Raw genomic sequence first — 55,319 nt, forward strand, 5'->3', positions numbered from 1 at the left:
GTTTTTTTTGTTTTGCGCCGGGGGGGGGGGGGCCGTGCGCACCCCGCCCCCGCCCGGGGGGGGGGGGGGCCCCCGCCCGCGCCCCCCCGGGCCGCCGGTCCCGCTACTCGCGCGCCGCCGAGGTGGAGCTCATGTCCGCGTAGCGGTTCCCCGCCACCCGGCCGGCCACCGGCTCCAGCAGCGCCAGCTCCTCGGCGGTCAGCCGCAGCGTCGCCGCCGCGGTGTTCTCGGCGAGCCGGCCGCGCCTGCGGGTGCCCGGGATCGGCACGACGGCCAGCCCGTGCACCTCGGCCTGCTGGTGCACCCAGGCCAGTGCGACCTGGGCGAGCGTCACGCCGCGGGCCGCCGCAATCTTCCGCAGCGGGTCGAGCAGTTCGGCGTTGGCGGCCGCGTTGTCGCCGGTGTAGCGCGGGTGGGAACGGCGGTAGTCGTCCGCCGAGAGCTCCTTGGCGTCCTGGAAGGCGCCGGTCAGGAAGCCCCGCCCGAGCGGCGAGTACGGCACGAAGGCGACGCCCAGCTCCGCCGCGGCCGGGACCGCCGTGCGCTCGACGTCGCGGGCGAACACCGACCACTCGGACTGGAGCGCGGCGATCGGATGGATCGCGTGCGCCTCGCGCAGCTCCGCCCCGGTCACCTCGGACAGGCCGAGGTGGCGCACCTTGCCGGCCCGCACCAGCTCGGCCATGGCACCGACCGAGTCGGCCAGCGGCACGGCCGGGTCGCGGCGGTGCATGTAGTACAGGTCGATCACGTCCGTGCCGAGGCGGCGCAGCGAGGCGTCCACCGCGGTCCGGATGTACGCCGGGTCGTTGCTGATGCCGCGGACCGCGCCGTCCTCCTCGGAGCGCAGGATGGAGAACTTGGTGGCGAGCACCACCTGGTCCCGGTTGGCCCGGACGAAGGGGCCGATCAGCTCCTCGTTGCGGCCGGAGCCGTACATGTCGGCGGTGTCGAAGAGGGTGACACCGGTCGCCAGCGCGGCGTCCAGGGTGGCGAGCGCCTCGCCGGTGTCGGTGGGGCCGTAGAACTCGCTCATGCCCATGCAGCCGAGGCCCTGGACGCCCACCAGCGGGCCGCCGGTGCCGAGTTCGACGGTGGGAAGGACGGTCTGAGTCATGCGCTCTGCTCTTCCTCTACATGGATGTTCTGGCACGTGGCCGGGATCCCGGCGCCACCGGCGACCTTCCCGGCATAGAGATCGATCTTGTAGTCGAGGACGGCGAGGGTGGCCTGGAGGTCCACGATCCGCTGTCGGACCTCCTCGCGCTGGGCCTCCAGGAGCAGCCGCCGCTCCCCGTAGGTCTGCTCGCCCTGGCGGGCCATGTCCACGTACTTGAGCATGTCCGCCACCGACATGCCGGTCAGCCGCAGCCGGCCCAGGAAGGCCAGCCGGTGCAGATCGGCGTCGGAGTAGCGGCGCTGGCCGCCCGCCGCCCGGTCGACCGGGTCCAGCAGGCCGATCCGCTCGTACCAGCGCAGGGTGTGGGTGGTCAGCCCGCTCGCCGCGGCGACCTCGCTGATGGTGTGCCTCGGCCTCGGGTCCGGATCCCCGACGGGGCGGCTGAACACCTCGGAGCAGCTGCGCAGGTCGATCTCGATGCGTGCGGGTGCGGCCATCGCTCGTTTCCCCCTGTCCTGTACGACGTGAACGACGCTACCGAGTTGGAGTGCACTCCAAGCAAGCCCGACACCCGGGTGGCTCCACCACCACCTTCTCCGCGGAATTTCCCGGCGACTACAGTCGGATCCCATGGAGAGCTTGCGGATGATCGAGAACTGGCCGGTGCCCCATGCCGCGGCGGTGGTGGTCCGGGGGGCGGACGGCGCGGTCCTGGGCGCGCACGGGCCGCAGCAGCACCTGTTCCCGCTCGCCTCGGTGACCAAGCTGCTCACCTCGTACGCGGCGCTGGTCGCCGTCGAGGAGGGCGTGTTCGAGCTGGACGACCCGGCCGGTCCGGCCGGCTCGACCGTCCGCCACCTGCTCGCGCACACCTCCGGCCTGGGCTTCGACGAGCACCGGTTGTTCGCCGAGCCCGGCAACCGCCGGCTCTACTCCAACGCGGGCTTCGACGTGCTGGCCCGGACGCTGTCCGAGGCCGCCGGGATCGAGTTCTCCCGCTACGCCGCCGAGGCGGTGTTCGAGCCGCTGGGCATGACGGACACCCTGATCAACACCGCGCACAAGTCCCCGGCCGGCGCCGGCGGCCTGTCCACCGTCGCCGACCTCGCCCGGTTCGCCGCCGAGCTGCAGGCACCCAAGCTGCTGGACCCGTCCACGCTCCGGCAGGCCACCCGCGAGGTCGCCTTCCCCGGCACCAGCGGCGTGCTGCCCGGCTACGGCCACCAGCGCCCGAACGACTGGGGCCTCGGCTTCGAGATCCGCGACGGCAAGAGCCCGCACTGGACCGGCGCCGCCAACTCCCCCGGAACCTTCGGGCACTTCGGCCAGTCCGGCACCTTCCTGTGGGTCGACCCGCAGGCCGGCGCCGCCTGCGTCGCGCTCACCGACCGGGACTTCGGGCCGTGGGCGGTCGAGGCCTGGCCGGCCTTCTCCGACGCGGTGCTCGAAGAACTCCCGAAGCGCTGAGCCGCTGGGGCGTGTCCGACCATTCGCCGCGCACCCGGCGGGAACTGTCGGACACGCCCTACCCGTAGGAGACCGGCGAGTGCATCTCCCAGAGCAGGAGCTCGGCTCCGGTCTCCCCCGCCGCCGGGTCGGCGAAGGCCTCGCCGGTGATCCGCACGCTGTCGCCCGGAACCATCGAACGCCCGCCGCCCTTGGGTCCGGGGACGGTCCGGTAGCCCAGCGAGCCGGCGGTCAGGTGGGCGTACCGCCAGGGCGCCTCGGGCAGTGACGGCAGCGGCTGCCACGGCCCGGCGGTGGCCAGCCAGAGCGCGGCGTCGCCGCGGCGCAGCCGCAGGGCGTCCGTCCCGGCGTCCCGCTCCAGCCCGGAGGCGAGCAGCGTCAACCCGCCGTCCGCCGGTTCCACCTTGCGCAGGCCGTAGGCGGGGGGCGCGTCGAACTCGTCCGGCTGGAGCCACATCTGGACGAAGCGGACCGGCCCGGTGGCGCCGCCGACGTTGCGCTCGGTGTGGGTGACCCCGGAACCGGCGCTGAGGTGCTGGACCATCCCGGGTCGGACCACCCCGCTGTGGCCGTGCGAGTCCCGGTGGGCGAGCGCGCCCTCCAGCACCCAGGTGAGGATCTCGGTGTCGCGGTGCTTGTGCTCCTCGAATCCGGCGCCGGGGGCGAGGAGTTCCTCGTTGCACGCGAGCAGCGCCCCGAAGTGGGTGTTCTTCGGGTCGTAGTGGCCGGAGAAGGAGAACGCGTGCCTGGTCTCGACGCCCTCGGCCGGGACGGAGCGGTAGCGCTCGGCGGTGCGGCGCAGGTCGGCACGGGGGCGGTCGGGGGCTTCGGTCACGCACCCACCGTAGTGGCTGGGCCCACGGGTGTGACTCCTGCCACCGCGCCACCGTGCCGGGGGGGTGTGCACGAGCAGTCACTCGCGTGAGGCAGTCTTGTCCTTGTGCCAGCCGCCTCCGCGAACTCCAAGAGCGAACCCAGTCCCAGCCCCGCACCCGACCCCGCCGGAAAGGGCCCGGCCGCCCGGTCGGCCCGTGACCGCCCCGGCCGTGCGGCGCCCCGCCTGACCGCCCAGGAGCGCAGAAACGCCGCCGAGCGCGCCGAGCGCCGGGCGGCGACGCTCAAGCGGCTGGAGAAGTCCTCCGGCAAGCTGGCCACCGCCGCGATCTCGCGGATGGACGACCAGCTCGGCTGGTACCGGCGGATGCCGCCGGAGCACCGCTCCTGGATCGGCCTGGTCGCCCAGGCCGGCATCGCCGCCTTCACCGAGTGGTACCGCCACCCCGACACCGCCCAGGCGATCTCCACCGACGTCTTCGGCACCGCTCCGCGCGAGCTGACCCGGGCGATCACCCTGCGCCAGACCGTCGAGCTGATCCGCACCACGATCGAGGTGATGGAGGAGGCCATCGAGGAGGTGGCCGCCCCCGGCGATGAGGCGGACATGCGCGAGTCGGTGCTGGTCTACGCCCGGGAGATCGCCTTCGCGACCGCCCAGGTGTACGCCCAGGCCGCCGAGGCGCGCGGCGCCTGGGACGCCCGGCTGGAGGCGCTGGTGGTCAACTCTCTGCTGTCCGGCGACGCCGACGAGGGTGTGCTCTCCCGCGCCGCCGCGCTCGGCTGGGGCCAGCCCAGCCAGGTCCGGGTGGTGATGGGCAGCGCGCCGGACGGCGACAGCGAGCTGGTGGTCGAGGCGATCCGCCGGGCCGCCCGGTACGCCAAGCTGAACGTGCTGACCGGGGTTCTGGGCAAGCGCCTGGTGGTCGTGGTCGGCGGCGAGAAGGAGCCGGTGCACGCGGCCCGGGCGCTGATCGGCCAGTTCGCGCCGGGCCCGGTGGTGGTCGGCCCGACCGTGCCCGACCTGCTCTCCGCGACCCGCTCGGCCCACGCCGCCGCGGCCGGCCTGCGGGCCTGCGCCGCCTGGCCGGACGCCCCCCGCCCGGTGCTGGCCGACGATCTGCTGCCCGAGCGGGCACTGGCCGGCGACCAGGCCGCGCGCCGTCAGCTGGTGGAGGAGATCTACACACCGCTGGACGAGGCCGGGTCCGCCCTGCTGGAGACCCTGAGCGTCTACCTGGAGCAGGCCTCCTCTCTGGAGGGCGCGGCCCGGATGCTCTTTGTCCACCCCAACACGGTGCGCTACCGGCTGCGACGTGTGACTGACGTCACGGGGTACGCCCCCTCCGACGTACGTTCGGCGTTCACCCTGCGGATCGCACTGGCCCTCGGCCGGTTGGGCGCCGTCGGGGAGCCCGGCTGAGCCGGAGTGTAGGAACCGCACAATCACGGATGGTTTTCTTCGTTACCGTCGCCTACCCGCCCCTGGGCGCCTGGCGAGAGAGGGTTGAACCGTGCTCGTAATCGTCGCCCCTGGACAGGGTGCTCAGTCCCCCGGTTTCCTCAGCCCCTGGCTGGAGCTCGACGGCGTCGCCGACCGCCTCCGCGGCTGGTCGGAGGTCGCCGGGCTCGACCTGGTGCACGCCGGTACCGAGGCGTCCGCCGAGGAGATCAAGGACACCGCCGTCGCCCAGCCGCTGCTGGTCGCGGCGGGTCTGGTGACCGCCCGGGAGCTGTTCCCGGACGAGGACGCCGCCCGCAAGCTGGTCGGTGCCGTGGCCGGTCACAGCGTCGGTGAGATCACCGCCGCCGCCGGCGCCGGGGTGCTCGGCGCCCACGACGCGCTGACCTTCGTGCGTGAGCGCGGCCGGGCCATGGCCGAGGCCGCCGCCGTCACCGAGACCGGCATGCTCGCCGTGCTCGGCGGCGATCCGGAGGAGGTCGCGGCGAAGCTGGCCGAGCACGGTCTGACCCCGGCCAACAACAACGGCGGCGGCCAGATCGTCGCCGCCGGCACGCTGGACCAGCTGGAGGCGCTGAAGGCGGACCCGCCGGCCCGCGCCAAGCTGATCGCCCTCAAGGTGGCCGGCGCCTTCCACACCGAGCACATGGCCCCGGGCGTCGAGCGGCTGGCCCAGCTGGCCCCGACGCTGACCGCGGCCGACCCGCTGGTCCGCTACGTCTCCAACAAGGACGGCGCGGTCGTGGACACCGGTGCCGAGGTGCTCGCGCGCCTGGTGTCGCAGGTCTCCAACCCCGTCCGCTGGGACCTCTGCATGGAGACCCTCGGGCAGCTGGGTGCGACGGCCGTGATCGAGCTGTCCCCCGCCGGCACCCTCACCGGACTGCTCAAGCGCAACCTCAAGGGTGTGGCCACGCTCGCCCTCAAGACCCCCGCCGATCTGGACAAGGCCCGCGAGCTCGTTGCGGAGCACGGCGGTCAGGAGCAGGAGACCCAGGCATGACCAAGCCCCAGATCCGTCCGGTGAGCGGCGCGCAGTACTCGCGCATCCTCGGCGTCGGCGGCTACCGCCCGGTCCGGGTGATCCCCAACTCCGAGGTCCTGGAGTGGATCGATTCCTCGGACGAGTGGATCCGCACCCGCAGCGGGATCGCCGAGCGCCGCTGGGCCGGCCCGGAGGAGTCCGTCGCCGAGATGTCGGTCCAGGCGGCCGGCAAGGCCATCGCCCAGGCCGGGATCTCCGCCGAGCAGATCGGCGGCGTGATCGTCTCGACCGTCTCGCACCTCAAGCAGACCCCCGCGATCGCCACCGAGATCTCCGAGCGGCTCGGCTGCGGCAACGCCCCGGCCTTCGACATCTCGGCCGCCTGTGCCGGCTTCGGCTACGGCCTGGGCCTGGCCGACGGCATGATCCGCGGCGGCAACGCCGAGTACGTGCTGGTCATCGGCGTCGAGCGGCTCAGCGACCTGACCGACCAGTCGGACCGCTCCACCGCCTTCATCTTCGGTGACGGCGCCGGCGCCGCGATCGTCGGCCCGTCGGACACCCCCGGCATCGGCAAGCTGATCTGGGGCTCGGACGGCTCGCAGGCCGACCTCATCACCCAGACCCAGGCCTGGGACACCGCCTTCGCCAAGTCCGACGCGATCAACGGCGCGGGCGAGGAGACCAAGTGGCCGGCCCTGAGGATGGACGGCCAGCCGGTCTTCCGCTGGGCGGTCTGGGAGATGGCCAAGGTGGCCCAGCAGGCGCTGGACGCCGCCGGGATCACCGCCGACCAGCTCGGCGCGTTCATCCCCCACCAGGCCAACATGCGGATCACGGATGCCATGATCAAGGCGCTCAAGCTGCCGGAGTCGGTACCCGTCGCCCGCGACATCGCCGAGACCGGCAATACTTCCGCGGCCTCCATCCCGCTGGCGATGGAACGCATGCTGGAGAGCGGTGAGGCCCACAGCGGGGACCTGGCCCTGATCATCGGGTTCGGGGCGGGTCTCGTGTACGCCGCAGCAGTCGTTACTCTCCCCTAGGCGCATTCGCCCAATTCACAAGCCTGTGCCCGGCCGCCGGCCGGACACGCTCAACACCGTAGAGGAGCAGCCAGTATGGCTACCCAGGAAGAGGTCCTGGAAGGTCTCGCCGAGATCGTCAACGAGATCGCCGGCATCCCGACCGAGGACGTCCAGCTCGACAAGTCCTTCACCGACGACCTGGACGTCGACTCGCTGTCCATGGTCGAGGTCGTCGTGGCCGCCGAGGAGCGCTTCGACGTCAAGATCCCGGACGACGAGGTCAAGAACCTGAAGACCGTCGGCGACGCGGTGAACTACATCCTCAACGCCTGATCGGTCGACCAGTTCGACTCGGCCAGCCCGTCCGGCGTCCCGTACGCCGGCGAAGGCTGACCGGTCGGCCGGGCTCGTCGAGCCTGGCCGACCCCGCCGGCCGGGACGCCCCCACTCGGGGCGCCCGGCCGGGCCCTTCCTCGGCACGCCGCCGACCCCCCGCACACGTGAGAGAAGAAGAAACCAGTGACCGCTGAAAACCGCACCGTGGTCGTCACGGGTATCGGCGCCTTCACGCCGCTGGGCGCCGACGCCGCCAGCACCTGGGAGAACCTGGTCGCCGGCAGGTCCGGCGTGGCGGCCCTGACCGAGGAGTGGGCCGAGGACCTGCCGGTGAAGATCGCGGCGAGGACCGCCGTCGAGCCGGGCGAGATCCTGCCCCGCCCGCTGGCCCGCAAGCTGGACCGCTCGGCCCAGTTCGCTCTGATCGCCGCCCGCGAGGCCTGGGCCGACGCCGGCTACGAGACCCCCGCCACCGACGAGTCCTCCAAGCTCGCCCCCGAGCGCCTGGGCGCCGTGATCGCCTCCGGCATCGGCGGCGTGACCACGCTCCTCGACCAGTACGACGTGCTGAAGGAGAAGGGCGCCCGCAAGGTCTCCCCGCACACCGTCCCGATGCTGATGCCCAACTCCCCGGCGGCCAACGTCGGTCTGGAGGTCGGCGCCCGCGCGGGCGTGCACACCCCCGTCTCCGCCTGTGCCTCCGGCGCCGAGGCGATCGGCTACGCGATCGAGATGATCCGTACCGGCCGCGCCGACGTCGTGGTGGCCGGCGGCACCGAGGCGGCGATCCACCCGCTGCCGATCGCCGCGTTCGCCAACATGATGGCGATGTCCAAGAAGAACGACGACCCGCAGCGCGCGTCCCGCCCCTACGACAAGGCCCGCGACGGCTTCGTCCTGGGCGAGGGTGCCGGCGTGGTCGTGCTGGAGTCGGTCGAGCACGCCGAGGCGCGCGGCGCCCGGATCTACTGCGAGGCCGTGGGCCAGGGCCTGTCCTCGGACGCCCACCACATCGCCCAGCCCGAGCCGACCGGCGCCGGCGTGGCCCGCGCGCTGGCCGACCTGTTCGAGCGCAACGAGCTGGACAAGGCCGAGATCGTGCACGTCAACGCGCACGCCACCTCGACCCCCCAGGGCGACACCGCCGAGCTGAAGGCGCTGCGCAAGGAGCTGGGCGACGACCTCGACCACATCGCGGTCTCGGCCACCAAGTCGATGACCGGCCACCTGCTGGGCGGCGCCGGCGGCATCGAGACCGTCGCCACCGTGCTGGCGCTGTACCACCGGATCGCCCCGCCGACCATCAACGTGGACGAGCTGGACGACGACGTGGACGCCGACATCGTCCGCGACGAGGCCCGCAAGCTGCCCGAGGGCCGGATCGCCGCGCTGAACAACTCGTTCGGCTTCGGCGGCCACAACGTGGTGCTGGCCTTCCGCACCCGCTGACGCCCGTGACGAAGGGGCCGGCGCTCTCCTCGAGCGCCGGCCCCTTCGTCGTGTCCGTCCGGTCCGTGCGGGCCGGTCCGTGCCGGGCCCCGGTCCGTGCGGGGCGGCCTCAGACCACCTGGTGCAGCCAGCGCACCGGCGCGCCCTCGCCCGCGTACCGGAACGGCTCCAGCTCGTCGTCCCAGGGCTTGCCGAGCAGCCGGGCGATCTCGGCCTCCAGGTCGGCCCCCTCGCTGCGGGCGCGCAGCAGGACGGCGCGCAACCGGTCCTCGGGGATCAGGATGTCGCCGTGGATGCCCGTGACGGCGTGGAAGATGCCGAGCGAGGGCGTGCTGCTGTACCGCTCCCCCTCCGCCGTGGCGCAGGGCTCGCTGGTCACCTCGTACCGCATCAGCTGCCAGCCGCGCAGCGCGGAGGCGAGCTTCGAAGCCGTACCGGGCTCCCCCTGCCAGGAGAGCTCGGCACGCCAGTGCCCGGGTGCGGCCGGCTGGCGGATCCAGTCCAGGCTCACCCGCACACCGAGCACCCCCGCGACGGCCCACTCGACGTGCGGGCACAGCGCGCGGGGCGCGGTGTGGATGTACAGAACTCCACGTGTCGTCACCGGGACCTCCAGGCTGTGGACGAGGGTCGCCTTCCCCAGCTGCCTCGTGCCTGCAGTTGATCCGCAGTTACTCACGTTAGCCGACATTAAGCTACTAAATTGAGCAAAACGGACAGGCTTTCGCTCAATGCTAGTCGAATCCTCAACGAGGTCTACCCCTCGGCCGGATCTCTCCCCCGAACGGCCCCATCGCCGGCGGGACCACCGTACCGCGCGGCGCCGCAGGATGGATGACGCACTTTCGGATCCGGCCGGAATGCGGTAGTGCGGCCGCGCCGCCCGCGCCCGAGCGCGCACCGCCGATGCCCGACCGCCCCGCCGCCCGGTGCGGGCGACGGGGCGGTCCGGGGACCTGACGGAGCGTCAGCCGTCCAGGCGGACGACCATCTTGCCGGTGTTGACGCCGCGCAGCAGATCGAGGAAGGCCTCGGCGGCGTTCTCGAAACCGTCCACCACTGTCTCCTCGGTGCGCAGTTCACCGGACTTCAGCCAGCCGGCCACCTCCGCGACGAACTGCGGCTGGAGCCCGGCGTGGTCGCCCACCAGCATGCCCTCCAGGCGCAGCCGCTTGCCGATGGCGAGCGCGAGGTTGCGCGGGGCGGCGGGTGCGGCGGTGTCGTTGTACTGGGCGATGGCACCGCAGAGCACCGCGCGGCCGTGCACGTTCAGCGCGCCGATCGCGGCCTCCAGGTGGTCGCCGCCGACGTTGTCGAAGTAGAGGTCGATGCCGTCCGGGGCGGCCTCGGCGAGCTGCTCGGCGACCGGGGCGTCCTTGTAGTTGAAGGCCGCGTCGAAGCCGTACTCGTCCACCAGCCTGGCCACCTTCTGCGCCGAGCCGGCCGAACCGACCACCAGCGAGGCGCCCTTGAGCCTGGCGATCTGCCCGACCAGCGAGCCGACCGCACCGGCCGCGCCGGAGACGAAGACCTTGTCGCCCTCCTTCAGGGCGCCGACGGCGAGCAGGCCGGCGTAGGCGGTCAGGCCGGGCATGCCGAGCACGCCGAGGTAGGCGGAGAGCGGGGCGGCGGCCGGGTCGACCTTGACCGCGCGCCCGGCGTCCAGGGTCGCGTACTCGCGCCAGCCGAGCCCGTGCAGCACCGCGTCGCCCGGGGCGAAGCCCTCGGCCCCGGAGGCGACGACGTAGCCGACCGCACCGCCGTCCATGGCCCGGCCCAGCTGGAACGGCGGGACGTACGACTTCACGTCGTTCATCCGGCCCCTCATGTACGGGTCCACCGAGAGGTAGGCGTTGCGGACCAGGATCTCGCCCGGGCCGGGGGCTCGGACCGGGGCCTCGACCAGGGCGAAGTCGGTCGGCACCGGCCAGCCCTGCGGGCGGGCGGCGAGGTGCCATTCACGGGCGGTCGCGGGGGCTGCGGCCTGCTCTGCCATCGGGGGCGCTCCTTGCGGTTCGGCTGCGGGTTCAGGTGTGGTTCAGGTGCAGTTTCGGCACCTGAAAGGTTGAGCAACTGAAGTAACGATGGGCATGAAAGGTTCACGTTGTCAACTTTTCAGGTAGACTGTCGACCATGGACACCCAGTCGATCCAGGACGCCGCGCCGCAGCCCGACGAGATCACCCGCGAGGTCGTCGACCTGATGGCCAACCTGGTCGCACTGTTCCACCGCGAGTACGAGGAGGCCGCCGCCGCCCGCTCGCTCACCGGCGCCCAGGCCAAGGTGCTCGCGCTGCTGCGGCGCGGCCCGATGCCGATGCGCCAGATCGCCCAGACGCTCAGCTGCGAGCCCTCCAACATCACCGGCATCGTCGACCGGCTCGAATCCCGCGGCTTCGTGACCCGCGAGGCCGACCGGCACGACCGCCGGGTCAAGCTGGTCGCCGCCACCGGCACCGGCTCGGCCGCCTCCGAGGAACTGCGCGAGTCGCTGAACTTCGCCCGCGAGCCACTGGCCGCGCTCGGCCCGGACGAGCGGACGGCGCTGCGCGACCTGCTCCGGCGGATGCTCGCGGGCGCCTCCGGCCCCGGCGCGTGACCAGCATCACAGGACCCGGGGGCCTTCCGCGGGCCCCAGGGGGGTAACCGAACAGCCTCCCGGAACGTCTAACGTTCGAACATCGAACGCGAGAGACCTGAAGACGGGGGGCACGGAGGATGAGCAGCAGTACGCGTCGGCGCCGCTACCTGCGGACCGCCATCGGCCTGGCCGCCGTACTGGTGCTGTCGGTCGTGGGCGCCGGAGCCTGGTTCTACCACCGGCTGGACAACAACATCACCACCTTCGACTCCGGCGGCGTCGCCACCGAGCGCCCGCCGGCCCCCGTCCCGGCCAGCCCGGGCGCCTCCGTCCCGGTCAACGTGCTGCTGCTCGGCTCGGACACCCGCGACGAGGGCAACGACTCGCTGGGCGGCGGCGACGAGGGCGTCGGCCACTCGGACACCGCGATCCTGGTGCACGTCTACGCCGACCACAAGCACGCCGTCGGCGTCTCGATCCCCCGCGACACCCTGGTCACCATCCCGTCCTGCAAGCTGCCGAACGGTACCTGGACGACGCCGAAGACCGACCAGATGTTCAACTCCGCCTTCACCGTGGGCCTCGCCGAGAAGGGCAACCCGGCCTGCACCCAGAACACCGTGGAGAAGCTCACCGGGCTGCGGATCGACCACACCGTCGTGGTCGACTTCAAGGGCGCGGCCGCGATGTCCGACGCCGTGGGCGGCGTGGAGGCCTGCGTGCCCAACGACGTCAACCAGTACGGCATACACCTCAAGAAGGGCCTCCAGAAGCTCTCCGGACAGTCCGCGGTGGACTACCTGCGGACGCGCCACGGGATCGGCGACAACTCCGACATCGGTCGGATGAAGCGTCAGCAGGCCTTCCTCTCCTCGATGATCAAGAAGGTCCAGGGCCAGGGCTTCTCACTGCCCACCCTGCTGCCGCTGGCCGACGCGGCCACCAAGTCGCTCACCGTGGACGAGGGGCTGGGCACCGCGATGAAGCTGGTGGACTTCGCCCGTTCGATCCAGGACATCAAGCTCTCCGACGTCTCCTTCGTCACCGCGCCCTGGCGCTTCGCCGGCGACCGAATACGGCTGGTGCAGCCGGACGCCGACGCCCTCTGGAAGCTGCTGCGCGAGGACCGCACCCTGGACGGGCAGAGCACCTCCGGGACGGGCCAGGTGACCGCCTCCCCCGGCGCCGACCCGGGCACCGCCCCCGGCACCCCGCTCACCCCGCTCACCCCGGAGCAGAGCGCGGCGCCGATCACCGTGGTCAACGGGGTCGGCACGCCCGGCCTGGCCGGCTCCGGCGCCGAGACGCTCAAGGCACGCGGCTTCCGCAACGTCGCGCTCGGCCAGAACACCCCCGGCCACCAGGCCACCCAGGTCTCCTACGACCCCGCGCTGAAGGCCACCGCCGACCAGGTCGTGGCGCTCTTCCCCGGCGCCAGGGCGGTCGAGGAGCCCGGCTCGGAGGCGATCACCGTCACCCTCGGCGCCGACTTCCGCGCGGCCGGCACCCGGATCGACACGGTGGCCGCCCCGAGCCCGGAGCCCGGTGCCCCGGCCGGTGCCCCGGCGGGAGCCACCCCGGGCACCACCCCCGGCAGCACCCCGGGCGGTGTCCCGAGCGGTGTGCCGGGCGGCGTCCCCACCGGCATAGCGGAGAACACCCGCAACGCCGACACCGACCCGTGCGCCAACCTGACCTTCGGCTGACCGGACGACTGCCGACCGTGGGCCGCGGACCGTGGGCCACGAGCCGACCGGTCGCTACTGCGGGTCCGGCAGCCCGGTGACGACGGCGGTGAGGCGGGCGCCGCGGGGGAAGGCGCCCGCCCCCGCCAGGTCCGCCAGCGCGGCGAGCAGCTTGGCGACGTAACGGCGCTCCAGCGCGATCCCGTGGCGGCGCTCGAACCGCTCGGCGAAATCGGCCAGCTCGGCCGGGACCCTGCCGTAGCCGCCGCCGTGGTGCCCGTGGTCGATCCGCCAGTTGCCGAACCCGCGCCCGTAGGCGGCCCGGTGCAGCCGGGCGACCTCCGCCTCCAGGTAGCCCTCGCCGCCGCGCAGCACGGCCACCCCGAGCGCCCGCGCGCCCGCCGGCAGACCGGCCGCGATACCGGCCAGGGTGCCGCCGGTGCCGACCGGGCAGCAGACCACGTCCCGCTCGCCGAGACCGGGCAGTTCGGCCGGGATCGCGGCCGCGCCGACGGCGGCCAGGGCGTTGGAGCCGCCCTCCGGGAGCACCAGGCAGCGGCCCCAGCGACGGAGCGGCGCGTCCGTGCCGTGCTCCCCCTCGGCCCGGCCGGTGGCCTCCCGGTACTCGGCCCGGGTCAGGAACTCCAGCCGCATCCCGGCCGCCTCGGCGGCCCGCAGGGACCAGTTGCGCGGCCGGTCGGCCAGTTCCTCGCCGCGCACCAGCCCGACGCTCTCCAGCCCGAGCGCCCCGGCGGCGGCCGCGACGGCCCGCAGGTGGGTCGAGTAGGCGCCGCCGAAGGTCAGCAGCCGGGTGTGGCCCTGCTCCACGGCGGCGGCCAGGTTGGGCGCCAGCTTGCGCCACTTGTTGCCGGGAACGGTCGGGTGCAGCAGGTCGTCCCGCTTCAGCCGCAGCTCCACCCCGGCCCGGGCGAAGGCCTCGTCGGCGCAGTCCACCAGCGGGGTCGGCAGCAGGGCGGGTTCGAGCATCCGGCCAGCTTACGGGCCCGGACGGCCGGGAGCCCGGCCGCCGGACGGGCGACCGGGCTCCGCGGCCCCGCGGACGGACCGTCACCCCCGTGGACGGTCCGTCAGCCCAGGGCCGCGCTCTCCGCGGCGTGGCCCGCCGCCCGCCAGGCCAGGGCGGTACCGAGCGCGCGCGGGACCGGGCCGGCCGCCGGGGCCAGCTTCGCGATCCGGCCGCGGTGCTCCCGGCGCTCCCTGGAGCCGAGCACCGTACGGAGCTTCCCCGCCGCCACCAGGGCGGTCAGCGCCGCGTCGGCCGGGTCGACCCGGCTGAACGGGCCCGTCAGCGCCCCGGCGACGCGGGCCTCCAGCGCCTTGCGGACCCCGGGGTCGTGCACGGTGACCAGGGTCACCGGGAACAGGCCGGCCACCCGGTGCGGCCGGAGGGTGATCAGGCCGGATTCCGCCAGGCCGTCCCGGACCCGGCGGATCGGCTGGTCGCGCCCGGTGCTCCTGGCGCGGCCGACCCACGAGCTCCAGCTGTGCGGCCGGGTGGCCCTGATCCGGCCCAACAGGTCGGCACTGTAGGGGTCGAGGCCGTCCTCGGCGGCGCCGCCGCGGACCCGGGCGACGGCCTTGCGGCCCTCCTCGTACAGCAGGCCCCGGCGCAACAGCTCGGTCAGCGCCGCCGCCTGCAGCAGCAGGTTGAGCGAGGAGTGCTGGGTGGTCCGCCCGCGCCGCGGGTCGTGGGCGAGCAGGTACAGCTTCTCGGGCAGGTTGGCAGGCAGGTCCATCTCGTTCTCCCAGGATCTGGAGGATCTGCGGGTGGCCCGGGCCGCCGCGGTCAGTCCCCGCCGGGACCGCCGCTCTCCGGGTCCTCCTTGGGCGGGCGTCCGCGCCGGGGAAGCCGGGCCGCGCCGCCGGGCATCCGCCCCGCGTCGGTGAGGGCCCGGCGGAGCAGGAACTCGATCTGCGCGTTGGTGCTGCGCAGGTCGTCCGCGGCCCATCGGGCGAGCGCGTCGTGAACTGAAGGGTCCAGTCGCAACAGGAGCTTCTTCCGTTCCGTCGCCAAGGCCTCGCCTTACTGGTAGAGGGAGCCCGTGTTCACGACGGGCTGGGTGCCGCGGTCGCCGCAGAGCACCACCAGGAGGTTGCTCACCATGGCGGCCTTGCGCTCCTCGTCCAGCTCCACGACATCGCGTTCGGCGAGCCGTTCCAGCGCCTCCTCGACCATACCGACGGCGCCCTCGACGATCAGCCTGCGCGCCGCCACCACGGCCCCGGCCTGCTGGCGCTGGAGCATCACCTGGGCGACCTCCGGAGCGTACGCGAGCCTGGTGATCCGGGACTCGACGACCCGCACCCCGGCCGCGGCGACCCGGGCGGAGATCTCGGCGGAGAGCTTGCGGGCGATCTCGTCCGCACCGTCGCGCAGCGACAACTGGCCCTCGTGGTGGGCGTCGTACGGGTAGCTGGTGGCGATGTGCCGCACGGCCGTCTCGGTCTGGATGGCGACGAAGTCGGCGTAGTCGTCCACCTCGAAGAGCGCCATCGCGGTGTCCTCGACCTGCCAGACCACCACGGCGGCGATCTCGATCGGGTTGCCGTCCGCGTCGTTGACCTTGGTGGTCTCGGTCTCGTGGTTGCGGATCCGCAGCGATATGTGCCGGCGGTTGGTGAACGGGTTCAGCCAGGTCAGGCCCTCGGCGCGGATGGTGCCCCGGTAGCGCCCGAGCAGCTGGACCACCCGGGCCTGACCGGGCGAGACCACCGTCAGCCCGAACGTCGTCAGCAGTGAGCCGAGCAGCAGCAGCGGCCCGGCGATCACCAGGGCGATGCCCAACCCGCTGGTCTTCGAGGACAGTTGGGCCGCGCCGGCGATGACCGAGCCGACCCCGGCGAGCAGGCCGAACAGTGCGCCGCAGAGCACCGGCAGGCCGGCCGCCCCGGTGATGACCCGTTCGGTGATCCTGGGGACCGGGAGGTCCAGCGCGGGGCCGTCCTCGACGGCGAAAGGCGGTGTGGTCATGGGAGCGACTCCTTCTGCGAGCATCCGCATCCGATGGCAAAGTGATATCACTTTTTTGCCGCACCGCGCCAGAGACCGGCGACGGGAACAGGGGAACGGACGGCCGCCCGGCGGCGACGGGAAGGGGGAAGGAACGGCCGCCGAGCGGCGGCGCACGACCGTCGGGGACGGCCCGGGCCGATGCCCACGAGCGGGTGAATTCCGGCGCGCCACACGGGGAAGGGGGTGGCCGCGGCCTAGACTCTGCGACGTCGCAGGCGGTGGGAAGGCGGCGGGCGCCGGCTCGGCGGCCCGCCCGCGAAGGGTCGTACGACACTCGTCGCACATCGAGAAGGTGGGGCGGGTGGGACTCGAACCCACGACCAAGGGATTATGAGTCCCCTGCTCTAACCGGCTGAGCTACCGCCCCGGTTCGCCGCACGCGCCGGTCGTCGGCACGGCAGCAGCAGACGGCCCCAGCGAGGCCGTCCCGGGCAGCATAGCCGGTCGATCACCCGTGGTGCGCGCCGGGGGCGCAGCTGGGTGCGCGACGGTACGCGCCTCCCGGGCGGCGCAGCCCGGGTGGCGGCGGGGCACCCGTTCGGGGCAGCCTGGGCGGATGACGATTCGTGGGACGGGGGCGGCGGCCGCGACGCTCGCACTGGTGCTGGCCGCGGCCGGCTGCACCACCGCGGCGGGCCCGGGCGGGGGCACCCCCACCGTCACCTCGGCACCTCCCACCGCCTCCTCCGTCGACAGCCACGGCTGGAACCGGCAGCGGCTCAGGGGAGCGGCCGGCCGGCACACCGGGGTCACCCGCACCGCCAGGCCCACCGTGCTCAACGGCCTGGTCGGCGCGGTGTTCACCCGCAACGCCGACGGCGACCACTTCTGCACCGCCAGTGTGGTCGACAGCGCCGGGCTCAACCTCGTCGTCACCGCCGCCCACTGCGTCTGGGACCCGCGGCTCGGGCAGCGCGGCGATCTGGTCTTCGTCCCCGGCTACCGCGACGGCGACACCCCCAGCGGCGTCTGGCCGCTGCTGGCCGTCACCGTGGACGACGACTGGAACGACCACGCCGACCCGGACATGGACGTCGCCTTCGCGATCGTCCAGGCACAGGACGGCCGCCAGGTCCAGCAGGTGCTCGGCGCCAACCGACTGGGCGTCAACCGCGGCTACCGGCTCCCGGTGAAGATCACCGGCTACCCGAGCAGCAGCGGCGTCCCGATCACCTGCTCCAACACCACCGACCGGCAGAGCCCCACCCAGCTGCGGATCGACTGCCCCGACTACACCGGCGGCACCAGCGGCAGCCCGTGGGTCACCGACTTCGACCCGGCCACCAGGACCGGCACCGTGGTCGGCGTGATCGGCGGCTACCAGGAGGGCGGCAGCAGCCCGGACACCTCGTACAGCAGTTACTTCGGCGACCGCGTCCAGGCCCTGTACGACCGCGCCACCGGCTGATCCGCGGCGGACCCGACACGCGGCGCTGGCGCCGCCGGGCACGGCCTGGTAGATCTTCCTCACGAACGGCGGAACGCACGGCCCCGGTGCCCGCCCCGAGGAACGAGACGGAGCCCCGATGGCCTCCCGCCCGCCGCGGCCCCCGCGCACGGCACGAACGGCCGCGCTGGCCGCCCTGCTGCTGGCCGCCGGCACCGCGTGCGGCGGGCAGGACGGGGTGCCGACCGCCGAGGTCGCGCAGCAGAGCCCCGCCCGGGACCGGATCGGCACCCTCTCCATCCGCACCGCCCAGGGCCCGCGCGCCTGCACCGCGAGCGTGGTGCACAGCCCCCGGCGCAATCTGCTGGTCACCGCGGCGCACTGCGTGCAGTCCCGCCGGATCGGCCTGCTGGACGGTCTGGTGTTCACCCCCGGCTACCGCAACGGGTCCACGCCGTACGGGACTTGGCCGGTACAGGCGATCACCGTCGACCCGCACTGGGCGGCCGGCGACGACCCCGAGTACGACGTGGCCTTCGTCACGGTGGGCACGGTCGACGGCCGGCAGGTCGAGGACGCGGTCGGCGGCAATCCGATCGGCACCGGCCAGGGCTTCGGCCTGTCCGTCGCCGTCACCGGCTACCCGAACGAGAGCGACGAGCCGATCACCTGCGCCGCCCGGACCAGCTCGCAGAGCGCCACCCAGGAACGCTTCGACTGCGGCGGCTACACCGACGGCACCAGCGGCAGCCCGTGGGTCGCCGCGAACGGCACGGTGATCGGCGTGATCGGCGGCTACCAGGAGGGCGGGGAAACCCCCGGCACCTCGTACAGCGTCACCTTCGACCAGCGGGTCGCCGACCTCTACCGGAAGGCGACCGCCTGACCCGAGAGCCGGCCGCGGGACCGGAACCGGCCGCACGGTCGGATACCGGTCGGATCCGGTCGGGCCCGGGGGAAGCCGGGCGGTGTCGCGTACGTCACGCCGCGGGACCGGACGGCGACAACACGAAGGCCCCCCGGTCGACCGAGGGGCCTTCGCTCTGAGCAGTCACCGGGCGGACCCGGTGCAGCTCCCGCAATTGGACTCGAACCAATAACCTGCCGATTAACAGTCGGCTGCTCTGCCAATTGAGCTATGCGGGATCGCGGTACTCGACTTCCGTACCACGGACGGGAAGCAGGACCCGAAGGACCTTCTCCCGAGCTCCCCCAATTGGACTCGAACCAATAACCTGCCGATTAACAGTCGGCTGCTCTGCCAATTGAGCTATGGGGGATCGGCTCCCGCCTCGGCCCCCGGTCTCCCGGGCTCCTCGGCGCTCGCTGCGGGACATACATTAGCGCACTCGGGGGGGTGGTCCGCCAATCGCTTTCCCGGCTTGCCCCCGGCTCGCCCCCGGGTTGCCGCCCGGCGTGCCCCGCGCGCGCCCGGCGACGGGGCCGGGGATGCTGGGGCGCGGACGGTTCGCCGTCCCGACGGACGGGTAGGGCAATGCGGCAGAAGCCGCCAGGAGAGGGTGGATCCGACCATGTGGAAGCTGTCGTTGGCCGCGGGTTTCGCGGCCGGCTACGTCCTCGGCTCACGAGCCGGGCGCCGGCGCTACGAACAGATCGCCAGGATCACCCGGCAGGTCGCCCGGAACCCCACGGTCCAGGGCGCGACCGACCGGGCCCGGCAGCAGGCCGGGGCGGTGGCCGGGAGGGCGGCCGGCGCGGTCGCGGACCGGGTCGGCGACCGGCTGCCGAACGCCGTCACCGACCGGGTGCCGTACTTCAACCGCTCCCGGGCGGAGGACGACGGCTGGGGCACCTTCCGCCCCTGACGGGCGGCGGCCGGCCCGCCGGTGGCCCCCGTGCGCCACTGCGCCGGGCCGTGTGTCACGCGACACACGGCCCGGCGGCTACCCCCCGTCGGTGACGGGACGGTGACGCCGGACCCAAGCGAACCCCAACGCACGGTCGCGAACCGGCAACGTCCCACCCGGCCCGGACGCGTCCCGGACCGGGCTGAGGCATGATCTCGGCATGGCCATCGTCGCGGGGATAGACAGCTCGACCAACCGCACCCGGATCGTCGCGTGCGACGCCGACACCGGCGCCGTCCTGCGCTCCGGCAAGGCGCCCCACCCTGTCCCCGAGGACCAGGACCTGCGCCCGGGCGAGGCCGACCCCCAGGTCTGGCTGCACTCGCTCGGCGACGCCGCGACCGGCGGCCTGCTGGAGGGCGTCCGGGCGATCGGCGTCAGCGCCCAGCAGCACGGGATGATCGGCCTGGACGCGGGCGGGGTACAGGTCCGCCCGGCGCTCCTGTGGAACGACCCGCGCTCCAGCGGGGCCGCCGCCAAGCTGCTGGACGCCTTCGGCGGCCCGGCCGCCTGGACCGCCGCGATCGGCGCCGTGCCCGCCCCCACGTACACCATCGCCAAGCTGCGCTGGCTGGCCGAGTTCGAGCCGGCCAACGCCCGTCGGATCGCCGAGGTGCTGCTGCCGCACGACTGGCTGGTCTGGCAGCTGCTCGGCCACCCCAGGCGCCGCACCACCGACCGCGGCGACGCCTCCGGCACCGGCTACTGGTCGCCGATCACCGGCGAGTACCGGCAGGACCTGGTCGAGCTGGCGCTCGGCCACGAGCTCAGGCTGCCCGACGTCCTGCCCCCGGCCGAGCCCGCCGGGCACACCCCCGAGGGCCTGCTGATCTCGGCCGGAACCGGGGACAACATGGCCGCCGCGCTGGGCCTGGGCCTCGGCCCGGGCGACGCGGTGGTCTCCCTCGGCAGCGCCGGAACGATCTTCGCGGTGCACGAGGAGGCCGTGGTGGACGCCTCCGGCCTGGTCTCCTCCTTCGCCGACGCCAGCGGCCGCCACCTGCCGATGGTCGCCACCCTCAACGCCGCCGAGGTGCTGCGCTCCACCGCCGCCCTGCTCGGCCGGGACCTGGAGGGCCTGAGCGACCTCGCCCTGCACTCCTCCCCCGGCGCCTACGGCCTGGTGCTGCTGCCCTACCTGGACGGCGAACGCACCCCCGCGCTGCCGCACGCGGCCGGCACCCTGACCGGGCTGCGGACCGAGGCGATGACCCCTCAGCACCTGGCCCGGGCCGCCGTCGAGGGCATGCTGTGCAACATCGCCGACGCCCTCGACGTGCTGCGCGCCCGGGGCGTCGCGGTGAAGCGGGTGTTCCTGCTCGGCACGGCCGGGCGGCTGCCCGCCGTCCGGCACATCGCCCCGATGCTGTTCGGCGTCCCGGTCGTGGTGCCGCCACCGGGCGCCCACGCCGCCCGCGGGGCCGCCCGGCAGGCCGCCTGGGCGCTGGCGGGCACCCCGGAGCCGCCGGAGTGGGAGCTGCCGGACGCCGAGACCGTCGAGCCCGACGGGGAGCAGGACCTGGCGATCGGCTCGGCGGTGCGTCAGCAGTACCGGGCCGCCCGCGACCAGGTCCACCCGGAGGCGGCGGCCTGACCCCGGCCCGCGGGCGGTGACGGCCGTGCGGATGCGGCACCCGGCGCCCGGTGGCAGCGTGGAACGGGACACGGCCACCGACGCGAAGGGCGGCAGGACGCCATGGCGCTGCACAAGGGAGCCGGCGGCGACCGCCGGCTGAGCATCGGCCCGTACCCGACCGTCGCCGACCCGTTGGGCGCGATGAAACTGGCCCCGCCGCTGCACCGGCTCGGCGAGGGCCCGGTCGCGGCCGAGACCACGTACCAGCTGATCCACGACGAGCTGATGCTCGACGGCAACGCGAAGCTCAACCTGGCGACCTTCGTCACCACCTCGATGGACGCCCAGGCCACCCGGCTGATGACCGAGTGCCTCGACAAGAACATGATCGACAAGGACGAGTACCCGCAGACCGCCGAACTGGAGCGGCGCTGCGTGGCGATCCTCGCCGACCTCTGGCACGCCCCCGACCCGGACACCGCCGTCGGCTGCTCCACCACCGGCTCCAGCGAGGCCTGCATGCTGGCCGGCATGGCGCTCAAGCGCCGCTGGATGCGGCGCAACCCCGACCGCTACGCCGCCGGGGCCCGGCCGAACCTGGTGATGGGCATCAACGTGCAGGTCTGCTGGGAGAAGTTCTGCAACTTCTGGGAGGTCGAGGCCCGCATCGCGCCGATGGACGGCGACCGCTTCCACCTGGACGCCGAGCGGGCGGTCGCGCTGTGCGACGAGAACACCATCGGTGTGGTCGCCGTGCTCGGCTCCACCTTCGACGGCTCGTACGAGCCGGTCGCGGAGATCTGCGCGGCCCTGGACGCCTTCCAGGAGCGCACCGGCACCGACGTCCCGGTGCACGTGGACGGCGCCTCCGGCGGCATGGTGGCGCCCTTCCTCGACCCGGACCTGTCCTGGGACTTCCGGCTGCCCCGAGTCGCCTCGATCAACACCTCCGGCCACAAGTACGGCCTGGTGTACCCCGGGGTGGGCTGGGCGCTCTGGCGCGACAAGGAGGCGCTGCCGGAGGAACTGGTCTTCCGGGTCAACTACCTGGGCGGCGAGATGCCGACCTTCGCCCTCAACTTCTCCCGGCCCGGCGCCGAGGTGGTCGCCCAGTACTACATCTTCCTGCGGCTCGGCCGGGAGGGCTTCCGGGCCGTCCAGGGCGCCTGCCGGGAGGTCGCCACCTACCTCGCCGGGCGGATCGGGAAGCTGGACGGCTTCCGGCTGCTGACCCGGGGCGACCAGCTGCCGGTGTTCGCCTTCACCACCGACGGGGACGTCCCGTTCGACGTGTTCGACGTCTCGCGGCGGCTGCGCGAACGCGGCTGGCAGGTGCCCGCGTACACCTTCCCCGCGAACCGGGAGGACCTGTCGGTGCTCCGGGTGGTCTGCCGCAACGGCTTCTCGCGGGACCTGGCCGACCTGCTGCTGGCCGACCTCGACCGGCTGCTGCCGGAACTGCGGCGCCAGCCCGTCCCGCTGCAGCAGCTCGGGGTGCCGCCCCGCTCGGGCTTCCACCACTGACACTTCGCACAACCGGGAGAAGGTCACGGCGGGGAGGGCGCAGCGAAGCGCCCTCCCCGCCGGATCATCCCGGCGGACCGGGGCAGCCTCCCCCCGCGAGGCTGCCCCGGTCCGGTGGGGGCCGGGAACGGGTGCGGACCGACGGGTGATCGATCGGCGTCCGAACGGTTCCACCGACGGGCGAACCGCACCGGCCAGAGAACTCTGCACGATGACCACGTGATTGTTCGAGCGCCTCCGGGGGTTGTGAGACACTTCCGTCCGTCTCAGCGCCATGACCTGGGGTTTGGGACGCCAGGCCGATCAGGTTGGAGAAGCGGAGACGCCGAACGGCCCGGGCCGGGACCTGCCGCTCGCCCGTTCCCCGTCCCCGTTTCTCGAGTTTGGAGCGCCCGCGTTGGGTTCCGCCTGGAAGCAGCTGCCCGAGGAGCTGTCCGAGCCCGCCAGACGCCTGGCGGAGGAGCTCCGGGCCGTCAAGGACTCCGCCGGACTGTCGCTGTCCGAACTGGCCGCCCGGACCCACTACAGCCGGGCCTCCTGGGAGCGCTGGCTCAACGGCAAACGGGTCGTCACCGAGCAGGCGCTGGACGCGCTGGCCGGGACGGTCGACTGCGACGCGGCCGCGCTGCGGGCGCTGTGGCGGCAGGCGGTGGCGGGGCCGCAGGCTGCGGCCCCGGTCACGGGCCCGGGCGCGGGCTCCGGCGCAGGCGCAGGCGCGGGCGCGAGCTCCGGCGCGGGCGAGGACGCGGGCCCGGGCCCCGAGGAGCCCGCGGCCAAGAGCCCCGCCCCCGAGGCGACCACCGCCCCTGAACCGGCCGCCGACGAGGCGCCGGCGACCGGGCAGGAGTCCGGGCCCGCCCCCCTCGCCTGGTGGCGGCGTCCGGCGGCGCTGCTCTCCGGCGCGGCCGTGCTGGCGCTGCTGCTGGTGCTGGTGGGCCTGCGGATCAGCCGGCACGACGGACAGGCCTCTGCGGCCGACCGGCCCGCCGCGACGGCCGACGCCGGCACCTCCCCCAGCGCCAAGCCCGCCCCGGGCGCCCCGGCCTGTCAGGCCGTCGGCTGCGCGCACAAGGACCCGAAGACCACCGGCTGCGGCAAGGACGCCCGGACGCTGCAGACCCAGGTGATCGGCAAGGTGGTCGTCTACCTCCGGTACAGCCAGACCTGCCGGGCGGCCTGGGCGGCCATCACCGAGGGCGAGCCGAAGGACTACGCGACGATCAGCGACAGCGCCGGCGACACCGAGACGGCGCTCATCCACTGGGGCTACGACAACTACTCGGCGATGCTGAACGCGGCGGACCCGACCGTCACCTTCCAGGTCTGCGGTTACCAGCCGGCCGGCCACGACTGCACCGGGGTGGTCTCCGACCTGGCCATGGTGGTGGCCTCCACCCCGATCCCGATCGGTCCCGCCTCTCCGCCTCCGGGCACCGGCGCGGGAGCGCCCACGACCCCGGCCCCGGCCACACCGGCCGACCCGGCACCGGCCGACCCGGCGGCACCCGTCGACCCGCCGGCACCGACGGCACCGACCGGGCCGGCGGCACCGGCCGCCGCTCCGACCGAGTCGGCCGGTCCGTCCTGACCGCGACCGGCCGCTAGTCGAGGTAGCCGCGCAGCTGCTCGGCGCCGGCGTGGTCGCGGAGCTTGACCAGGGTCTTCGACTCGATCTGGCGGATCCGCTCCCGCGTGACACCGAACACCGCGCCGATCTCCTCCAGCGTGCGCGGGCGGCCGTCGTCCAGCCCGTAGCGGAGCTGGACCACCTGGCGCTCCCGCTCCCCCAGGGTGGCCAGGACCGCCTCCAGGTGCTGGCGCAGCAGCAGGAAGGTCGCGGACTCGGCGGGCGAGGCGGCGTCGGCGTCCTCGATCAGGTCCCCGAGCGCGACGTCCTCCTCCTCGCCGACCGGCGTGTGCAGCGAGATCGGCTCCTGGGCCAGCCGCAGCAGCTCGCGCACCCGCTCCTCGGTCAGCTCCAGGGCGGCGGCGATCTCGGCCGCCGTCGGTTCCAGGCCGCGCTCCTGGAGCAGGCCGCGCTTGGCCCGGACCACCCGGTTGATCAGCTCGACCACGTGCACCGGCACCCGGATCGTCCGGGCCTGGTCGGCCAGCGCCCGGCTCATCGCCTGCCGGATCCACCAGGTCGCGTACGTGGAGAACTTGAAGCCGCGGGTGTAGTCGAACTTCTCCACCGCCCGGATCAGCCCCAGGTTGCCCTCCTGGACCAGGTCCAGCAGGGTCAGTCCGCGGCCGACGTAGCGCTTGGCGACGGAGACCACCAGCCGCAGGTTCGCCTCGATCAGCCGCCGCTTGGCGATCCGGCCCCGCACCACCAGGGAGTCCAGCTCGCCGGCCAGCGGGTCGGGCGGCGGCGGATCGCCGTTCAGCCGTTCCTCGGCGAAGATGCCGGCCTCCACCCGGCGGGCCAGCTCGACCTCCTCCGCGGCGGTGAGCAGGCGGATCCGGCCGATCTCGCGCAGGTACTGGCGCAGCAGGTCGGCGGCCGGACCGGTGTCCTCGGCGGGCACCCGGCGCTCCCGCCGGTCCCCGGCCCCGGCCCGCGCTCCGGGCGAGGGCTCGAACCCGGACACGGCCCCGAGCTCGGCCTCGGGGACGGCCCCGGTCTCGGGGACCGGGCTGTCCGGGTGGCCCTCCGGCAGGCCCTGGGCGGGGATCCGGGCACCGTCCGGGGGCGCGGCCCGGGCCCGGCCGTGATGGGTCTCCTGCTCCCCGGTCTCCTGCGGACCGGCCGGTCCGGCGGGCTTCGTTCCCGTACTGGTGGTGGTCGCTGCGACGAGGCCTTGCTCCACGGGCATCCCCTCGGGGCGGGCGCGACTCTGGCGGACCCGCGCTGTACGGAGGTGGGACGTCCTCCAGTGTGCGGTACGCCACGCTCCGTGGCCGAGACTCGTGCGCCGACTTTCTGTGAAGCGAACGCTAGAGAGCGGCCGCACCCCGGCTGCGCAGCTCCTGCCCGTACTGCTGGAGCTGCCACAGCTCGGTCTGCACCGCGTGCAGCTGTTCGGCCTCGGCCCGGGGGCCGAGCCGCTGGAGGTAGCCGCGGACCTCGGTGATCCGCCGGTCCACCGCCAGCATGCGCAGCTTGACCAGGAACTCCCCCGCGTAGATCGCGTCCACCTTGCGGCGCGAGCGCACCGGCTCGACGGTCAGCTCGGTGACCAGCGAGCGCACCTGGTCGTCCGGGGACGCCTCGCGCACCGCGCTGGTGAAGTCGGGCAGGCCCGCCCCGTGCGCGGCACCGCCGGCCTTGGCGATGGCCTGCCGGACGGCGGTGTACGGCGGGGTCGGGAACTCGTCCTCGCCGTAGTGGTCGAAGGCCGGACTGACCAGGTCCGGGTGCTGGAGCGCCAGCTTGAGCAGCTCGCGCTCGACGAACTGGGCCGGGTCGCGCGGGTTGAGCCGGAAGGCGGGCTGCGCCGGGCGCTGCGGCTGGGCCGGCTCCGGGCGGCGCTGGGCGGCCGCGCCGCGCGGGTTCTGCTGGCGCTCGCGGTCCCAGCGGGCCAGCTGGGAGATCCGGCGGACGACGAACTGCTCGTCCAGGATGCCGAGCATGCCGGCCAGGCGGACGGCGTACTCGTGCTGGATCGAGCGGTCCTTGATCTTGGCGACGATCGGGGCCGACTCCTCCAGGGCCGCCGAACGCCCCTCCGGGGTGTCCACCCGGTGCCGGGCCACCACCGAGTTCAGCGCGAACTCGAAGAGCGGGACCGGGTTGTCGATCAGGTGCTTGACCGCCTCGTCGCCCTGGGCCAGGCGCAGCTCGCACGGGTCCATGCCGCCCGGGCTGACCGCGATGGAGGTCTTGGCGGCGAACTTCTGGTCGTCCTCGAAGGCGCGCAGGGCGGCCTTCTGGCCGGCCGCGTCGCCGTCGAAGGTGAAGACGGTCTCGCCCCGGTACTGCGAGGTGTCCATCAGCAGCCGGCGGATGATCTTGATGTGGTCCTCGGCGAAGGCGGTGCCGCAGGTGGCCACCGCCGAGGTGACCCCGGCCAGGTGGCAGGCCATCACGTCGGTGTAGCCCTCGACCACCACCGCGCGGCCCGACTTGGCGATCTCCTTCTTCGCCAGGTCGATGCCGTACAGCACGTGGGACTTCTTGTAGATCGGGGTCTCAGGCGTGTTGAGGTACTTCGGGCCGTTGTCGTCCTCGCGCAGGCGGCGGGCGCCGAAGCCGACCACCTCGCCGGCGATGTCCCGGATCGGCCAGACCAGCCGGCCCCGGAAGCGGTCGATCAGGCCTCCGCGCTGGCCCTGCGAGGCGAGGCCGCCCAGCAGGATCTCCTTGTCCGTGAAGCCCTTGCCGCGCAGGTAGCGGACCAGGTGCTCCCACCCCACGGGGGCGTAGCCGACGCCGAAGACCGTGGCGGCCTCCTCGTCGAAGCCGCGCTCGGCCAGGAAGCGGCGGCCGATCTCCGCCTCCGGCGAGGCCAGCTGCTCCCGGTAGTAGGCGGCGGCCACCTTGTGCGCCTCGACCAGCCGGGTGCGCTCGCCCTGCTGGTGGCGGGGGCTGTAGCCGCCCTCCTCGTAGCGCAGGGTGATGCCGGCCTGGGCGGCCATCCGCTCGACGGCCTCGGCGAAGGTGAAGTGCTCGATCTTCATCAGGAAGGCGATGGTGTCGCCGTTCTCCTGGCAGCCGAAGCAGTGGAAGACGCCCTTGGCGGGGTTCACGTAGAAGGAGGCGGACTTCTCGTCGTGGAAGGGGCAGACGCCCTTGTACTCGCCACCGCCACCGTTGGTCAGCTGTACGTAGTCGCCGACCACCGCGTCGATCGGCAGTGCGCTGCGCACCGCCTGTACGTCTTCGTCCCTGATCCGCCCGGCCACTCCGGAAGTCTACTGGGACGGCCGGGCATTCGATCCGCGGCGGCCGCCTCCGGGCGGCTACGCCCAGGCGGCGCCGACCAGCTTGGCGTGCAGGGCCAGGGCCGAGGCGTCCGTGAGGGTGGCGATCTGGTCGATGACCGTGCGCAGGGCGGCGCGGTCGTCCTCGGCCTCGCGGTACATGGCGGCGAACACCGGGTCCAGCCCCTCGGGGGCGCGCTGGGTGAGGACGTACGCCAGCTCGGCGATCACGATCCGCTGGCGGGCCCGCAGCTGGGTCTGCTCGTCGCGCTGCATGACGTAGCGGACGGCGACCGCCTTGAGCACCGCGCACTCCAGCCGGACGTCCCTCGGCACCACCAGCTCGGCGGTGTAGCGGGTGAGCCGGCCGGGGCCGTAGCGGGCGCGGGTGGCCTGCTCGGCGGCCAGGCAGAAGCGGCCGATCAGCTGGCTGGTGAGGTCCTTGAGCCCGCCCCGGGCGCGGGCGGTGCCGTCGTAGGAGCGGGGCCACCACTCCTGGGCGAGCAGCCGGTCCAGGGCGTCGGACAGCTCCTGGGGCTCGGCGTCCCCGGCGTAGCGCTCGGCGACCTTGAAGAGCTCGGCGCGCTCACCGGGCGCGCGCAGGGCGGCCGGGTCGATGTGGCCGGCCTGGAGGCCGTCCTCGACGTCGTGGGTGGAGTAGGCCACGTCGTCGGACCAGTCCATCACGGTGGCCTCGAAGCACTTGCGCCCGGTCGGGGAGCCGGCCCGCAGCCAGCGGAAGACCGGCAGGTCGTCGGCGTAGACGCCGTACTTGGGCGAGGCCGGGTCGGTGGGGTGGGCGCCCTTGGTCCACGGGTACTTGGTGGCGGCGTCGAGGGCGGCCCGGCTCAGGTTGAGGCCGACGCTGCGGCCCGGCCAGGGGGCGAGCCGGGTGGCGGGCTGCTCCTCCTGGGGCGCGAAGCGCTTGGGTTCGAGCCGGGTCAGGATGCGCAGCGACTGGGCGTTGCCCTCGAAGCCGCCGCAGGCCTCGGCGGCCTGGTCGAGGGCCTCCTCGCCGGTGTGGCCGAACGGCGGGTGGCCGATGTCGTGGGCCAGGCAACCGGTCTCCACGAGGTCCGGGTCGCAGCCCAGGGCGGCCCCCAACTCCCGCCCGACCTGGGCGCATTCGAGGGAGTGGGTGAGCCTGGTGCGCGGGAAGTCGCTGCGCATCGGGGCGACCACCTGGGTGGTGCCGGCCAGCCGGCGCAGCGCGGCCGAGTGCAGCACCCGGGCGCGGTCGCGCTGGAAGGCCGTACGGCCCGGGCGCTTGTCGGGTTCGGGGACCCAGCGGGCCTCGGCAGCGTGGTCGTACGGGATCGGGGCGGCGAGGCGGTGCGTGGTGTCGTCCATATGCCCTTCACCGTACGCCCGGCCCCCGACACGCGGGGTGTGCCGCGCACGAAGGAGCGCGGGCCGGGGCGTGAACGGTGCGCGGCGCGCGGGTGCCCGCCCCGGCGAGTCGACCCCACCCGGACGGCGCAGCCCCGCGCGCCCCCTGCGTCCCTGCGTCCCCGCGCCTACGCTCCTGCGTCCCGAACGTCCCCCGGCCCGGGCGGCCTCAGCCCCTGATCGCCTTCAGAACCACGCCGGACACCGCCTCCTGCCCCTTGGCGTTGGGGTGGATCGGCACCAGCCCCTGGGCCGGCAGGGGCGGCTCCACCCAGCGCTTGTCCTCCCCCGCGCACATGTCGTGCCCGGCCGAGGGCCCGGCGAGGTCCACGAACACCGCTCCGGCGGCCTCCGCGCGCTTCTTGAGCATGCCGTTCAGCTGCTGCTGCTTCTCCACCAGGAAGCCCAGGTCGGAGGCGGCCACGGCGTTGCCGAGCACCGGAAGGCAGCTCGCCGGGTCGGCCGGGAGCAGCCCCGGGTACCCGATCACGAACACCCTGGCCTTCGGGGAGCGCTTCTTGACGTCCTGGAGCACCTGGCCGATCCGGTCGCCGGCCGCCTCCACCTTGCGCTGGACGTCGTCGGTGCCGTTGCCGGCCGCGTAGTGGTCCCGGCAGGGCGAATCGCTGATCCGGTCGGCACTGTCGGTGATCACGCCCTTGACGATGTCCACCAGGTTGGCCTTGGCGCACTCGGTCACGACCTCCATGAAGCCGGCGTCGTTGCCGCCGATCCCCAGGGTGACCAGCCGGGTGTCCGCGGTCAGCGCGTCCAGCTGGGCCGGGTTGGTGCCGTCCGCGACCTTCTGCGGACCGGTCAGATCCCCGGTGCGGGCGCCGCTGCAGCTGACGTCCTTGAACTGCCCGGCGGCGAGCGAGAGCCCCTTCGCCACCAGGGACGGGTAGTTGGCCCCGGATCGGTAGCAGGCGCCCGGCTCGCCGACCTGCGGCGGGAGCTTCATCCCGGCCGTGTACGAGTCGCCGAGCGCGACGTACGGACCGGTGGGCGGCGGGGCGGCGGTCGGCGACGGGTCCGCGCCGGCCTGCGCGCGGGCGGGCGTCGCGCCCGCGGTGGCGCTCCCCTGCTGGTCGGTACCGGTGTTGTCGGTGCAGCCGGCCAGCAGCACTGCGGCCAGTCCGACGGTCAGGGCGATGGTCGGGCGTGCGGTCCTCGGCATGGTCTCCCCCCGGGGATACGGGTCACGGTCGGCTCCTTACGGCGGCCCGTCCCCCGGGCACACCAGGGGCCAACGAACGATCGCGGCCGATCACTCCCACCCGCGCCCGATCGCCGCACCACGAGCCGGATCCGGCCGGAATCCGCCCCTCGGACCCCGTCCGGCCGCCCGGTTCCGCCCGCCCGCTCCGGCTGCCCCGGCTACTCCGCGCCGCGCTCGTGCTCGGCCAGGAACTGCTCGAAGCGCCGCCCCAGTTCGTCCGCCGAGGGCAGGTCCGCCGGCTCGGCCAGCAGACTCTCCCGGCCCTCCGCGCCCGCCACGGCGTCGTACTGGCCCTCCATGCCGCGGATCGCCGAGCGCAATTCGCCGTCCCCCTGGGCCAGCTGCTCCTCGATGTCGGCGTAGACCTCGGGGACCCGCTCGCGCAGCCCGGTGCCGGGCAGCACCAGCCCGGTGGCGGACTGCACCGCCTCCAGGACCTGCACGGCCGCCGCCGGGTAGGCGGAGCGGGCCACGTAGTGCGGGACGTGCACGGCGAAGCCCAGGACGTCGTGCCCGGCCTCGCCCAGGCGGTACTCCACCAGCGCCTGGGCACTGCCCGGGACCTGCGCCTGCTCGAACCACTGCGGGTAGCCCGGGGCGAGGTCCAGCCGGTTGCCGTGCGGCGTCAGGCCGACCGGGCGGGTGTGCGGCACGCCCATCGGGATGCCGTGGAAGTCGATGGAGAGCCGCACCTCGAAGCGGTCCACCAGCTCGCGGACGGCACGCGCGAAGCGCTCCCACTCGACGTCCGGCTCGGGGCCGGTGAGCAGCAGGAACGGCGCGCCGGCGGCGTCGTGGACGAGCTGGAGCAGGATCTCCGGCGGGTCGTAGGACGTCCAGTGGTCGTGGTCGAAGACCATCGCCGGGCGACGGGCCCGGTAGTCCACCAGACGGTCGTGGTCGAAGCGGGCCACCACCTGCGGCGCGCCCGTCTCCAGCAGGTGGGCCACCACCTGGCCGCCGGCCTCCCCGGCGTCCATGAAGCCCTCGAAGTGCTGGAGCAGCACGAGGCCGGCACCGGTGTCGCGCAACTGCTCGTTGGCCGCGGCAACGGCGGCCACGCCCTGCTGATCCAGCTCGTACAACGCCTGGAAGTCACGCACCGCGCACCCAACCCCGTTCCCTGCTCGTCCCGGTCGACCGGCTTCTCGTCCTGTCCAGCGCGCCGGGCGCCGCCGGAATTCCCGCGCCCGGCCCCCGTCCTGCGGACCTCCCGTCCGCGGGCCCCGCGGGGCCCGTGCGACGGCTCCCCGGGGGGCTCGCCCGACGGCCTCGGACGAGCGCTCCGGACCATGATCGCACCCGGCCGAAGACTCCCTGGTCAGGGCCCTGCGAGGGGCCGGTCCGCAGGGCACGCGAACGGCCCGCGCGGCCATTCGCGTGCCGCGAAGTGACGCACCGCCTTCTGGCGGGTATCGTCCTCTCGCTGCCTCGCATCGTCGCGTCGTCGCCACGTCGTCCGTAACGCCGTCGGCCACGTCCCGGTCCGGTGCTCGGCCAGCCACCCACGACGCATCTTGCCTTCACCTGGCCGCCTGCTTCCCTTCGCGCTCTCGTACCCTCCTCGGCCATCTCGCGGACGCACACTGTCCCGTCGCTCTTCCCGCCGGACCGGTCCGAGGATCCGTGTCCGTTCCGGCACCCCGCGCCGCCCGTTCCGGGCCGCCGCCCCCACCCCGTCCGACCGGACCTCCGGCGTGCGCGGGTACCCGGCCGGCGGACCCGGGCCCAGGCGTACCCAGCCCAGAGCACCCCGAGCCGTACCCCGGCGCGGGAGGCACCCTCCGACCGATGAAGGACCAAGGTTCCGTGCCCGTACCTGTCATCCTCACCGGCCGCACCGTGCGGCTGGAGCCACTCGCCGCGCACCATGCCGAGGCCATCGCCGAGGCCGGCGCCGAGGACCGTACGACCTACGCCTTCACCCCCGTCCCGCACGGCCGGGAAGCCGCCCGCGACTACGTCGCGCGGGCGCTCGCCGACCAGGCCGCGGGCCGGTCACTGCCGTTCGCGACGGTGAACCTCGCCGACGGCCGGGTGGTCGGCTCCACCCGGTTCCTGGAACTCGACTACTGGCAGGGCCCGATGGTGTGGCCGCCCGCGCCCGGGGTCCCGTTCGGCGATCCGGCCACGGCCGTCCCGGACGCGGCCGAGATCGGCAACACCTGGCTCTCGCCGCGCGCCCAGGGCACCGGCATCAACACCGAGGCCAAGCTGCTGATGCTGCGCCACGCCTTCGAGACCTGGGGCGTGCAGCGGATCTCGCTGCGCGCGGACGCCCGCAACCTGCGCTCGCGCGCCGCCATCGAACGGCTCGGCGCGACCTCCGAGGGCGTCCGCCGGGCGCACTCGCGCGGGCTGGACGGCGTGGTGCGCTCCACCGCGTTCTACTCGATCCTCGACGACGAGTGGCCGGCCGTCCGGGACATCATCGAGCTGCGGATCGCCGCCGCCACCTCGCCGAGCGCCCCGGATCCGGCGATCAACCAGGAGTGCCTTAGACAGGGCGGCAGCGGCGCCGGGCAGCTGATGATCACCGCCTGAGGCCGTCCCGGAACGGCTCGTGGCCGAGGCTCGCGTAGCCCAGGAGGGCCGGCAGGGTGGTGCGGTCGTCCCAGGCCCGGTGGCGTCCCGGGTGCGCCTCGACCAGGGCCTCCACCGGCCGCCAGCCGCCCCGCACCCGGGCCACCCGGACCCGGTAGACCTCCGCGCCACCCACGCTGCGGTGCAGGTGCAGCACGCCCTCGGAGACCACGGAGGCCCAGCGCTCGTCCGTGTCCCGGGCCCGCAGGCCGCGCCTGATCCGCTCCCAGTCGGCGTCCGACCAGAGCAGGTCGGGCACGGGGTGCGGGCGGGGCAGGCCGATCGGCGTCAGGTGGGGTTCGCCGGCCGCGCGGACGCCGCCCGGCTCCGGGAACGCCCAGTCGGGCAGCGGCTCGCAGGCGGCCAGCCAGGTCCGCGGGATGCCGCCGGTGCCGGTGTGCGCGGCCACCACCCCGCCGGTGATCGCCGCGACGGTGTCCATGTCGCCGCCGGCCGCGATCGCGTCCCACACGGCGGCGCGGTAGTCGGCCAGGTTCCGGGCGGCGCACCACAGCGCGTACGGGACGGTGTCCGCCGCGGACGTCCGGCTGCCGTTGCCGAGCACCTGCGCGGCGAGCCGGAAGTCCGGCCGGGCGAGCAGCGCGCGGGCCTCCACCAGGCCGTCCTTGACCGCACCGTTCGGGGTGAGGCCGGCCACCGACTCCAGGAAGCGCTCCGGTGTCATCGGCCGGGTGCGGGCCCGCACCGCGTACGCGGCCGCCACCGCGACCGCGATCGCGCCGTCCACGGCCTGCGGGTGGGTGTGGGTGATGACGGCGGTGTCGGCGGCGGGCCGGACGACGGCGGCCGGGTCCTCGGCGTACGCCGCCCCGAGCGGGGCGACCCGCATCGCGGCGCCGTTGCCGTAGGAGCCCTGGCCGTCGAAGAGTTCGGCGGCCAGCCGCCGGGCGTCGCCGCCCTCGCGGATCAGCCGGAGCAGCCGGTTGGCGGCCGGGCCGTAGCCGCGGTCGAAGTCGTGGCGCAGGGCGAAGGCGTAGGTGAGGTCGAAGGTGTCGATCGCGCCGCGCTCGGTGTGTGCGGCGTGGACCGAGCAGGCCATCTCGGTGTCGTCGGTCCAGGGCCAGGAGCCAGGCGGTTCGGTGCGGGCGGCGAGGTGGGTCCGGGCGGTCTCCGGGACGAAGAACTGGGCTCCGAGGGCGTCGCCCGTGCGGAGGCCGAGGAGCGCGTCCAGCGCGGGGCCGGCGTGCGTGAATGGAATGGTCATATGGCATCCAGCTCAGCGGCTCGGCCACCGTCACGTCAACACCCGTGACCGCCGACCCCACCGACGGGGGATGTTTCGCATACCTCCGATTCCGGCGGGCAGGCACCGGGGCATGACCCGCGCGAATCCCCTCGATCCGGTCGCCCTGCTCGGCGCCGACCAGCAGCACATCGCCACCCGCGCGCAGCTGCGCCGGCTCGGGGTGCCCTCCGGCACCATCGCCCACCGGCTGCGGCCGGGCGGGCCCTGGCAGCAGGTGCTGCCCCGGGTGATCTGCCTGCAGAGCGGAAGACTGACGTTCCATCAGAGGATGCGGGCCGCCCTGGCGTACGCGACGCCGAAGGGACGCGAACCACGGACCGGGGAGGTGCTGCTGACCGGCCTGGCGGTCCTGGCCGAGGCCGGGCTGCCGAGCGCCGGCCACCCGTCCGACCTGAACGCGGTCGACATCCTGATCCCCGGCCAACGACGGGTCGGGGACCGGGAGTTCGTCCGGATCCACCGGGCATCCGGGGCGATGCCGGGCGGCTTCGAGCGCGCCGACGGACTGTGGAGCACCACGGTCGCCCGGGCCCTGGCGGACCTCGCGCCGAGGGAGACCGGGCAGCGCCGGTTCCGGGCGCTGTGCGCGGAGGCCGTCCAGCGGCGGCACTGCGAACTCGGCGAACTGCTCGACCAGTTGCTGTCCCGCCCGGGTGCGCTCGGGCTGCCCCAGGTGGCCGGGGTGGTGGAGGACCTGACGGTCGGGGTGCGGTCGGTGGTGGAGGGCGAGGCCCGCGAACTGCTGGCGCACGCCGGACTGCCGGACCCGCTGTGGAACCCGGTGCTCTTCCTGGACGGCCGCTTCCTCGCCGTCCCGGACGCCTACTGGCCGCACGCCTGCGTGGCCCTGGAGATCGACTCCCGCGCCTGGCACCTGCGCCCGGCCGAGCACGAACGGGGCCTGGCCCGCGCCAACCGCCTCACCGCCGCCGGCCTCCCGGTGGTGCGCACCACCCCGGCCCAGCTCCGCCGCGACCCGGCCCCGGTGCTCCACGAGCTGACCGCCCTGGTCACCACCGGCCCGCACGCACCGCACCCCCGGATCACCTGGCGGCGGGCGCGGTGAGGCGAGCCGACTGCGCGGTGAGGCGGGCCGCCGACGCGGTGCGGGCGGCCCGGCCGGCCCCGCTCAGCAGCGGGAGTCGATCTCCTGGAAGGTGGCGTAGTGGTCGGCGGACCAGTACTGCTCGCCGGAGTCGCCGGTCACCACCCGGCGGGTGCCGCGGTCGTTGGAGCCCGGGGTGACCACGGTGTACTCGTGGTAGTAGCTACCGGTCTTCTTGGGGAGGCGGCTCTCCCGGTTCTCGAAGACGATGCCGTCGCGGTTGTACGGGTAGGGCCCGCCCTTGGCGATCAGACCGAGGGTGTCCTGGGCCTGACTGGGGAGCTTGGTGCGGCAGACGTCGGCCATGGCCGGGTCGGTCGGGACCCAGGTGCCGGCCGGGGCGGGGGTGCTGCCGGCGCCCCCGGCGGGCGGGGTCGGCTTGGGGGCCGAGGGCTTGGGCGCCGCGGACCCGGACGTCGTGGCGCCGGCGGCGGCGCTCGCGGCGGCCTTGGGGTGGCTGCTCCCCTGGTTGGCGAGGAGGTACCCGGCCCCGGCCAGGAGCGCCAGGATCAGCACGGCCACGGCGACGAGCGGGTTTCTGCGGTTGGTCATGCGGTCCAGCTTGGCAGGCGGCCTGGCCGGGCCGGGCCAGCTACACACGTGGCCGCCGCCACACCGCGGGCGCGTCGGCCGGTGCGCCGGCCCGGGCACAGACGTACGGCCGGGCGGGAACGGACGCCGTTGTCCGTTCCCGCCCGGCCGTGTCACGTACGCCGGTTCTCCTGCGCCGAGCTCCGGTGTACGCCCTCCCGACGGGAGGGAGAGCGGTCAGTCGTACCCGCGCGTGCGGAGGGGATGCCTACCCTCCTCAGCGCGAGTCGCTGCCCGCCGTCTCGATGGCGGCGCGGCCGGCCTCCAGGCGCGCCACCGGGATCCGGAAGGGGGAGCAGGAGACGTAGTCCAGCCCCACCTCGTGGAAGAAGTGGACCGAGTCCGGGTCGCCGCCGTGCTCGCCGCAGACGCCGAGCTTGAGGTCGGGGCGGGTGGCCCGGCCGGCCTCGACGGCGTGCTTGACCAGCGAGCCGACGCCGTCGCGGTCGATGGTCTCGAACGGGGAGACCCCGAAGATGCCCTTCTCCAGGTAGGCGGTGAAGAACGAGGCCTCCACGTCGTCCCGGGAGAAGCCCCAGACCGTCTGGGTCAGGTCGTTGGTGCCGAAGGAGAAGAACTCGGCGGCCTCGGCGATCTGCCCGGCGGTCACCGCGGCGCGCGGCAGCTCGATCATGGTGCCGAGCTTGATGTCCAGCTGGACTCCGGTGGACCGGGCGACCTCGGCGAGCACCCGCTCGCACTCGTCGCGGACCAGCTCCAGCTCCTGGACGGTGCCGACCAGCGGGATCATCACCTCGGGGCGCGGGTCCGCCCCGGCCAGCTTGCGCTCGGCGGCGGCCTCGGCGATGGCGCGGACCTGCATGCCGAACAGGCCGGGGATGACCAGGCCGAGGCGCACACCGCGCAGGCCGAGCATCGGGTTCTGCTCGTGCAGCTTGTGCACCGCCTGGAGCAGGCGCAGGTCGTTCTCGTTCGGGTCCTTGCGGGCCTCGGCGAGGGCGACGCGCACCGACAGCTCGGTGATGTCGGGCAGGAACTCGTGCAGCGGCGGGTCGAGCAGGCGGACGGTGACGGGCAGGCCGTCCATCGCCTGGAAGAGCTCCAGGAAGTCGCCCTTCTGCAGCGGCAGCAGGGTGGAGAGCGCGGCCTCGCGGTCCTTGTCGTTGTCCGCCAGGATCAGGTGCTCGACCTCCTTGCGGCGCTCCTCGCCGAGGAACATGTGCTCGGTGCGGCACAGGCCGATGCCCTGGGCGCCGTAGCGGCGGGCGCGCGAGCCGTCCTCGGCGTTGTCGGCGTTGGCGCGCACCGCGAGGCGGCGGCGGCCGTCGGCGTGGGACATCAGCCGGTGCACGGCCTGGACCAGACCGCCCTGGACGTCGGCGCCGGCGTGCAGGGTGCCCTCGAAGTACTCCACCACCGCGGAGGGGAGCACGGGTACCTCGCCGAGGTAGACCTTGCCGGTCGCGCCGTCGATCGAGACGACGTCGCCCTCCTCCAGCACCAGGCCGTCGGCGGTGGTCATCCGGCGGCGCTTGGTGTCGACCTCCAGCTCCTCGGCGCCGCAGACACAGGTCTTGCCCATGCCGCGGGCGACGACGGCGGCGTGCGAGGTCTTGCCGCCGCGCGAGGTGAGGATGCCCTCGGCGGCGATCATGCCGTCCAGGTCGTCCGGGTTGGTCTCGCGGCGGACCAGGATGACCTTCTCGCCGGAGCGGGACCACTTGACGGCGGTGTACGAGTCGAAGACGACCTTGCCGATCGCGGCGCCGGGCGAGGCGGCCAGGCCCCTGGCGATCTGCTGCGACTCGGAGTCGGGGGCGAAGCGGGGGAACATCAGCTGCGAGAGCTGGCCGCCGGTGACCCGCATCAGGGCCTCGTCCAGGTCGATCAGGCCCTGGTCGACGAGCTGGACGGCGATCCGGAAGGCGGCCGCGGCGGTGCGCTTGCCCACGCGGGTCTGCAGCATCCAGAGCTTGCCGCGCTCGATGGTGAACTCGATGTCGCAGAGGTCGCGGTAGTGGTTCTCGAGCTTCTGCATGATCGCCATCAGCTCGTCGTACGACTTCTTGTCGAGCTTCTCCAGCTCGGAGAGCGGCAGGGTGTTGCGGATGCCGGCGACGACGTCCTCGCCCTGGGCGTTGGACAGGTAGTCGCCGTAGACGCCCTGGGTGCCGGTGGAGGGGTCGCGGGTGAAGGCGACGCCGGTGCCGGAGTCCTCGCCGAGGTTGCCGAAGACCATGCTGCAGACGTTGACCGCGGTGCCCAGGTCGTTCGGGATGCGCTCCTGGCGGCGGTACAGCCGGGCGCGGTCGCCGTTCCAGGAGTGGAAGACGGCGTGGATCGCGAGGTCCATCTGCTCGCGCGGGTCCTGCGGGAAGGCCCGGCCGGTCTCGCGCTCGACGATGCCCTTGAACACCTCGACCAGGCCCCGGAGGTCGGCGGCGTCCAGGTCCAGGTCGTTGACGGTGCCCTTGGCGTGCTTGGCCTCGTCCAGGGCCTCCTCGAACAGCTCGCCGTCGACGCCCAGCACGGTCTTGCCGAACATCTGGACCAGGCGGCGGTAGGAGTCCCAGGCGAAGCGCTCGTTGCCGGACTGGGCGACGAGGCCGGCCACCGAGACGTCGGAGAGGCCGATGTTGAGGACGGTGTCCATCATGCCGGGCATGGAGAACTTCGCGCCGGAGCGCACCGAGACCAGGAGGGGGTTGTCGGCCTGGCCGAGCGTCTTGCCCATCCGCTCTTCGAGGGCGTCCAGGTGGGCGCTGATCTCCTCGTGCAGGGAGGACGGCTCGCTGCCGGTCTCCAGGAAGACCTTGCAGGCCTCGGTGGTGATGGTGAACCCCGGAGGGACGGGGAGGCCCAGGTTGGTCATCTCGGCCAGGTTCGCGCCCTTGCCGCCGAGAAGGTCCTTGAGGTCCTTGTTTCCTTCGGTGAAGGAGTAAACAAACTTCTGCTGGGACGGCACGGGTCGGTCTCCTCGTACGCGGTTGCCCTGACGCCGGAGAACATACCCATTTCGAAGGCACTTCTCTGCCCTGAATAGGCCACCCGAGGCTGGTACCCAGCGGTAACCCGCTAGATCGAAAGCACATAAAGGCGTTCACCTCTGTTGGTGAAATCGTCCGCCTGACGCGAGCAAGCGTTCAATTCTTGAACGTAAGCAAACCCGAAGATCGTACGATCCGGACGCACGGTAGCGGCCGCGGGTCGATGGCGTTGCCCCGGCTTGATTTCCTGCACCCGGATCGCCCGATCACCGGCCGACCGACTTCGGGAAGCGATTCACAGCCGACCTGTCCATTTCGTCCACTGACCGGTCGTCAGCCCCCACCGCATGTGGCAAGCGTCACGAGCGCATCTCACGGGTCGAACGTAGAGCGACTCCGCCGATCGTCGCACACCGTCCAGAAATGTGCTCTCTCCGTGACATTCGGACGACGAAAAGGAGCCCTCTTGTCCAGGATGGACAAGAGGGCTGGGACCTAGTGGCAGTCGGCCCCATCGGGCCATTTTTGCCGGTCCGTACAGATCATCCGCCAGAGGTGTCCGATTCGGCGTCAACACCCGGTCGGGCGCAGTCATACGGATCGTCCAACCAGCCCTCCGGCAGGACCACCCGGTTGTTGCCGCTGGTCCGTCCGCGCGGGCCGTCCGCACCGTCCGGCCAGCCCTGGGACTGCTCCACCCGGGAGAGGGTTTCGGCCAGTTCGGCCAAGGAGGAGGAGCCGGCCAGCTTCACCCGCAGCTCGGAGCCGACCGAGAAGCCCTTGGTGTACCAGGCGACGTGCTTGCGGAAGTCGGTCACGCCGCGCGCCTCGTCGCCCAGCCATTCGCCGAGCAGCTGCGCGTGCCGCACCATCGCCTCGGCCACGTAGCCGAAGTCGGGGCGGGCGTAGTCCACGTCGCCCTCGAAGATCGCGACCAGGTCCCTGAACAGCCACGGCCGGCCCAGGCAGCCGCGGCCCACCACCACGCCGTCGCAGCCGGTCTCGCGCATCATCCGCAGCGCGTCGTCGGCCGACCAGATGTCCCCGTTGCCCAGCACCGGGATGTGCGCCGGGACGGACTCGCGCAGCCTGGCGATCGCCGACCAGTCGGCCGTCCCGCCGTAGTGCTGGGCGGCGGTGCGCCCGTGCAGGGCGATCGCCGCCACGCCCTCCTCGGCGCCGATCCGGCCGGCGTCCAGGTAGGTGAGGTGGTCGTCGTCGATGCCCTTGCGCATCTTCATGGTCACCGGCAGGTCGCCCGCGTTGGCGACGGCCTCGCGCAGGATCTCGCGCAGCAGGTTGCGCTTGTACGGCAGCGCCGAGCCGCCGCCCTTGCGGGTGACCTTGGGGACGGGGCAGCCGAAGTTGAGGTCGATGTGGTCCGCCAGGCCCTCGTCGGAGATCATCCGGGCGGCCTTGCCGACGGTCACCGGATCCACCCCGTACAGCTGGATGGAGCGCGGCTTCTCGCTCGGGTCGAACTTGATCAGCTGCATGGTCTTGGCGTTGCGCTCGACCAGCGCCCGGGTGGTGATCATCTCCGAGACGTACAGGCCCCGGCCGCCGCTCTGCTCACGGCACAGGGTGCGGAACGGCGCGTTGGTGATGCCGGCCATCGGCGCCAGCACGACGGGCGGCCACACCCGGATCGGGCCGATGTCGAGCGGCGCGAACTCGGTGTCGGACGCGGTGGGTGCGGGCGTGGCTGTCATGCGCGGCTGACCTCGGGTGATGGGGACGGGACTCTCCATTGTCCCCCACCCGTCCGCCGCCCGGGTGAGCGGCCGCCGCCCGCTCCGAGGCGCTCCCGCTACGGAGCCGACGGCGGCACCGACGGCACCGCGGACTGCGCGGGCTCCGCCGGGTCCGCGGACTCCGGCGGCTCCAGCGGCTCCGAACTCGCCGGGACGACGGTGATCGACCCGGAGGTGACCGCGGCGTGCAGCCGGTTCGGACTCGCGGAGTCCACCAGCCCCGTGTCGATCCGGCCGTTGCCGCTGCCGATCTCGCTGGAGACGGCGTACCGGCTGCCCCTCGGCAGGGTCAGCTCCACCGAACCGGAGGTGGCCGTGGCGTCCACCTCGCGCGGGGCCTTCGCGAAGCCCAGCTGCACCGAGCCCGAGCCGACCTGCGCCGTCACCCGCCGCGTGCTCAGGTTGGTGCCCCGCACCTGACCGGAGGTGGCGTGCACGGACACGTTCCCGGAGGTGTCGGACAGCAGCAGCTGGCCGGAGGTCAGCTCCATCCGCACGTCCCCGCTCAGGCCCTCCACCAGGACGGAGCCGGAGCCCACCGAGCCGGACACCTCGGTCGCGGCCGGCACCTCCAGCTCGATCTCGGCGCCGCAGCCGACGTCCACGAACGGCAGGGCCAGCCGACAGCTCATCCCGACCGTCAGCACGCCGCCGTCGAAGACGGTGGACACCACCGGTTTGCGCACCAGCCAGTCAAAGCTCTGCCGGACCACCACGTGGCCCTCCCGGCCGGCCCGCACCTTGACCGAGGCGCTGCCGGTCTCCAACTGGAGCCGGTGGATCGCCACGTCGTACGGCCGGCTGGTGCTGGTCCGCTGCTGCACCGCCATCGACCAGGTCTGCAGTCCGGCCCCCAGCATGACCAGCACGATCACGACCGTGCCGGCGACCCGCCAGCCCTTCGCCCCCTTCACCGCTACCCGACCTCCAGGAAGCGCAGCACCGCCATCACCCGGCGGTGGCTGTCCGCGACCGGCGGCAGGTCGAGCTTGGTGAAGATCGAGTTGATGTGCTTGGCCACCGCGCTGTCGCTGACCACCAGCGAGCCCGCGATCGCGGCGTTGGAACGGCCCTCCGCCATCAGGGCGAGCACGTCGCGCTCGCGCGGGGTCAGCTTCTCCAGCGGGTCCCGGTGGCGGCGCACCAGCAGCTGGGCGACCACCTCCGGGTCCAGCGCGGTGCCGCCCTCGGCGACCCGCTGGAGCGCGTCCACGAAGTCGTCGACATTGGCCACCCGCTGCTTGAGCAGGTAACCGACGCCGCTGGTGTTGGTCGCCAGCAGGTCCGCGGCGTAGCGCTCCTCCACGAACTGGGAGAGCAGCAGGACGGCGGTGTCCGGCCACTGCCGGCGGATCACCATCGCCGCCTTCACCCCCTCGTCGCTGAAGCCCGGGGGCATCCGGACGTCGGCCACCACCACCTTCGGGCGGTGCTCCTCGACGGCGGCCAGCAGTTCGGTGGCGTCCCCGACGGCGGCCACGACCTCGAAGCCCACCGCCTCCAGGACCTTGACCAGGCCGACCCTCAGCAGGACCGAGTCCTCGGCGATCACAGCACGCACGGCAACTCCACGGTGATGGTGGTGGGGCCCCCGAGGGGGCTGAGAACGGACAGCGTGCCGTCGACCGAGGCGGCGCGCTTGCGCAGACCGGTGAGCCCGGTGCCGCGCGAGGGGTCCGCGCCGCCGACGCCGTCGTCGCTGATGACCAGCCGCAGCCGGCCGCCGGCCGTCCGCACCGAGAGGTCGACCCGGTGGGCCCTGGCGTGCTTGGCCACGTTGGTGAGCGCCTCGGAGACGGTGAAGTAGGCGACCGCCTCGACGGTCGGGGCGACCTGCTCGGAGAGAGCCACGTCCAGGCGCACCGGCAGCGGGGCGCGGGCGGCGATGCCGGACAGCGCCGCGTCCAGGCCGCGGTCCTCCAGGACGGCCGGGTGCAGGCCGCGAACCAGGTCGCGCAGCTCGTCGATGGCCGCCTGGGCCTCCTCGTGCGCGTCGACGATCACCTGCATCACCTCGGGCGGCACGTCCTTGAGGGTGCGCCGGGCCAGGCCCAGGTTCATCGCGAGGGAGGTGAGCCGCTGCTGGGCGCCGTCGTGCAGGTCCCGCTCGATCCGGCGGCGCTCGGCGTCCACCGCGTCGACCAGCCCGGCCCGGCTCTCGGCGATCTCCTCGACCCGCCGCTCCAGCGCCTCCGCCCGGTCCGGGCCGAGCAGCCGCCGGGCCACCCACACCTCCAGCCGGGCCAGCTGGGTGCCCGCCGGCGGGAGGACCGCCAGCAGCAGCAACCCGCCGAGGGTGAGCAGGACGTCCTCCCCGGCCACGCCGGAGCGCACCGCGGTGTCCGCGGGCAGCAGCCACATCCAGCCGTACACGGTGGCCAGCACCACAGCGGCCGCCCAGGCGTACAGCACCGCCAACGCGCCCGCCGCCAACAGCGGGCCGGCCACCAGGTGGTGGAGGACCTGGCGCCAGGTCATCCCCAGCAGCCAGGCCCGACGCCCCGTCGGCGGGCGCAGCGGCGGCACCTCCACCCCGTGCAGGGCGCGCAGCCGGCCGCGTTGGAGGGCGGTCAGCGGGCGGGCGCAGAGCAGGACGGCGGCGAGCACCGGGAAGAGCAGCTTCGACTCGGTGACGGCCAGCCAGACCGGCAGCGCCATGGGTATTCCGGCGGCGGTGAAGCGGACGTCCCGCCAGACCTCGGGCGACCACGGTGGGCGCCGGAGGCTCCTGACGAGCGCTCGGCGCAACGTGGTGGAGGACATGCCGAACAGCGTAGGGCCCGGTGATCACGGGCCACCATGAAGGGGGGTTCCGGGTGAGGGGTGTAGCTGGATACACCCCCGATTCGGTGTGGAGCACCACCGACAGGACCGGGGTCCCGACGGAAAGCTTGAGGGCATGACGAGCACCGCATCGCACTCCGCCACTGCGCCGAACGGGCGGCCCGGCCCCGGAGGTTCCGGAGCCCCGGAGGGGGCGCTGCCGGCCGGGGCCGGGCCCTGGTCGGTCCGCAGCGCCGGGTCCGGCCGCGGCCGGGCCGCGCTGGAGCTGTACCAGTACGGGGAGTTGACCGACGTCCTGGTCGCCGCCCGGCTCACCCCGCACCTGCTGCGCGGGGCCCGGCACTGCCCGTCCACCGGGCGGAACCGGCACGTGCTGGCCTGGGGCCGGCTGGCGGCCGACGGCGTCGCGCCCGCGGTGGTGTTCACCGGACGGCGGCCGTTCCGCCGGGCGCGGTCGACGGCCGAGGTGGCCGTGGTCGCCGACCGGTTCTGGATCGCCTGGGCCGAGGGCCCGTTCGACGCGGTGCGGGTCGAGCACGCGGCGGGCGGGACGGCCGAACGGCTGCCGCTGGAGCGGGTGCGGAGCGTCGCATGAGCACCGCCGTCCTCTCCGTCCGCCCCGCCTCCTCGTACGCCCCGCCCGCGCGCCTCGGCCGGCTCCCGGTCATGGCCGCGGTCGCGCTGCTGCCCTGGCTGGCGGTCCTCGCCGTCTGCCACGAGACCCCCTGGGTCGTGCTCGACCTCACCGAGTTCGCCGCCCTGCTCTCGCTGGACGCGCTGCTGCGCCGGCGCAGCCCCGCCGCGCTCTGGGCCGGCGCGGCGGTGGCCCTGCTGCTCGCCGGGGACGCCCTGGCCGACATCGCCTGCGCCGGGCCGGGCCTCCCGGTGCTCGCCGCGCTGGTCATGGCCTCCTGCATCGAACTGCCGCTCGCCGTGGTGTGCCTGTGGCTCGGCCGGGACGCGGCGCTGCGGACCGCTTAGGACGTCGGCAGCTCTTCCATCAGCGCGCGGGTCTCGTCGTCCAGCGGGGTGTACGTGATCATCCGTGTCCCCAGCTGCGGACTGAGCCAGAAGTTGGTGTACTCGCAGCGCAGCAGCCCGACGCCCGGCACCTGGAACCGCTTGATCCCGTTGCCCGGCCGCATCACGTCGTGCCGCTGCCAGAGCTCCGCGAAGTCCGGCGAGGCCTTGAGCACCCGGGCCACCAGCGCCTTCCAGGCCGGCTCCGAGCTGTGGTCGGCCATCGCCGAGCGGAACCGGGCCACCATGCCGAGGCGCTCGGTGCGGTAGTCGATCAGCACCTCGCGGAACTGCGAGGGCGTGAACGCCATCCACATCAGGTTCCGGTCCTCCGGGGCCAGCCGCCCGAGGTCACCGACGATCGCGGTGTACTGGGCGTTGTGCGCCAGCACGTCGTAGCGGGAGTTGAGCACCACCGCCGGGTACGGCGCCAGCCGCTCCAGCAGCAGCCGCACGCTCGGGGTCACCGAGGGGCACTCCCGCACCGGCACCGGGTCGTCCGTGCCGGCCAGGGTGAACAGGTGGGCGCGCTCGCTCGGGTCCAGCAGCAGCGCCCGGGCCACCGAGTCCAGCACCTGGGCGGACACCTGGATGTCCCGCCCCTGCTCCAACCACGTGTACCAGGTCACCCCGACCGCGGCGAGCTGCGCGACCTCCTCCCGGCGCAGCCCCGGCGTCCGGCGGCGCCCGGTCATCGGCAGGCCCACCTGCTCGGGCGTCAGGCGCTCGCGGCGGCTGCGCAGGAACGCGGCCAGCTCGTGCCGGCGGGCTTCGTCGGGAGTGGCCGGGCGCGGACCGGCCGAACCGGTGCGGGCTTGCGCGGGAGGTGTGGCGAGGCTCATGCTCCCCAGCATGCGACAGCCGTCAGCCTGTTGCCAGGTACTTCTTATACCCGGATAACCACACTCTGGTACCAGGGTACGACCCGGCGGATCGTAGGACCCGTGACCCGACAACTCGCCGCCGCCCCCGCATCGAACCGCACCGCCGCCACCCCCGCCGCCGCGGCCGCCCGCACCTCCGCCCCGGGACCCACCGGCCCCGCCACCGCTCCCACCGGCCCCGCCACCACCCTCGGCACCGCCGGACTGGTCACCGTCCTGCTCGGCGCCTTCCTGCCGATGCTCGACTTCTTCATCGTCAACGTCGCCCTGCCCACCATCGACCACGACCTGGCCGCCGGGCCCGCCGTCCTCGAACTGGTCGCCGCCGGCTACGGCATCGCCTTCGCCGTGCTGCTCGTCCTCGGCGGACGCCTCGGCGACAACTACGGCCGCCGCCGGCTCTTCGTCGTCGGCGCCGTCGCCTTCGCCCTCACCTCACTGGCCTGCGGCCTCGCCCCCGGCGCGTGGTCCCTGGTCGCCGCCCGGGCCGCCCAGGGCGCCTCGGCCGCACTGCTGATCCCGCAGGTGCTCGGCACCATCACCGCCGCCACCGAGGGCGCCCGGCGCGGCCGCGCGCTCAGCGTCTACGGCGCGGTCGGCGGGATCTCGGTGGTGATCGGGCAGGTGCTCGGCGGCATGCTGGTCGCCGCCGACCTGTTCGGCACCGGCTGGCGCTCGGTGTTCCTGCTGAACGTGCCGTTCGCCCTGCTCGCCGTGGTGCTCGCGGTCCGCTACGTCCCGGAGAACAGGGCCGCCACGGCCGCCCGGGTCGACGTCCCCGGCACCGTGCTGCTCACCGCCACGCTGCTCTCCCTGCTCATCCCGCTGATGGAGGGCCGCGCCGCCGGCTGGCCGCTCTGGTCCTGGGTGCTGCTGGCCCTGTTCCCCGTCCTCGCCGTCGCCTTCGGCACCGTCGAACGCCGCGCCGAGCGGCGCGGGGACACCCCGCTGGTGCCGCCGTCCCTGCTGCGCATCCCGGAGATGCGACGCGGCCTCGGCATCGCGCTCCCCTACTTCGCGGGCTTCGGCGGCTTCATGTTCGTCATCGCGGTCGCCCTCCAGCAGGGCCTCGGGCTCGGCCCGGTCGCGGCCGGCTGGGCGCTCGTCCCGATGGCCGTCGGCTACTTCTGCGCCTCGCTGGCCGGCCCGCGGCTGATCGGCCGCTGGGGCAGCCGGGTGCTCAGCGCCGGCGCCGTCGTCCAGGCCACCGGCCTCGCCACCCTCGCCCTGACCGTCCTGGCCGACTGGTCGCACTTCTCCCCGCTGCGGATGGCCCCGGGCGTCGCCCTCGCCGGCATCGGGCAGGGCCTGATCGGCACCCCGCTGTTCCGGGTCGTCCTCTCCAAGGTGCCCGCAGCCCGGGCCGGCGTCGGCAGCGGCGTCCTCGCCACCGGGCAGCAGTCCAGCCTCGCCCTCGGCGTCGCCACCCTCGGCACCCTCTACCTCTCCCTCTCCCCCGTCCTCGGCATGGGCCGCGCCCTCGCCCTGTGCCTGGGCATCCAGCTCCTCGGCTCCTTCACCATCCTCCATCTGACCACCCGTCTCCCCCGCTCCATCGGCTGAACCCCGGCCCGCGGGGCCGCCAGGGCCACGGCGACGGCGACGGCCCCGCGACCGGTACGAACGGTCGCGGGGCCGTCGGCGCCCCCGGGGCCGGTTCAGCCCCGGAGTGCGTCGAGCCAGCGGCCGAACAGGGTGCGGACGGCCTCGGCGGCCTCGACCTGGGGGTTGTGGCCGACACCGTCGAGGACGGCGGCGGCCATCCGCGGGTAGTGGTCGAGCAGGGCGAGCTGATCGCGCCAGCCGACCAGGGCGTCCTGGCGGGTGGTGACCAGCAGGTGGTGGCCGCGGTGCTGCGGAGCCCGGTGCTCGGGCCGGTGCGGCAGCAGGAAGTCGGCTTCGAGCTCGGCGGCGGCCGCCCGGTCGTGCGCCTCCCAGCCCGGCCGGACGTACCGCGCGAAGAGCCCCCAACTCGCCTCGGTGTGACGGGCCATGACGTACCGGAACAGCTCGCGGTCGGCGGCCGGGATGCGGGCGAGGAGCTCGTCGTCGCGTTCGACCACGGACTCCTCGGGCAGGGCGCGGTCGGCACCCCAGCGCACCACCGGCACCAGCAGCGCCGAGCCCAGCACCTGTTCGCCGAACCGCGCGGTCACCGCCCGGGCCAGCTGGCCGCCGAAGGACTGCCCGACCACGGCGAAGGGCTGTCGGCCGACCTGCTCCTCGATCCACCCGGAGACGGCCTCGGCCAGGGCGCCCGCCGAGGCCCGGCCCGGCAGCCGGGGGCTGGCGCCGTGGCCGGGAAGGTCGAGGTAGAGGCGGCGCCAGCCGGGACGGTCGGCGAAGGCGGGTTCGAGCGGGAGCAGCACGCGGTGGTCGACGGTGTAGCCGTGGATCAGGACGATCGGGGTGCCGTCACCGAAGGCGGTGTGGTGGAGCGGGGATTCGGTCATGGCGACAGGGTCCGACCATGACATCGGTGGCAAGGTCAAGCGGCGGCGTCCGGCCGGCAGGTCGGTGAGTCGGCCGGTGGGTCGGCCGTCGGCCGGAGAGTCGGCAGGTCGGTCAACCCGTCGGCCGGTCGGTCAGGACAGGCTCCTGACCACGTCCAGGTACTCCCGGATGGCGTCCCGGTTGCGCGTCAGGCACAGGATCCGGCGGGTCATCCGGTCGGTCTCGGACGCCAGGGTTTCGAGCATCTCCGGTGTGGCGTCGGCGAAGTGGATCGTCCGCGGGGTGTCCAGGCAGGGCAGGATCTGCTTGATGATCCGGGTCGGCAGCCCCGCGTCCAGCAGCCCGCGGATCTGCAGCACCCGCTCCACGAGGTACTCGTCGTACGCGCGGTAGCCGTTCGCCTCCCGGCGCGGCGTGATCAGCCCCTGCTGCTCGTAGTAGCGCAGCAGCCGCGGAGTGGTCTCCGCCCGCCGGGCGAGTTCACCGATGCGCATGTGTGACCACCCTCACCCCGGGCCGGTTCCGTCCCGACTGGACCTTGACACGAATGTCAACGATAGACGATCGGGCCCATGCCCACTCCTGAACTCCGCACCCCCGAACGGCCGGCGGCCCCCGCGCCGAGGCTGCCCTGGCCCGCGCTGCTGGCCATGAGCGCCGGCGGTTTCGTCACGATCATGACCGAGGCCCTGCCCGCCGGAGTGCTGCCCGCGATGAGCGCCGACCTCGGCGTCGGCCAGTCCGCCGCAGGGCAGTCCGTCACGCTCTACGCGGTCGGCTCCATCGCGGCCGCCGTCCCACTGACCGCCGTCACCGGACGACTGCCGCGCAAGCGGCTGCTGCTGCTCGCCGTCGGCGGCTTCGCCGCGGCCAACGCGGTCACCGCCGTCTCGCCGAGCTACCCGCTCACCATGGCCGCCCGGTTCGCGGCCGGCCTGGTCGCCGGGCTGCTCTGGGCGCTGCTGGCCGGGTACGCCCGGGGCATCGTCGCACCGGAGCAGCGCGGACGGGCGATGGCCGTCGCCATGACCGGCTCGACGGTCGCCCTGTCGGTGGGCGTGCCCGCCGGCACCCTGCTCGCCGATCTGGTGGGCTGGCGGGCCACCTTCGGGCTGATGAGCGTCACAGCCGCGGCACTGACCGGCTGGATGCTGCTCGTGCTCCCGCCGCTGCCCGGCCGGGCCGACCAGGTCCGCGTCCCCGTCCGGCGGGTGCTGCGGACGCCGGGCGTGGCCGCCGTCCTGACCGTCACGGCGACCTTCGTCCTCGCCCACAACGTCCTCTACACGTACGTCGCCGCGCTGCTCGCGCCGCTGGGGCTCGACGGCCGGACGGACACCGTCCTGCTCGTCATCGGACTGTCCTCGCTGGTGAGCACCCTCGGCACCGGCGTCCTGATCGACCGGTACCTGCGCCCCCTGACCGTCGCCGCCTCCGTCCTCCTCGCCCTCGCGGCCCTGCTCCTCGCCGCCGCCCTGCTCGGCCCGACCGCCTGGCCCGCCTACGCCGCCGCCGCGCTGTGGGGCCTCGGCTTCGGCGGCGTCGCCACCCTCCTCCAGACCGCCGTCGCCGACGCGGCCGGCCCGGCCGGGGACCTCGCCCAATCGCTGCTCGTCACCTGCTGGAACCTCGGCATCGCCGCCGGCGGCCTGGCCGGCGGCCTCCTTCTCGACCACGTCGGCCCGACCGCCCTGCCCTGGTCCGCCCTCGCCCTCCTGGCCGCTTCCCTGGCCACCACCCTCGGCGGGCGGCGACACGGGTTCCCGGGGCAGAGGTGACCGCTCCCCCGCGTGAACTCGCCGCACGTTCCGCCCGATGTCCCGAACAGCCGTACGGCGAATTCGGACGATTCGGGTGCGACCGTCGAACGCCCATGAGATAAAAGTCAGACGCACTCGAACCGGGGGAAGATGACGTCATGGCTCTCGTCCTGGTGTTCCTGCTCGTGCTCGTCGGCACGCTCGTCGGCTCCACGGTCTTCCTGGTGCTCCGGGAACGCGCTCGCCGGCACCGGTTCGACGACGCCGAGGGCCTGCTGATCGAACAGCAGCGGACCGCCCAGGCCACCCGCATGCGGGCGACGTACTCCAGCGTCTCGGTCCACCACGGGACCGGCGTGGTCGGCGACGAGGGCAACCACTACCACTCCTGACGGCCCGGCGGCCGGCTCAGCGGCACAGGGCGGCGTCCACCACGTCCTCCAGGTGCCGGGTGACGGCGTAGTCGGCCGGAACGGTGGTCACCGCGATGTTCACGGCGCGCCCGTCGTCGGTGGCGCCGCCGCGGGTCTCGTAGCCCGGAATGTCGCCGCCGTGCCCCCAGTAGACCCCGCCGCAGGAGAGCGGCCGGCTGAAGACGCCCAGCCCGGAGCCCATGCCGCTGTCCCCGACCGGGACGGTGGTGCGCATCTGGGCGAGCTGGGCGGCGGGCAGCAGGCGGTCCGGGACCAGCAGTTCGGTGAAGAAGCGGTCGAGGTCCGCGTTGGTGGAGATCATCTGCCCGGCCGCCCAGCCCGCCGACGGGTCCAGCTCGGTGAAGTCGGTCAGCGGCCCGTCGGCGGATTCCTTGCGGTACCCCTTGGGGTGGGCTTCCCGGATGGTCCGGTCGCCGGCGGCCGGGAAGTAGGTGTGCCGCAGCCCGATGCGCCGGACGATCCGCCGGTCGATCTCCTCGGCGAGCGGCCGGCCGGTCACCCGCTGGACGATCAGACCGGCCAGCACGTAGTTGGTGCTGCTGTAGCCGAACTTCTCCCCGGGCGCGGAGACGCGCTTCTGCCCGAGGGCGAGGTCCAGCAGCTCCCGGGGCTCGAAGTACCGGTGCCGGAGGGAGGCTTCGTCCAGCAGCCCCTCGTAGTCGGGCAGGCCGCTGGTGTGCTGGAGGAGCTGCCGGACGGTGATGCCGCGTCCGTCCCCGCCCTCGCCGCGGACCAGGCCGGGGAGGTAGGTGTCGACGAAGGCGTCGAGGTCGACCTTCCCCTCCCCCACCAGCTGGAGCACGGCGACGGCGGTGAAGGTCTTGGTGTTGCTGCCGATCCGCACCTGCCCGTCGACGGGGACCTTCGCGCCGGTGGCCAGGTCCCCCACCCCTGCCGTGTAGCCGCGGGTCCGGCCCCGCCCGTCCCGGACGGTCGCGAGCGCGGCTGGCACCCCGTCCGCCCGCACCAGCGCGTTCAGGCCCTGCTGCACGACGTCCGGCGGGGCCGCGGCGGACGCGGCCGACGCCGCGGACGGTGTCAGCGCCCCGACGGCCGCGGCGGTCGAGAGGGCGAGGGCGAGTGCCATGTGGCGGACACGCGAACGACGCACGGGTCAACTCCTGTGGGATCGTGGGGATCGGGAACCGCTCCCGGTCACGATCGCCAGTCTGGCCACGCGGCGGCCGGCCGGCCTCCCCCGATCGAGGGAGCACCTCCGCCGGCGTCAGGGCCGGCCGGGTCCCCGCAGCGGCAGTGTCCGGCTGTAGACGACGCTCGTGGTGGTGCTGCCGAAGCCGGCCAGCTCGTCCACCAGGGTTTCCAGGTGCTCCATGGAGGTCGCCGCCACCTTCAGGGTGTAGCAGTCGTCGCCGGTGGTGCGCAGGCACTCCAGGATCTCCCGCCGCTCGTCGAGCAGCCGCCGCAGCGGCTCGTGCCGGTTGCCCGGGTACTTCAGCCGGACGACGGCGAGCACCGGGTAGCCGACCTTCGCCAGGTCCACCGTCGCGCGGTAGCCGGTGATGACGCCCAGCGACTCCAGGTTCCGCACCCGTTCCGTGGTCGCCGACGCGCTCAGCGACACCCGCCGTCCCAGCTCGCTGAGCGAGATGCGCGCCTCCCGCTGCAGCTGCTCGATGATCGCCCAGTCGGTGTCGTCAAGATTCACGGCCATGACGCGAATCTACCGGGAGAACCACGGCGATCCGCCGGCCACAGCGGGAGAACCCCGTTCCGTCCGCCATGATCGCGGGGATAGCCTCGAAGTATGCAACTTGGCGTCAACGTACCGAACTTCGGCCCGGGAACCGACCCCGGCGTGCTGCGCGAGTGGGCCCGGACCGCGGAGGGCCTCGGCTTCGACCTCCTCATGGTGTCGGACCACGTGGCGGTGACCCCGGACGTCGCCGAGCGGTACCCCGAACCGTTCTACGAGCCCTTCACCACGCTGTCCTGGCTCGCCGGGGTCGCCCCGAACCTGCGGCTGGGCACGACCGTGCTCATCCTGCCCTACCGGAACCCGCTGCTGGTGGCGCGGATGACGGACACCCTCGACCGGCTCAGCGGCGGCCGGTTCGTCCTCGGCGTCGGAGTCGGCTGGGCCCGCCGGGAGTTCGCCGCCCTCGGCGTGCCGTTCGGCGAGCGCGGCAGACTGACCGACGAGTACCTGAGAACCCTGCGCGACGCCCGGGCCGAGGAGCCCGACCGCCGGCCGGTGCCGGTCTGGGTCGGCGGCCACAGCGAGGCCGCGCTCCGGCGGGCACGCCGGTTCGGCGACGCCTGGCACCCGCTGCGGCTGCCCCTCGCCCGGATGCGGTCGGTCCTGGCCGAGCACCCGATGCCGGGGTTCGCACCCCGCATCGCCCTGCGGCCGACCAGCACGCCGGTCGACGACCCCGAGCGGCCCGCCGGCGTCGGCACCGTCGACCAGATCCTCGACGACCTCCACCACCTGCGCGAGCTCGGCGCGGAGACCGTCGTCCTCGACCCCTACCACGGCGATCCGGAGGAAACCCGTCGGCCGCAGCGGGCCTGGCAGGACCTCACCACCGTGGCCACCCGGTGGAGGGCCGCGTGATCACCACCGCCGACCGGGCCCTGCTGCGCCGCGCCCTCGCCATCGCCGCCCACGCGATCACCCTGGGCGACGCCCCCTACGGCTCCCTGCTCGCCGGCCCGGACGGCGAGATCCTCGCCGAGGCCCACAACACCGTACGGCGCGACGACGACATCACGGCCCACCCCGAACTGAAGCTCGCCCGCTGGGCCGCCCGCGAACTGGCCCCCGGCACCGCCGCGCGCACCACGATGTACACCAGCTGCCAGCCCTGCGGCATGTGCGAAGGCGGCATCCTCCGCTCCGGCCTCGGCCGGGTCGTGTACGCGCTCTCCACGGAGCAACTCGTCGAGCTCAACCCCGACTCGGGCGCCTGGCGGCCGGTACCGACGGACGGCCCGGCCCTGCCCGACGAGGCCCGGGCCCCGATCACGGCCTACTACGGTCCGCGCTGAGCCCCGGCCCCGCCGGGCACCGGCCCTAGAAGAACAGCAGCAGGATCCAGCCGCCGGCCGAGAGGACGGCCGCCGACCAGCCGACCACGGCCGCCGCACGGCCGTGCTCGACCCCCTCGGCCCGCTGGAAGGCGGCGACCAGCGGGGCGATCGTCGCGACCGGCAGGGTGACCCCGACCAGGAGCGCGGCCCTCGGGCCGTACTCCGCCCCGATCACGAGGAGCCCCAGTGCGGCGAGCCCCGCCACGGCTCCCATCGCCGTCCCGGCCACGGTGGCGGCGATCCGGAACACTCTCGGGCGACCGCAGAGGAGTGCCACCGCACAGGGCACCAGGCAGACCGCCACGACCACGTGCACGGGCGCGGCGTGGAAACCGAACCTCACGACGAAGGCCACCACCGGCCATACGAACACCGCGACCGCCAACCCGACGAACCCTCGGGCACTCGCAGGAACCGTCACCATGGTCATCCCCCTCCTGGCACGGCATATTTGAACACGTTCAATCTAGCAGGGGTCCGCTCCTCCCGGACCCCTGCCGACCGCAGCGGGACCGGTTCCGAAGCCGGAATGTCAGTGCCACCTGGGACGCTCGGTGACCCGCACCGTCGACCAGGGGAGCCCACCGATGCCGATCCACGTCGCGAGCCGCCGCCGCACGACGGCCTCACTGACCGCCGCCTTCCCCGGCGCGGAGATCATTGACGTCACCTCCAGGGCGCCGGACCCGTGGGTCCGGCTGAGCCCGTTCCATCCGCACGGCGGCATCCCGGTCCCCTGGAGCGACGGCGTGACCAGCGAGTCCGTGGAAGGCGTCTGGCAGGCCCTCAAGGTCTTCCGGGACGCCGACGTCGACCCCGCGAAGCTGCGCGTCACCTCGATGAAGGGCCTCAAGCGGACGGTGCGCCGGTACGGCCCCGTCCAGGGGCACCGGACCGGCCTGCACGGCGACCGGCTCCTGCCCTACGAAACGGCCCGCCGCCGCATCTACCTCCCGGCCTACCGCTGGATCCTCGAACACCGCGTCGCCGATCTGGTCGAGCGGCTCCGGGAGAAGGACGAGGTCGTGCTCCTGGACTACACCACCAACGGCAACGTCGCCGACCCGACCAGCCCGCTCTCCCACGCCGCGCTCATCCGGCTCCACCTGGAGGGCCGTTGGCCCGACGAGGGCGACGCGGACGGGCACCCGAACAGCCCCCGCCCGGACCGCCTTTCCGGCGCCCGCCCCGTCCTGGGGAAAAGCAGTTGGTCCGACCGCGTCACGAGTTCGACAATCGCCGGATGACCGATGACCAGACCGCGGTCCAGCGGCGCCGCGCGGCCCGCATGACCTGCAAGCGCTTCCTCTCCGGCGACCGCGTCCTCAGCATCCGCGAGCGCCTCGCCCAACTCTCCGCCCTGGACGGCCTGGACGTCCCCCACGACTTCTACGGCAGCGACGGGCCCGTACGGCAGCTGGAGGAACGGACCGCCGCACTGCTCGGGAAGGAGGACGCGGTCTTCTTCCCCACCGGGACGATGGCCCAGCAGGTGGCCCTGCGCCACCACGCCGAGCGCACCGGCAACACGGCGGTGGCCCTGCACCCGCTCAGCCACATCGAGCGGCACGAGCGGCACGCCTACACCCAGCTCACCGGCCTGCACGGCCTCTGGCCCACCACCGAGCGGCGGCAGCCGACGCCCGGCGAACTCGGCGCGCTGGGCGAGCCGTTCGGCACCCTGACGGTCGAGCTCCCCCTGCGCGACCCCGGCTACCTGCTCCCCGACTGGGACGAGCTGACCGCCCTCGTCGCCGCCGCCCGCGAGGCCGGCGCCCGGGTGCACTTCGACGGCGCCCGGCTCTGGAACACCACGGTCCACTTCGGCAAGCGGCTCGACGAGATCGCCGCCCTCGCCGACAGCGTCTACGTCTCCTACTACAAGGACCTCGGCGGGATCAGCGGGGCCGCCCTCGCCGGCGATGCCGCCCTCATCTCCTACGCCCGCACCTGGCGCCACCGCTACGGCGGCCAGCTCTCCCAGCAGTGGCCGGCCGCCATCGCCGCCCTCCACGGCCTGGACACCGCCCTGCCGCGCATCCCCGGCCTGATCCGCCACGCCGCGTCCGCCCTCACCCCGGCCCTGGCCGCGCTCCCCGGCGCCCGCCTGTATCCCGAGGTGCCGCCCACCCACGAGTACCAACTCTGGCTCCCGCACCCGGCCGAGGCCCTGAACGCCGCCCACCTGGCCCTGGCCGAGCAGGAGGGCGTCTGGTTCGTCCCCCACTGGGAGGACGCCGCCCCCGGCCTCGCCGTGGCCGAGGTCAGCCTCGGCGAGCCGGCGCAGGCGTGGACGGCGGAGCAGGTGACGGAGGTCGGGCTGCGCTTCCTGGAGCTGGCGACCGGGGGCTGACGGCGGGGATCCCGCGAGGAACGCCGCGGTCAAACGGTTCGCGGCCACCACCCCTTTGTGTCAGACTGACGATATGAGCGAGATGCACGTGGGGGACCTGGCCGCCGTCCGCAGCCGCGAGGAGCTGACCGCGCTGATGGCCGACGGGCTGCGGCCGAAGTGGGTGATGTTCTGGGGGCACACCGAGCGCAAGGGCGGCGGCACCCGACAGGAGTGCCTGAGCCAGTGGTGGCCCGGCGAGTTCACCGTCGACGGGCTCACCTACACCTCCGCCGAGCACTGGATGATGGCCGGCAAGGCCCGGATGTTCGGTGACGAGGAGATCGCGCGGCGGGTGCTCGCGGCCCGGACCCCCGCCGAGGCGAAGAAGCTGGGGCGGCTGGTCAAGGACTTCGACGACGAGGTCTGGGCGGCCGGCCGGTTCGAGCTGGTGGTGGCGGGCAACGTCGCGAAGTTCGGACAGGACGAGGCGCTGCGCGATTACCTCCTGGGCACGGGCGACCGGGTGCTGGTCGAAGCCAG

General features: G+C 73.8%; 52 protein-coding genes, 3 tRNA genes and 1 pseudogene (1 of these 56 cut by a window edge). 26 read left to right on the forward strand and 30 right to left on the reverse strand.

The annotated features are described in order from the left end of the window. Nucleotides 1-103: 103 nt before the first annotated feature. Together ACFVUY_RS13020 and ACFVUY_RS13025 are read right to left on the reverse strand one after the other, a co-directional pair. Nucleotides 104-1,117 carry an aldo/keto reductase gene (locus ACFVUY_RS13020; protein ID WP_387693811.1) on the reverse strand — a complete coding sequence of 338 codons (1,014 nt, stop codon included), beginning with the start codon at nt 1,115-1,117 and terminating at the stop codon, nt 104-106. After that, nucleotides 1,114-1,617, reverse strand: a complete 504-nt coding sequence (locus tag ACFVUY_RS13025) for a MerR family transcriptional regulator (protein WP_380358834.1) — start codon at nt 1,615-1,617, stop codon at nt 1,114-1,116. The genes ACFVUY_RS13020 and ACFVUY_RS13025 overlap by 4 nt, the downstream gene beginning before the upstream one ends. Before the next feature lie 133 nt (nt 1,618-1,750). Here ACFVUY_RS13025 and ACFVUY_RS13030 point away from each other — a divergent pair, with 133 nt between their 5' ends. Further along, complete coding sequence (locus ACFVUY_RS13030) at nt 1,751-2,587, forward strand: serine hydrolase domain-containing protein (RefSeq protein WP_387693810.1); 837 nt, start codon at nt 1,751-1,753, stop codon at nt 2,585-2,587. A gap of 58 nt (nt 2,588-2,645) precedes the next feature. On the opposite strand, the gene ACFVUY_RS13035 is transcribed toward ACFVUY_RS13030, so the two are convergent. Beyond that, entirely contained in the window at nt 2,646-3,422 is a 777-nt protein-coding gene (locus tag ACFVUY_RS13035; protein WP_387693809.1) for a pirin family protein, read from the reverse strand. A gap of 225 nt (nt 3,423-3,647) precedes the next feature. On the opposite strand from ACFVUY_RS13035, the gene ACFVUY_RS13040 reads away from it, so the two are divergent. The 5 genes from ACFVUY_RS13040 (at nt 3,648) to fabF (ending at nt 8,681) form a co-directional block, all read left to right on the forward strand. Next, complete coding sequence (locus ACFVUY_RS13040) at nt 3,648-4,844, forward strand: helix-turn-helix domain-containing protein (protein ID WP_359913095.1); 1,197 nt, start codon at nt 3,648-3,650, stop codon at nt 4,842-4,844. A 91-nt stretch (nt 4,845-4,935) separates the two neighbouring features. After that, the gene (locus ACFVUY_RS13045) at nt 4,936-5,886 is read left to right on the forward strand and encodes an ACP S-malonyltransferase (RefSeq protein ID WP_387693808.1); all 951 of its coding nucleotides are present in this window, start codon (nt 4,936-4,938) and stop codon (nt 5,884-5,886) included. Continuing rightward, entirely contained in the window at nt 5,883-6,914 is a 1,032-nt protein-coding gene (locus ACFVUY_RS13050) for a beta-ketoacyl-ACP synthase III (RefSeq protein ID WP_387693807.1), read from the forward strand. Before ACFVUY_RS13045 ends, ACFVUY_RS13050 begins: the two co-directional genes overlap by 4 nt. 75 nt (nt 6,915-6,989) lie before the next feature. Continuing rightward, the gene (locus ACFVUY_RS13055) at nt 6,990-7,229 is read left to right on the forward strand and encodes an acyl carrier protein (protein ID WP_224283099.1); all 240 of its coding nucleotides are present in this window, start codon (nt 6,990-6,992) and stop codon (nt 7,227-7,229) included. 186 nt (nt 7,230-7,415) lie between these two features. Further along, complete coding sequence (gene fabF / locus ACFVUY_RS13060; protein WP_359913086.1) at nt 7,416-8,681, forward strand: beta-ketoacyl-ACP synthase II; 1,266 nt, start codon at nt 7,416-7,418, stop codon at nt 8,679-8,681. Between the two features lie 109 nt (nt 8,682-8,790). Here fabF and ACFVUY_RS13065 read toward each other — a convergent pair whose 3' ends face one another. Together ACFVUY_RS13065 and ACFVUY_RS13070 are read right to left on the reverse strand one after the other, a co-directional pair. After that, the gene (locus ACFVUY_RS13065) at nt 8,791-9,285 is read right to left on the reverse strand and encodes a DUF3145 domain-containing protein (protein WP_359913089.1); all 495 of its coding nucleotides are present in this window, start codon (nt 9,283-9,285) and stop codon (nt 8,791-8,793) included. A 363-nt stretch (nt 9,286-9,648) separates the two neighbouring features. Continuing rightward, complete coding sequence (locus tag ACFVUY_RS13070) at nt 9,649-10,677, reverse strand: NADP-dependent oxidoreductase (protein ID WP_387729649.1); 1,029 nt, start codon at nt 10,675-10,677, stop codon at nt 9,649-9,651. A 137-nt stretch (nt 10,678-10,814) separates the two neighbouring features. On the opposite strand from ACFVUY_RS13070, the gene ACFVUY_RS13075 reads away from it, so the two are divergent. Together ACFVUY_RS13075 and ACFVUY_RS13080 are read left to right on the forward strand one after the other, a co-directional pair. Next, entirely contained in the window at nt 10,815-11,279 is a 465-nt protein-coding gene (locus tag ACFVUY_RS13075) for a MarR family transcriptional regulator (RefSeq protein ID WP_359915259.1), read from the forward strand. A gap of 119 nt (nt 11,280-11,398) precedes the next feature. Next, nucleotides 11,399-12,967 (forward strand): LCP family protein, encoded by a 1,569-nt coding sequence (locus ACFVUY_RS13080; protein ID WP_387729651.1) that lies wholly within the window; start codon nt 11,399-11,401, stop codon nt 12,965-12,967. 54 nt (nt 12,968-13,021) lie between these two features. Here the strand turns inward: ACFVUY_RS13080 and ACFVUY_RS13085 are convergent, their stop codons facing one another. The 5 genes from ACFVUY_RS13085 to ACFVUY_RS13105 form a co-directional block, all read right to left on the reverse strand. Then, a complete protein-coding gene (locus ACFVUY_RS13085; protein ID WP_387729653.1) occupies nt 13,022-13,933 on the reverse strand; it encodes a 1-aminocyclopropane-1-carboxylate deaminase/D-cysteine desulfhydrase in 912 nt (303 codons plus the stop codon). A 101-nt stretch (nt 13,934-14,034) separates the two neighbouring features. Then, nucleotides 14,035-14,703 (reverse strand): GPP34 family phosphoprotein, encoded by a 669-nt coding sequence (locus ACFVUY_RS13090; RefSeq protein ID WP_387729655.1) that lies wholly within the window; start codon nt 14,701-14,703, stop codon nt 14,035-14,037. A 50-nt stretch (nt 14,704-14,753) separates the two neighbouring features. After that, the gene (locus ACFVUY_RS13095; protein WP_359915252.1) at nt 14,754-14,981 is read right to left on the reverse strand and encodes a hypothetical protein; all 228 of its coding nucleotides are present in this window, start codon (nt 14,979-14,981) and stop codon (nt 14,754-14,756) included. Between the two features lie 9 nt (nt 14,982-14,990). Beyond that, on the reverse strand, nt 14,991-15,938 hold the full coding sequence (locus tag ACFVUY_RS13100) for an SPFH domain-containing protein (protein WP_387693803.1): 948 nt from the start codon (nt 15,936-15,938) through the stop codon (nt 14,991-14,993). A gap of 335 nt (nt 15,939-16,273) precedes the next feature. Then, nucleotides 16,274-16,347: transfer RNA gene (locus tag ACFVUY_RS13105), tRNA-Ile, on the reverse strand. 189 nt (nt 16,348-16,536) lie between these two features. Between ACFVUY_RS13105 and ACFVUY_RS13110 the strand changes: the two genes are divergently transcribed. Both ACFVUY_RS13110 and ACFVUY_RS13115 read left to right on the forward strand, forming a co-directional pair. Continuing rightward, complete coding sequence (locus tag ACFVUY_RS13110; protein WP_387693802.1) at nt 16,537-17,388, forward strand: trypsin-like serine peptidase; 852 nt, start codon at nt 16,537-16,539, stop codon at nt 17,386-17,388. 118 nt (nt 17,389-17,506) lie between these two features. After that, on the forward strand, nt 17,507-18,253 hold the full coding sequence (locus ACFVUY_RS13115) for a trypsin-like serine peptidase (protein ID WP_387693801.1): 747 nt from the start codon (nt 17,507-17,509) through the stop codon (nt 18,251-18,253). Nucleotides 18,254-18,440: 187 nt separating this feature from the next. Here ACFVUY_RS13115 and ACFVUY_RS13120 read toward each other — a convergent pair. Both ACFVUY_RS13120 and ACFVUY_RS13125 read right to left on the reverse strand, forming a co-directional pair. Further along, nucleotides 18,441-18,513, reverse strand: a tRNA-Asn gene (locus ACFVUY_RS13120). Between the two features lie 61 nt (nt 18,514-18,574). Beyond that, nucleotides 18,575-18,647 (reverse strand) — tRNA-Asn (locus ACFVUY_RS13125). 240 nt (nt 18,648-18,887) lie between these two features. On the opposite strand from ACFVUY_RS13125, the gene ACFVUY_RS13130 reads away from it, so the two are divergent. From ACFVUY_RS13130 to ACFVUY_RS13145, 4 genes are all read left to right on the forward strand, one after another. Continuing rightward, on the forward strand, nt 18,888-19,193 hold the full coding sequence (locus ACFVUY_RS13130) for a hypothetical protein (protein ID WP_387693800.1): 306 nt from the start codon (nt 18,888-18,890) through the stop codon (nt 19,191-19,193). 202 nt (nt 19,194-19,395) lie between these two features. Beyond that, complete coding sequence (locus tag ACFVUY_RS13135; protein WP_387693799.1) at nt 19,396-20,829, forward strand: FGGY family carbohydrate kinase; 1,434 nt, start codon at nt 19,396-19,398, stop codon at nt 20,827-20,829. A gap of 102 nt (nt 20,830-20,931) precedes the next feature. Beyond that, a complete protein-coding gene (locus ACFVUY_RS13140; RefSeq protein ID WP_387729658.1) occupies nt 20,932-22,335 on the forward strand; it encodes a glutamate decarboxylase in 1,404 nt (467 codons plus the stop codon). Between the two features lie 397 nt (nt 22,336-22,732). Beyond that, entirely contained in the window at nt 22,733-23,923 is a 1,191-nt protein-coding gene (locus tag ACFVUY_RS13145) for a DUF2690 domain-containing protein (protein ID WP_387729660.1), read from the forward strand. A 13-nt stretch (nt 23,924-23,936) separates the two neighbouring features. On the opposite strand, the pseudogene ACFVUY_RS13150 reads toward ACFVUY_RS13145, so the two are convergent. From ACFVUY_RS13150 to ACFVUY_RS13170, 5 genes and pseudogenes are all read right to left on the reverse strand, one after another. After that, nucleotides 23,937-25,054: pseudogene (locus ACFVUY_RS13150) on the reverse strand (RNA polymerase sigma factor). 221 nt (nt 25,055-25,275) lie between these two features. Continuing rightward, on the reverse strand, nt 25,276-27,183 hold the full coding sequence (dnaG, locus tag ACFVUY_RS13155; RefSeq protein ID WP_387693796.1) for a DNA primase: 1,908 nt from the start codon (nt 27,181-27,183) through the stop codon (nt 25,276-25,278). 57 nt (nt 27,184-27,240) lie between these two features. After that, the gene (locus ACFVUY_RS13160) at nt 27,241-28,551 is read right to left on the reverse strand and encodes a deoxyguanosinetriphosphate triphosphohydrolase (RefSeq protein ID WP_387693795.1); all 1,311 of its coding nucleotides are present in this window, start codon (nt 28,549-28,551) and stop codon (nt 27,241-27,243) included. A 208-nt stretch (nt 28,552-28,759) separates the two neighbouring features. After that, complete coding sequence (locus ACFVUY_RS13165; protein WP_387729662.1) at nt 28,760-29,767, reverse strand: SGNH/GDSL hydrolase family protein; 1,008 nt, start codon at nt 29,765-29,767, stop codon at nt 28,760-28,762. 200 nt (nt 29,768-29,967) lie between these two features. Next, complete coding sequence (locus ACFVUY_RS13170) at nt 29,968-30,912, reverse strand: PAC2 family protein (RefSeq protein WP_359902927.1); 945 nt, start codon at nt 30,910-30,912, stop codon at nt 29,968-29,970. Nucleotides 30,913-31,618: 706 nt separating this feature from the next. Between ACFVUY_RS13170 and ACFVUY_RS13175 the strand changes: the two genes are divergently transcribed. Next, nucleotides 31,619-32,353 carry a GNAT family protein gene (locus tag ACFVUY_RS13175; RefSeq protein ID WP_359902930.1) on the forward strand — a complete coding sequence of 245 codons (735 nt, stop codon included), beginning with the start codon at nt 31,619-31,621 and terminating at the stop codon, nt 32,351-32,353. Here the strand turns inward: ACFVUY_RS13175 and ACFVUY_RS13180 are convergent. Further along, entirely contained in the window at nt 32,343-33,617 is a 1,275-nt protein-coding gene (locus ACFVUY_RS13180) for an ADP-ribosylglycohydrolase family protein (protein ID WP_387729665.1), read from the reverse strand. The two genes, ACFVUY_RS13175 and ACFVUY_RS13180, sit on opposite strands and share 11 nt — an antisense overlap. A 112-nt stretch (nt 33,618-33,729) precedes the next feature. Here ACFVUY_RS13180 and ACFVUY_RS13185 point away from each other — a divergent pair, with 112 nt between their 5' ends. Then, nucleotides 33,730-34,725: a hypothetical protein gene (locus ACFVUY_RS13185; protein ID WP_387693792.1), complete on the forward strand. Its 996-nt coding sequence runs from the start codon at nt 33,730-33,732 to the stop codon at nt 34,723-34,725. 63 nt (nt 34,726-34,788) lie between these two features. Here ACFVUY_RS13185 and ACFVUY_RS13190 read toward each other — a convergent pair whose 3' ends face one another. The 6 genes from ACFVUY_RS13190 to ACFVUY_RS13215 all read right to left on the reverse strand — a co-directional run bounded on the left by ACFVUY_RS13190 (nt 34,789) and on the right by ACFVUY_RS13215 (nt 42,820). Further along, the gene (locus tag ACFVUY_RS13190) at nt 34,789-35,316 is read right to left on the reverse strand and encodes a ribonuclease (protein ID WP_387729667.1); all 528 of its coding nucleotides are present in this window, start codon (nt 35,314-35,316) and stop codon (nt 34,789-34,791) included. Between the two features lie 256 nt (nt 35,317-35,572). Continuing rightward, on the reverse strand, nt 35,573-38,281 hold the full coding sequence (gene ppdK / locus ACFVUY_RS13195; protein ID WP_387729669.1) for a pyruvate, phosphate dikinase: 2,709 nt from the start codon (nt 38,279-38,281) through the stop codon (nt 35,573-35,575). 564 nt (nt 38,282-38,845) lie between these two features. Next, on the reverse strand, nt 38,846-40,015 hold the full coding sequence (dusB, locus tag ACFVUY_RS13200) for a tRNA dihydrouridine synthase DusB (protein WP_387729672.1): 1,170 nt from the start codon (nt 40,013-40,015) through the stop codon (nt 38,846-38,848). Between the two features lie 98 nt (nt 40,016-40,113). After that, complete coding sequence (locus tag ACFVUY_RS13205; RefSeq protein ID WP_387729674.1) at nt 40,114-40,971, reverse strand: DUF4097 family beta strand repeat-containing protein; 858 nt, start codon at nt 40,969-40,971, stop codon at nt 40,114-40,116. Nucleotides 40,972-40,973: 2 nt separating this feature from the next. Beyond that, nucleotides 40,974-41,618 carry a response regulator transcription factor gene (locus ACFVUY_RS13210; protein WP_359902950.1) on the reverse strand — a complete coding sequence of 215 codons (645 nt, stop codon included), beginning with the start codon at nt 41,616-41,618 and terminating at the stop codon, nt 40,974-40,976. Beyond that, nucleotides 41,606-42,820 carry a histidine kinase gene (locus ACFVUY_RS13215; RefSeq protein WP_387729676.1) on the reverse strand — a complete coding sequence of 405 codons (1,215 nt, stop codon included), beginning with the start codon at nt 42,818-42,820 and terminating at the stop codon, nt 41,606-41,608. The genes ACFVUY_RS13210 and ACFVUY_RS13215 overlap by 13 nt, the downstream gene beginning before the upstream one ends. A gap of 136 nt (nt 42,821-42,956) precedes the next feature. Between ACFVUY_RS13215 and ACFVUY_RS13220 the strand changes: the two genes are divergently transcribed. Together ACFVUY_RS13220 and ACFVUY_RS13225 are read left to right on the forward strand one after the other, a co-directional pair. Next, nucleotides 42,957-43,436 (forward strand): hypothetical protein, encoded by a 480-nt coding sequence (locus ACFVUY_RS13220; protein WP_387693787.1) that lies wholly within the window; start codon nt 42,957-42,959, stop codon nt 43,434-43,436. Continuing rightward, nucleotides 43,433-43,822: a hypothetical protein gene (locus ACFVUY_RS13225; protein WP_387729679.1), complete on the forward strand. Its 390-nt coding sequence runs from the start codon at nt 43,433-43,435 to the stop codon at nt 43,820-43,822. Before ACFVUY_RS13220 ends, ACFVUY_RS13225 begins: the two co-directional genes overlap by 4 nt. Here the strand turns inward: ACFVUY_RS13225 and ACFVUY_RS13230 are convergent. Continuing rightward, the gene (locus ACFVUY_RS13230) at nt 43,819-44,703 is read right to left on the reverse strand and encodes a helix-turn-helix transcriptional regulator (protein ID WP_387693785.1); all 885 of its coding nucleotides are present in this window, start codon (nt 44,701-44,703) and stop codon (nt 43,819-43,821) included. The two genes, ACFVUY_RS13225 and ACFVUY_RS13230, sit on opposite strands and share 4 nt — an antisense overlap. 102 nt (nt 44,704-44,805) lie before the next feature. Between ACFVUY_RS13230 and ACFVUY_RS13235 the strand changes: the two genes are divergently transcribed. After that, entirely contained in the window at nt 44,806-46,308 is a 1,503-nt protein-coding gene (locus tag ACFVUY_RS13235; protein ID WP_387693784.1) for an MFS transporter, read from the forward strand. A gap of 95 nt (nt 46,309-46,403) precedes the next feature. On the opposite strand, the gene ACFVUY_RS13240 is transcribed toward ACFVUY_RS13235, so the two are convergent. After that, nucleotides 46,404-47,198 (reverse strand): alpha/beta fold hydrolase, encoded by a 795-nt coding sequence (locus tag ACFVUY_RS13240; RefSeq protein WP_387729682.1) that lies wholly within the window; start codon nt 47,196-47,198, stop codon nt 46,404-46,406. Between the two features lie 132 nt (nt 47,199-47,330). Then, complete coding sequence (locus ACFVUY_RS13245) at nt 47,331-47,693, reverse strand: MerR family transcriptional regulator (RefSeq protein ID WP_387693782.1); 363 nt, start codon at nt 47,691-47,693, stop codon at nt 47,331-47,333. Nucleotides 47,694-47,771: 78 nt separating this feature from the next. Here ACFVUY_RS13245 and ACFVUY_RS13250 point away from each other — a divergent pair, with 78 nt between their 5' ends. Both ACFVUY_RS13250 and ACFVUY_RS13255 read left to right on the forward strand, forming a co-directional pair. Continuing rightward, nucleotides 47,772-48,977, forward strand: a complete 1,206-nt coding sequence (locus ACFVUY_RS13250) for an MFS transporter (protein ID WP_387729685.1) — start codon at nt 47,772-47,774, stop codon at nt 48,975-48,977. Between the two features lie 140 nt (nt 48,978-49,117). Next, nucleotides 49,118-49,351 (forward strand): hypothetical protein, encoded by a 234-nt coding sequence (locus tag ACFVUY_RS13255; RefSeq protein WP_387729687.1) that lies wholly within the window; start codon nt 49,118-49,120, stop codon nt 49,349-49,351. 16 nt (nt 49,352-49,367) lie between these two features. Here the strand turns inward: ACFVUY_RS13255 and ACFVUY_RS13260 are convergent, their stop codons facing one another. Together ACFVUY_RS13260 and ACFVUY_RS13265 are read right to left on the reverse strand one after the other, a co-directional pair. Then, the gene (locus ACFVUY_RS13260) at nt 49,368-50,480 is read right to left on the reverse strand and encodes a serine hydrolase domain-containing protein (protein WP_387729765.1); all 1,113 of its coding nucleotides are present in this window, start codon (nt 50,478-50,480) and stop codon (nt 49,368-49,370) included. A gap of 138 nt (nt 50,481-50,618) precedes the next feature. Next, nucleotides 50,619-51,065: an Lrp/AsnC family transcriptional regulator gene (locus ACFVUY_RS13265; RefSeq protein ID WP_359902968.1), complete on the reverse strand. Its 447-nt coding sequence runs from the start codon at nt 51,063-51,065 to the stop codon at nt 50,619-50,621. 93 nt (nt 51,066-51,158) lie between these two features. On the opposite strand from ACFVUY_RS13265, the gene ACFVUY_RS13270 reads away from it, so the two are divergent. Then, the gene (locus ACFVUY_RS13270) at nt 51,159-51,968 is read left to right on the forward strand and encodes an LLM class flavin-dependent oxidoreductase (RefSeq protein ID WP_387729690.1); all 810 of its coding nucleotides are present in this window, start codon (nt 51,159-51,161) and stop codon (nt 51,966-51,968) included. Then, nucleotides 51,965-52,402: a nucleoside deaminase gene (locus ACFVUY_RS13275; RefSeq protein ID WP_387693778.1), complete on the forward strand. Its 438-nt coding sequence runs from the start codon at nt 51,965-51,967 to the stop codon at nt 52,400-52,402. Before ACFVUY_RS13270 ends, ACFVUY_RS13275 begins: the two co-directional genes overlap by 4 nt. A 25-nt stretch (nt 52,403-52,427) precedes the next feature. Here ACFVUY_RS13275 and ACFVUY_RS13280 read toward each other — a convergent pair whose 3' ends face one another. Beyond that, entirely contained in the window at nt 52,428-52,868 is a 441-nt protein-coding gene (locus tag ACFVUY_RS13280; protein WP_387729693.1) for a hypothetical protein, read from the reverse strand. Nucleotides 52,869-53,031: 163 nt separating this feature from the next. Between ACFVUY_RS13280 and ACFVUY_RS13285 the strand changes: the two genes are divergently transcribed. The 3 genes from ACFVUY_RS13285 to ACFVUY_RS13295 form a co-directional block, all read left to right on the forward strand. Then, the gene (locus ACFVUY_RS13285; RefSeq protein ID WP_387729695.1) at nt 53,032-53,691 is read left to right on the forward strand and encodes a DUF6939 family protein; all 660 of its coding nucleotides are present in this window, start codon (nt 53,032-53,034) and stop codon (nt 53,689-53,691) included. Next, complete coding sequence (locus ACFVUY_RS13290) at nt 53,688-54,797, forward strand: threonine aldolase family protein (protein ID WP_387729697.1); 1,110 nt, start codon at nt 53,688-53,690, stop codon at nt 54,795-54,797. Before ACFVUY_RS13285 ends, ACFVUY_RS13290 begins: the two co-directional genes overlap by 4 nt. A 73-nt stretch (nt 54,798-54,870) precedes the next feature. Beyond that, a protein-coding gene (locus ACFVUY_RS13295) for an NADAR family protein (protein ID WP_387693774.1) crosses the window boundary here: on the forward strand, nt 54,871-55,319 show its 5' portion. It continues 130 nt past the right edge of the window; the window shows 449 of its 579 coding nt (coding positions 1-449); the start codon lies at nt 54,871-54,873; its stop codon lies off the right edge, out of view.

Source organism: Kitasatospora sp. NPDC058063 (genome assembly GCF_042885395.1).
Classification (GTDB): domain Bacteria; phylum Actinomycetota; class Actinomycetes; order Streptomycetales; family Streptomycetaceae; genus Kitasatospora; species Kitasatospora lactacystinica.

Bases quoted from the DNA above. Each gene is read 5' to 3' on its own strand.
- ACFVUY_RS13085 (WP_387729653.1), bottom strand. From the start codon at position 13,933: ATGCTCGAACCCGCCCTGCTGCCGACCCCGCTGGTGGACTGCGCCGAC.
- ACFVUY_RS13165 (WP_387729662.1), bottom strand. From the start codon at position 29,767: ATGCCGAGGACCGCACGCCCGACCATCGCCCTGACCGTCGGACTGGCC.
- ACFVUY_RS13285 (WP_387729695.1), top strand. From the start codon at position 53,032: ATGCCGATCCACGTCGCGAGCCGCCGCCGCACGACGGCCTCACTGACC.
- ACFVUY_RS13030 (WP_387693810.1), top strand. From the start codon at position 1,751: ATGGAGAGCTTGCGGATGATCGAGAACTGGCCGGTGCCCCATGCCGCG.
- ACFVUY_RS13115 (WP_387693801.1), top strand. From the start codon at position 17,507: ATGGCCTCCCGCCCGCCGCGGCCCCCGCGCACGGCACGAACGGCCGCG.
- ACFVUY_RS13025 (WP_380358834.1), bottom strand. From the start codon at position 1,617: ATGGCCGCACCCGCACGCATCGAGATCGACCTGCGCAGCTGCTCCGAG.
- ACFVUY_RS13230 (WP_387693785.1), bottom strand. From the start codon at position 44,703: ATGAGCCTCGCCACACCTCCCGCGCAAGCCCGCACCGGTTCGGCCGGT.
- ACFVUY_RS13240 (WP_387729682.1), bottom strand. From the start codon at position 47,198: ATGACCGAATCCCCGCTCCACCACACCGCCTTCGGTGACGGCACCCCG.
- ACFVUY_RS13270 (WP_387729690.1), top strand. From the start codon at position 51,159: ATGCAACTTGGCGTCAACGTACCGAACTTCGGCCCGGGAACCGACCCC.
- ACFVUY_RS13135 (WP_387693799.1), top strand. From the start codon at position 19,396: ATGGCCATCGTCGCGGGGATAGACAGCTCGACCAACCGCACCCGGATC.
- ACFVUY_RS13280 (WP_387729693.1), bottom strand. From the start codon at position 52,868: ATGGTGACGGTTCCTGCGAGTGCCCGAGGGTTCGTCGGGTTGGCGGTC.
- ACFVUY_RS13050 (WP_387693807.1), top strand. From the start codon at position 5,883: ATGACCAAGCCCCAGATCCGTCCGGTGAGCGGCGCGCAGTACTCGCGC.
- ACFVUY_RS13260 (WP_387729765.1), bottom strand. From the start codon at position 50,480: ATGGCACTCGCCCTCGCCCTCTCGACCGCCGCGGCCGTCGGGGCGCTG.
- ACFVUY_RS13220 (WP_387693787.1), top strand. From the start codon at position 42,957: ATGACGAGCACCGCATCGCACTCCGCCACTGCGCCGAACGGGCGGCCC.
- ACFVUY_RS13110 (WP_387693802.1), top strand. From the start codon at position 16,537: ATGACGATTCGTGGGACGGGGGCGGCGGCCGCGACGCTCGCACTGGTG.
- ACFVUY_RS13055 (WP_224283099.1), top strand. From the start codon at position 6,990: ATGGCTACCCAGGAAGAGGTCCTGGAAGGTCTCGCCGAGATCGTCAAC.
- ACFVUY_RS13185 (WP_387693792.1), top strand. From the start codon at position 33,730: ATGACCCGCGCGAATCCCCTCGATCCGGTCGCCCTGCTCGGCGCCGAC.
- ACFVUY_RS13070 (WP_387729649.1), bottom strand. From the start codon at position 10,677: ATGGCAGAGCAGGCCGCAGCCCCCGCGACCGCCCGTGAATGGCACCTC.
- ACFVUY_RS13180 (WP_387729665.1), bottom strand. From the start codon at position 33,617: ATGACCATTCCATTCACGCACGCCGGCCCCGCGCTGGACGCGCTCCTC.
- ACFVUY_RS13190 (WP_387729667.1), bottom strand. From the start codon at position 35,316: ATGACCAACCGCAGAAACCCGCTCGTCGCCGTGGCCGTGCTGATCCTG.
- ACFVUY_RS13215 (WP_387729676.1), bottom strand. From the start codon at position 42,820: ATGTCCTCCACCACGTTGCGCCGAGCGCTCGTCAGGAGCCTCCGGCGC.
- ACFVUY_RS13245 (WP_387693782.1), bottom strand. From the start codon at position 47,693: ATGCGCATCGGTGAACTCGCCCGGCGGGCGGAGACCACTCCGCGGCTG.
- ACFVUY_RS13075 (WP_359915259.1), top strand. From the start codon at position 10,815: ATGGACACCCAGTCGATCCAGGACGCCGCGCCGCAGCCCGACGAGATC.
- dusB (WP_387729672.1), bottom strand. From the start codon at position 40,015: ATGACAGCCACGCCCGCACCCACCGCGTCCGACACCGAGTTCGCGCCG.
- ACFVUY_RS13020 (WP_387693811.1), bottom strand. From the start codon at position 1,117: ATGACTCAGACCGTCCTTCCCACCGTCGAACTCGGCACCGGCGGCCCG.
- ACFVUY_RS13290 (WP_387729697.1), top strand. From the start codon at position 53,688: ATGACCGATGACCAGACCGCGGTCCAGCGGCGCCGCGCGGCCCGCATG.
- ACFVUY_RS13140 (WP_387729658.1), top strand. From the start codon at position 20,932: ATGGCGCTGCACAAGGGAGCCGGCGGCGACCGCCGGCTGAGCATCGGC.
- ACFVUY_RS13080 (WP_387729651.1), top strand. From the start codon at position 11,399: ATGAGCAGCAGTACGCGTCGGCGCCGCTACCTGCGGACCGCCATCGGC.
- ACFVUY_RS13090 (WP_387729655.1), bottom strand. From the start codon at position 14,703: ATGGACCTGCCTGCCAACCTGCCCGAGAAGCTGTACCTGCTCGCCCAC.
- ACFVUY_RS13160 (WP_387693795.1), bottom strand. From the start codon at position 28,551: ATGGACGACACCACGCACCGCCTCGCCGCCCCGATCCCGTACGACCAC.
- ACFVUY_RS13100 (WP_387693803.1), bottom strand. From the start codon at position 15,938: ATGACCACACCGCCTTTCGCCGTCGAGGACGGCCCCGCGCTGGACCTC.
- ACFVUY_RS13265 (WP_359902968.1), bottom strand. From the start codon at position 51,065: ATGGCCGTGAATCTTGACGACACCGACTGGGCGATCATCGAGCAGCTG.
- ACFVUY_RS13255 (WP_387729687.1), top strand. From the start codon at position 49,118: ATGGCTCTCGTCCTGGTGTTCCTGCTCGTGCTCGTCGGCACGCTCGTC.
- ACFVUY_RS13250 (WP_387729685.1), top strand. From the start codon at position 47,772: ATGCCCACTCCTGAACTCCGCACCCCCGAACGGCCGGCGGCCCCCGCG.
- ACFVUY_RS13225 (WP_387729679.1), top strand. From the start codon at position 43,433: ATGAGCACCGCCGTCCTCTCCGTCCGCCCCGCCTCCTCGTACGCCCCG.